General features: G+C 67.8%; 51 protein-coding genes (1 of these 51 only partly in view). 25 read left to right on the top strand and 26 right to left on the bottom strand.

The genetic code is table 11. From position 1 onward, the window contains the following. The 5 genes from AC07YS_RS23460 to AC07YS_RS23480 all read left to right on the top strand — a co-directional run. On the top strand, positions 1-226 hold a 226-nt coding region (locus tag AC07YS_RS23460), incomplete at its 5' end, for a hypothetical protein (protein ID WP_495275732.1). 197 nt (positions 227-423) lie between these two features. Then, entirely contained in the window at positions 424-1,083 is a 660-nt protein-coding gene (locus AC07YS_RS23465) for a YiaD family glycine zipper/OmpA-like lipoprotein (protein ID WP_056575284.1), read from the top strand. An 85-nt stretch (positions 1,084-1,168) separates the two neighbouring features. Then, complete coding sequence (locus AC07YS_RS23470) at positions 1,169-1,726, top strand: OmpA family protein (protein ID WP_062480792.1); 558 nt, start codon at positions 1,169-1,171, stop codon at positions 1,724-1,726. 136 nt (positions 1,727-1,862) lie between these two features. Continuing rightward, positions 1,863-2,789, top strand: a complete 927-nt coding sequence (locus tag AC07YS_RS23475; RefSeq protein ID WP_495269160.1) for a helix-turn-helix domain-containing protein — start codon at positions 1,863-1,865, stop codon at positions 2,787-2,789. A gap of 137 nt (positions 2,790-2,926) precedes the next feature. Beyond that, positions 2,927-3,406, top strand: coding sequence for a 2,4'-dihydroxyacetophenone dioxygenase family protein (locus AC07YS_RS23480; RefSeq protein WP_159279179.1), 480 nt, complete (start codon positions 2,927-2,929; stop codon positions 3,404-3,406). A 15-nt stretch (positions 3,407-3,421) separates the two neighbouring features. Here AC07YS_RS23480 and AC07YS_RS23485 read toward each other — a convergent pair whose 3' ends face one another. From AC07YS_RS23485 to AC07YS_RS23500, 4 genes are read right to left on the bottom strand one after another with little or no spacing between them, the layout of a single operon-like run. Beyond that, positions 3,422-4,048: a response regulator transcription factor gene (locus AC07YS_RS23485; protein ID WP_062480799.1), complete on the bottom strand. Its 627-nt coding sequence runs from the start codon at positions 4,046-4,048 to the stop codon at positions 3,422-3,424. 55 nt (positions 4,049-4,103) lie between these two features. Then, positions 4,104-6,179 carry a sensor histidine kinase gene (locus AC07YS_RS23490; protein ID WP_159279178.1) on the bottom strand — a complete coding sequence of 692 codons (2,076 nt, stop codon included), beginning with the start codon at positions 6,177-6,179 and terminating at the stop codon, positions 4,104-4,106. Between the two features lie 2 nt (positions 6,180-6,181). Further along, on the bottom strand, positions 6,182-7,000 hold the full coding sequence (locus AC07YS_RS23495; protein ID WP_495269161.1) for a carbon-nitrogen hydrolase family protein: 819 nt from the start codon (positions 6,998-7,000) through the stop codon (positions 6,182-6,184). Further along, positions 6,997-11,160, bottom strand: a complete 4,164-nt coding sequence (locus AC07YS_RS23500; RefSeq protein ID WP_495269162.1) for a YhdP family protein — start codon at positions 11,158-11,160, stop codon at positions 6,997-6,999. The genes AC07YS_RS23495 and AC07YS_RS23500 overlap by 4 nt, the downstream gene beginning before the upstream one ends. 25 nt (positions 11,161-11,185) lie before the next feature. Here AC07YS_RS23500 and glnE point away from each other — a divergent pair, with 25 nt between their 5' ends. Further along, positions 11,186-13,981, top strand: coding sequence for a bifunctional [glutamate--ammonia ligase]-adenylyl-L-tyrosine phosphorylase/[glutamate--ammonia-ligase] adenylyltransferase (gene glnE / locus AC07YS_RS23505; RefSeq protein ID WP_307637702.1), 2,796 nt, complete (start codon positions 11,186-11,188; stop codon positions 13,979-13,981). Next, complete coding sequence (locus AC07YS_RS23510; protein WP_495269163.1) at positions 13,974-15,083, top strand: septal ring lytic transglycosylase RlpA family protein; 1,110 nt, start codon at positions 13,974-13,976, stop codon at positions 15,081-15,083. Before glnE ends, AC07YS_RS23510 begins: the two co-directional genes overlap by 8 nt. A gap of 3 nt (positions 15,084-15,086) precedes the next feature. On the opposite strand, the gene AC07YS_RS23515 is transcribed toward AC07YS_RS23510, so the two are convergent. The 3 genes from AC07YS_RS23515 to AC07YS_RS23525 all read right to left on the bottom strand — a co-directional run bounded on the left by AC07YS_RS23515 (position 15,087) and on the right by AC07YS_RS23525 (position 17,506). Beyond that, on the bottom strand, positions 15,087-15,554 hold the full coding sequence (locus AC07YS_RS23515; RefSeq protein ID WP_495269164.1) for a carboxymuconolactone decarboxylase family protein: 468 nt from the start codon (positions 15,552-15,554) through the stop codon (positions 15,087-15,089). Between the two features lie 105 nt (positions 15,555-15,659). Further along, positions 15,660-16,550 carry an RNA polymerase sigma-70 factor gene (locus AC07YS_RS23520; RefSeq protein WP_139705064.1) on the bottom strand — a complete coding sequence of 297 codons (891 nt, stop codon included), beginning with the start codon at positions 16,548-16,550 and terminating at the stop codon, positions 15,660-15,662. Positions 16,551-16,648: 98 nt separating this feature from the next. Next, the gene (locus tag AC07YS_RS23525; protein ID WP_062475258.1) at positions 16,649-17,506 is read right to left on the bottom strand and encodes a ferritin family protein; all 858 of its coding nucleotides are present in this window, start codon (positions 17,504-17,506) and stop codon (positions 16,649-16,651) included. A gap of 129 nt (positions 17,507-17,635) precedes the next feature. Here AC07YS_RS23525 and AC07YS_RS23530 point away from each other — a divergent pair, with 129 nt between their 5' ends. Continuing rightward, positions 17,636-18,265, top strand: coding sequence for a glutathione peroxidase (locus AC07YS_RS23530; RefSeq protein WP_070063272.1), 630 nt, complete (start codon positions 17,636-17,638; stop codon positions 18,263-18,265). A gap of 331 nt (positions 18,266-18,596) precedes the next feature. Here the strand turns inward: AC07YS_RS23530 and AC07YS_RS23535 are convergent, their stop codons facing one another. Continuing rightward, complete coding sequence (locus AC07YS_RS23535; protein ID WP_062475264.1) at positions 18,597-19,208, bottom strand: glutathione S-transferase N-terminal domain-containing protein; 612 nt, start codon at positions 19,206-19,208, stop codon at positions 18,597-18,599. A gap of 119 nt (positions 19,209-19,327) precedes the next feature. On the opposite strand from AC07YS_RS23535, the gene purB reads away from it, so the two are divergent. From purB to AC07YS_RS23555, 4 genes are all read left to right on the top strand, one after another. Next, positions 19,328-20,707, top strand: a complete 1,380-nt coding sequence (gene purB, locus AC07YS_RS23540) for an adenylosuccinate lyase (RefSeq protein WP_495269166.1) — start codon at positions 19,328-19,330, stop codon at positions 20,705-20,707. A gap of 143 nt (positions 20,708-20,850) precedes the next feature. Further along, positions 20,851-21,975: a PepSY-associated TM helix domain-containing protein gene (locus AC07YS_RS23545; RefSeq protein ID WP_495269168.1), complete on the top strand. Its 1,125-nt coding sequence runs from the start codon at positions 20,851-20,853 to the stop codon at positions 21,973-21,975. Between the two features lie 56 nt (positions 21,976-22,031). After that, complete coding sequence (locus AC07YS_RS23550) at positions 22,032-24,182, top strand: TonB-dependent receptor family protein (protein WP_495269169.1); 2,151 nt, start codon at positions 22,032-22,034, stop codon at positions 24,180-24,182. A 34-nt stretch (positions 24,183-24,216) separates the two neighbouring features. Continuing rightward, positions 24,217-24,777, top strand: coding sequence for a YaeQ family protein (locus tag AC07YS_RS23555; protein WP_095950452.1), 561 nt, complete (start codon positions 24,217-24,219; stop codon positions 24,775-24,777). 13 nt (positions 24,778-24,790) lie between these two features. Here the strand turns inward: AC07YS_RS23555 and AC07YS_RS23560 are convergent, their stop codons facing one another. Together AC07YS_RS23560 and AC07YS_RS23565 are read right to left on the bottom strand one after the other, a co-directional pair. Then, complete coding sequence (locus AC07YS_RS23560) at positions 24,791-25,096, bottom strand: putative signal transducing protein (RefSeq protein ID WP_062475276.1); 306 nt, start codon at positions 25,094-25,096, stop codon at positions 24,791-24,793. Positions 25,097-25,098: 2 nt separating this feature from the next. Then, positions 25,099-25,563: a DUF3717 domain-containing protein gene (locus AC07YS_RS23565; protein ID WP_495269170.1), complete on the bottom strand. Its 465-nt coding sequence runs from the start codon at positions 25,561-25,563 to the stop codon at positions 25,099-25,101. 506 nt (positions 25,564-26,069) lie between these two features. Between AC07YS_RS23565 and AC07YS_RS23570 the strand changes: the two genes are divergently transcribed. The 3 genes from AC07YS_RS23570 to AC07YS_RS23580 all read left to right on the top strand — a co-directional run bounded on the left by AC07YS_RS23570 (position 26,070) and on the right by AC07YS_RS23580 (position 27,815). After that, complete coding sequence (locus AC07YS_RS23570) at positions 26,070-26,804, top strand: TerC family protein (RefSeq protein WP_062475282.1); 735 nt, start codon at positions 26,070-26,072, stop codon at positions 26,802-26,804. A gap of 86 nt (positions 26,805-26,890) precedes the next feature. Further along, positions 26,891-27,355, top strand: a complete 465-nt coding sequence (locus tag AC07YS_RS23575) for a hypothetical protein (protein WP_070063278.1) — start codon at positions 26,891-26,893, stop codon at positions 27,353-27,355. A 103-nt stretch (positions 27,356-27,458) separates the two neighbouring features. Continuing rightward, positions 27,459-27,815, top strand: coding sequence for a phage holin family protein (locus tag AC07YS_RS23580; protein ID WP_095747298.1), 357 nt, complete (start codon positions 27,459-27,461; stop codon positions 27,813-27,815). Between the two features lie 21 nt (positions 27,816-27,836). Here AC07YS_RS23580 and AC07YS_RS23585 read toward each other — a convergent pair whose 3' ends face one another. Next, the gene (locus AC07YS_RS23585) at positions 27,837-29,408 is read right to left on the bottom strand and encodes a M48 family metalloprotease (protein ID WP_495269171.1); all 1,572 of its coding nucleotides are present in this window, start codon (positions 29,406-29,408) and stop codon (positions 27,837-27,839) included. 54 nt (positions 29,409-29,462) lie between these two features. On the opposite strand from AC07YS_RS23585, the gene moaC reads away from it, so the two are divergent. After that, a complete protein-coding gene (gene moaC, locus AC07YS_RS23590; RefSeq protein WP_062475294.1) occupies positions 29,463-29,951 on the top strand; it encodes a cyclic pyranopterin monophosphate synthase MoaC in 489 nt (162 codons plus the stop codon). A gap of 10 nt (positions 29,952-29,961) precedes the next feature. Here the strand turns inward: moaC and AC07YS_RS23595 are convergent, their stop codons facing one another. Beyond that, positions 29,962-31,692: a PglL family O-oligosaccharyltransferase gene (locus tag AC07YS_RS23595; RefSeq protein WP_495269172.1), complete on the bottom strand. Its 1,731-nt coding sequence runs from the start codon at positions 31,690-31,692 to the stop codon at positions 29,962-29,964. Between the two features lie 155 nt (positions 31,693-31,847). Here AC07YS_RS23595 and AC07YS_RS23600 point away from each other — a divergent pair, with 155 nt between their 5' ends. The 6 genes from AC07YS_RS23600 (at position 31,848) to AC07YS_RS23625 (ending at position 39,560) form a co-directional block, all read left to right on the top strand. Then, on the top strand, positions 31,848-32,345 hold the full coding sequence (locus tag AC07YS_RS23600) for a type IV pilin protein (protein ID WP_495269173.1): 498 nt from the start codon (positions 31,848-31,850) through the stop codon (positions 32,343-32,345). A 2-nt stretch (positions 32,346-32,347) separates the two neighbouring features. Next, on the top strand, positions 32,348-32,971 hold the full coding sequence (locus AC07YS_RS23605) for a GspH/FimT family pseudopilin (RefSeq protein ID WP_495269174.1): 624 nt from the start codon (positions 32,348-32,350) through the stop codon (positions 32,969-32,971). A 100-nt stretch (positions 32,972-33,071) separates the two neighbouring features. Continuing rightward, complete coding sequence (locus AC07YS_RS23610) at positions 33,072-33,437, top strand: type IV pilus modification PilV family protein (RefSeq protein WP_495269185.1); 366 nt, start codon at positions 33,072-33,074, stop codon at positions 33,435-33,437. Position 33,438: 1 nt separating this feature from the next. Further along, positions 33,439-34,569, top strand: coding sequence for a PilW family protein (locus AC07YS_RS23615; RefSeq protein ID WP_495269175.1), 1,131 nt, complete (start codon positions 33,439-33,441; stop codon positions 34,567-34,569). Then, on the top strand, positions 34,569-35,273 hold the full coding sequence (locus tag AC07YS_RS23620) for a hypothetical protein (RefSeq protein WP_070063283.1): 705 nt from the start codon (positions 34,569-34,571) through the stop codon (positions 35,271-35,273). Before AC07YS_RS23615 ends, AC07YS_RS23620 begins: the two co-directional genes overlap by 1 nt. Positions 35,274-35,303: 30 nt before the next feature. Further along, positions 35,304-39,560 (top strand): pilus assembly protein, encoded by a 4,257-nt coding sequence (locus tag AC07YS_RS23625; RefSeq protein ID WP_495269176.1) that lies wholly within the window; start codon positions 35,304-35,306, stop codon positions 39,558-39,560. Between the two features lie 759 nt (positions 39,561-40,319). Here AC07YS_RS23625 and AC07YS_RS23630 read toward each other — a convergent pair. The 8 genes from AC07YS_RS23630 to sucC form a co-directional block, all read right to left on the bottom strand. Continuing rightward, positions 40,320-40,850, bottom strand: coding sequence for a pilin (locus AC07YS_RS23630; protein WP_495269177.1), 531 nt, complete (start codon positions 40,848-40,850; stop codon positions 40,320-40,322). A 202-nt stretch (positions 40,851-41,052) separates the two neighbouring features. Then, positions 41,053-41,856 (bottom strand): 3',5'-cyclic-nucleotide phosphodiesterase, encoded by an 804-nt coding sequence (locus AC07YS_RS23635; protein ID WP_447748894.1) that lies wholly within the window; start codon positions 41,854-41,856, stop codon positions 41,053-41,055. Between the two features lie 29 nt (positions 41,857-41,885). Further along, positions 41,886-44,144 (bottom strand): CHASE2 domain-containing protein, encoded by a 2,259-nt coding sequence (locus tag AC07YS_RS23640; RefSeq protein ID WP_495269178.1) that lies wholly within the window; start codon positions 44,142-44,144, stop codon positions 41,886-41,888. Between the two features lie 137 nt (positions 44,145-44,281). After that, entirely contained in the window at positions 44,282-44,932 is a 651-nt protein-coding gene (locus AC07YS_RS23645; protein ID WP_095747310.1) for an FHA domain-containing protein, read from the bottom strand. Positions 44,933-45,005: 73 nt separating this feature from the next. After that, positions 45,006-45,815, bottom strand: a complete 810-nt coding sequence (locus tag AC07YS_RS23650) for a Stp1/IreP family PP2C-type Ser/Thr phosphatase (protein WP_070063289.1) — start codon at positions 45,813-45,815, stop codon at positions 45,006-45,008. A gap of 28 nt (positions 45,816-45,843) precedes the next feature. Then, on the bottom strand, positions 45,844-46,527 hold the full coding sequence (locus AC07YS_RS23655) for a TerC family protein (protein WP_495269179.1): 684 nt from the start codon (positions 46,525-46,527) through the stop codon (positions 45,844-45,846). A 116-nt stretch (positions 46,528-46,643) separates the two neighbouring features. Continuing rightward, positions 46,644-47,537 carry a succinate--CoA ligase subunit alpha gene (sucD, locus tag AC07YS_RS23660; protein ID WP_056575184.1) on the bottom strand — a complete coding sequence of 298 codons (894 nt, stop codon included), beginning with the start codon at positions 47,535-47,537 and terminating at the stop codon, positions 46,644-46,646. 10 nt (positions 47,538-47,547) lie between these two features. Next, positions 47,548-48,714 carry an ADP-forming succinate--CoA ligase subunit beta gene (gene sucC, locus AC07YS_RS23665; protein ID WP_062475330.1) on the bottom strand — a complete coding sequence of 389 codons (1,167 nt, stop codon included), beginning with the start codon at positions 48,712-48,714 and terminating at the stop codon, positions 47,548-47,550. A gap of 207 nt (positions 48,715-48,921) precedes the next feature. Here sucC and argC point away from each other — a divergent pair, with 207 nt between their 5' ends. Then, entirely contained in the window at positions 48,922-49,845 is a 924-nt protein-coding gene (argC, locus tag AC07YS_RS23670) for an N-acetyl-gamma-glutamyl-phosphate reductase (RefSeq protein ID WP_307695259.1), read from the top strand. Positions 49,846-49,904: 59 nt separating this feature from the next. Here argC and scpC read toward each other — a convergent pair whose 3' ends face one another. The 3 genes from scpC to AC07YS_RS23685 form a co-directional block, all read right to left on the bottom strand. Further along, positions 49,905-51,404 carry a succinyl-CoA:acetate CoA-transferase ScpC gene (gene scpC / locus AC07YS_RS23675; RefSeq protein ID WP_495269180.1) on the bottom strand — a complete coding sequence of 500 codons (1,500 nt, stop codon included), beginning with the start codon at positions 51,402-51,404 and terminating at the stop codon, positions 49,905-49,907. A gap of 59 nt (positions 51,405-51,463) precedes the next feature. Beyond that, positions 51,464-52,414, bottom strand: coding sequence for a bestrophin family protein (locus tag AC07YS_RS23680; RefSeq protein ID WP_489060593.1), 951 nt, complete (start codon positions 52,412-52,414; stop codon positions 51,464-51,466). A gap of 133 nt (positions 52,415-52,547) precedes the next feature. Next, positions 52,548-53,270 (bottom strand): hypothetical protein, encoded by a 723-nt coding sequence (locus AC07YS_RS23685; RefSeq protein WP_495269181.1) that lies wholly within the window; start codon positions 53,268-53,270, stop codon positions 52,548-52,550. 114 nt (positions 53,271-53,384) lie between these two features. Between AC07YS_RS23685 and yiaA the strand changes: the two genes are divergently transcribed. After that, positions 53,385-53,825: an inner membrane protein YiaA gene (yiaA, locus tag AC07YS_RS23690; protein ID WP_062482786.1), complete on the top strand. Its 441-nt coding sequence runs from the start codon at positions 53,385-53,387 to the stop codon at positions 53,823-53,825. 12 nt (positions 53,826-53,837) lie between these two features. Here yiaA and AC07YS_RS23695 read toward each other — a convergent pair whose 3' ends face one another. From AC07YS_RS23695 to recA, 3 genes are read right to left on the bottom strand one after another with little or no spacing between them, the layout of a single operon-like run. Next, positions 53,838-54,281 (bottom strand): SRPBCC family protein, encoded by a 444-nt coding sequence (locus AC07YS_RS23695; RefSeq protein ID WP_495269182.1) that lies wholly within the window; start codon positions 54,279-54,281, stop codon positions 53,838-53,840. After that, positions 54,250-54,723, bottom strand: coding sequence for a recombination regulator RecX (gene recX / locus AC07YS_RS23700; protein WP_495269183.1), 474 nt, complete (start codon positions 54,721-54,723; stop codon positions 54,250-54,252). The genes AC07YS_RS23695 and recX overlap by 32 nt, the downstream gene beginning before the upstream one ends. 56 nt (positions 54,724-54,779) lie before the next feature. Next, positions 54,780-55,889, bottom strand: coding sequence for a recombinase RecA (gene recA / locus AC07YS_RS23705; protein ID WP_062482792.1), 1,110 nt, complete (start codon positions 55,887-55,889; stop codon positions 54,780-54,782). A 146-nt stretch (positions 55,890-56,035) separates the two neighbouring features. Between recA and AC07YS_RS23710 the strand changes: the two genes are divergently transcribed. Beyond that, positions 56,036-56,340, top strand: the 5' portion of a protein-coding gene (locus tag AC07YS_RS23710) for a MarR family winged helix-turn-helix transcriptional regulator (RefSeq protein WP_062482795.1). It continues 181 nt past the right edge of the window; only the first 305 of its 486 coding nucleotides appear in the window; the start codon lies at positions 56,036-56,038; the stop codon falls past the right edge of the window.

Below are 56,340 nucleotides of genomic sequence, written 5' to 3' on the forward strand. Positions count from 1 at the left end.
GGCGCGGGGGCCGAGGGAACAGCCGGCAAGCGTTGCTACGATCGCAAGCCCGACCAGCCACTGGAGTCCATTTCTCATGGGTTTGATTCTGCTTGAAGCCCTCGCCGCGGGACTCGTCCTGATCTTGATCATCTGGTGGACCATGTTTTCCGGGCGTAACAAGGGTGAATTGCATGACGACCCCGACGCCGAGCGTGAGGACAAGGATTCGCCGCCCAAAGTGTGAATTGCTCGTGTAGCCACACGGCGCGGCCCACTGTCGGACAAGCACCCTATTGCTACAACTTTAGTAGCAATCATCGCAGCATTCACGGGCGATGGCGAAAGTTTTCTTATTTTCCGTAGGGCTTTGAGCACGTACCATCGCATACCCGCCGGGGGCTAAGCTGTGGCCCGCTTGATTCAACCTTGAAAGGGATCGCCATGAAAAAGTTCGTTCTTGCAACCACCGCAGCTGCCCTCGTTTTGTCCGGCTGTGCCGGCGGAATGACTGACACCCAGCGCAACACCGGCATCGGTGCCGGCATCGGCGCGCTCGGCGGCGCCGCCATCGGCTCGGCGACCGGCGGCAACCGCGGTGCCATCGGCACGGGCGCGGTGGTCGGTGCGGCGGCCGGCGCGCTCGGCGGCTACCTGTGGTCGCAGCGCATGGAAAACCAGAAGCGCCAGATGGAAGCCGCCACCCAAGGCACCGGCGTGGCCGTGACGCAGACCGCCAACAACGAGCTCAAGCTCGCCATTCCGAGCGACGTGTCGTTCGACGTGGGCCGCTCCAACATCAAGTCGAACTTCGCGCCCGTGCTCGACCAGTTCGCCAACGGCCTGCGCAACAACCCGAACGCCGAGGTGCGCATCATCGGCCACACCGACAGCACCGGCTCCGACGCCATCAACAACCCGCTGTCGGTGGACCGCGCCGCCAGCACGCGCGACTACCTGGTGGCACGCGGCGTGAGCGCCGCGGCGTTCCGCATCGAAGGCCGTGGCTCGCATGAGCCGGTGGCCGACAACAACAGCGACGCCGGCCGGGCACAGAACCGCCGCGTCGAGATCTACGTGGGCGAGCGCGCACCGCGCGGCTGATCGCCGCCCCACCGGGAAACCGGCCGCCCTATCGAACGGCCGGTTCCCGCTTCAGTTTTCATTGGTCCAAGCAGAGGGAAAATTCATGAGGAAGTTTGTTGTGTCTAGCGCGGCCCTGGCCGCTGTGTTGTTCATCGCGGGGTGCGCATCGTCGACCCCGCCGGCCGAAGCACCGGCCGCACAGCAGGCCGCACCGGCCAACAGCTGGACCGCCCGACTGGACGCGCTGAAGGCCGAGCTCGAAAGCTCCACCAAGGGCACCGGCGTGGTGATCTCGCAGACCGCCGACAACCAGCTTCACGTCGTGATTCCGAATGAACTCTCGTTCGACACGGGCCGCGCCAACGTCAAGCGCAACCTGGCGCAGGTGCTGGACAAGGTCGCCGAAGGCCTGAAGAGCGCCACCACCGCCAGCCTGCGCGTGGTCGGCCACACCGACAGCACGGGCAGCGAGGAAGGCAACGAGCGCCTCTCGGTCAGCCGCGCCGACAGCGTGCGCAACCACCTGGTGGGCCGCGGCGTGTCGACCACCGTGATCACCACCGACGGCCGCGGCTCGCGCGAGCCGCTGGCGGACAACGGCACGGCCGCCGGCCGCGCGCAGAACCGCCGCGTCGAAATCTTCGTCGCCGAGAAGATCTGAGCCCAGGTGCTGCGCGCACGTCGCGCGGCACCGTCAGGAAATCCCGCATGAGGGCACGGCACCGCCGGCCCTAACATCGCGCGGCCTGCACGCGGCGCGCGCACCGCGCGCCGGGCGGACACGAGAGGAAACTCCGATGAACGCCATCGCGCCGGCCCCATCGAGCGTCGCATCCCGCTTTGCCCCGGACATCATCGCCGCGGGCACCGGTGCGCAACCGCAGTACCTCGTGACCGGCGGCGACCAGCTGTTCGCCGCCCGCTGGCAGCAGGACGCGTGCTGGCTGCCCTTCCACGGCGCGGCGCATCACGTGCTGGTGCTCCACGAAAACGGCAGCACGGCGGTGCGCAAGTACGAGCGCGGCAAGCTCGTCGCCTCGCGCTCGCGGCTGGGCAGCGTGAGCTTCATCCCCTGCGACGGCACCGAATGGGAAATCGGCGGGCGCTGCGGCGTGGTGCACCTGTACATCGGGCAGGCGCTGATCGCCCGTGTCGCCGCCGAGGAAGGCCTCGGGCCGGCGGCGGAGATCGACCCCTTCTTCGCGATCCGCGACCCGTGGCTGCAAGGCTTCTTCCAGATGCTGGTGAGCGAGGTGGAGCTGTACGGCGGCGTGCCCGCGAGCCCCGATTCGCTGCTGCTCTCGCAGAGCCAGCACCTGCTGGCCCATCACCTCGTGCGGCGCCACTGCGCACCGGGGCGCGGTGCGCTACCGCGCACGGAGGGCGCGCGCCGGCAGCCGGTCCTGACGCCGCGGCAGCTGCGCCGCGTGACCGAGCACATCGACGCGCACCTGGCCACGCCGCTGGGCCTGGCCGACCTGGCGGGGCTGGTGCACCTGTCGCAGGACCACTTCATCCGCAGCTTCAAGGCGGCCAGCGGCATGGCGCCCTACCAGTACCTGCTGCGCCGCCGCCTCGAAGGCGCCGCCGAACTGCTGCGCACCAGCGACCTGCCCGTCGAGGCCGTGGCCGCGCGCATGGGCTTCGGCAGCCCCGCGTACTTCTCGACGCGCTTCCGTGCGTTCGTCGGCGTGGCGCCAGGCGCCTACCGCCGCATGCGCTGAACCGCGCAGCGACTTGCGCAAAAGCGCGCCGCTTTCGACATCCCGTGCTTCGTTCGGGCCAACAGGCCATGGCGTGAGAAGCCGCTCCTAGACTGGCTTGGCAGGCCGATCCCGGCCGCATCACCCACGGAGACACCATGACCCTGACCGCCCTGAAAGCCACGCCGCCGGCCAGCGCCGCCCACGCGCGCATCACGCTGCCGTACCCGCATTTCCAGAAGCTCGACAACTATCCATGGAAGCCGTGGGTCATGCCCGGCGTGGCCTACAAGCTGCTGAGCATCAACCGGCGCAGCGGCGGCTTCACCTGCCTGCTGAAGGTCGATCCCGGCACCGAGGCGCCGGTGCACCACCACCTGGGCGCCATCGAGGTGATCGTGCTCGAGGGCGACATCTACTACGAGCGCAACGACATCGGCCGCCCGGGCGACTACATGCACGAGCCCGCCGGCGACATCCACCAGCCGCGCTCCGACGGCGGCTGCGTGCTGTTCTGCGTGTTCGAGGGCGCCATTGCCGGGCTGGGCGAGGACGGCAACGTCGTCGGTATCGTCGACGGCCGCAGCATGCTGGAGATGGCCACGCGCGACGGCGCGGCGCAGCACGTGCACAGCTGAGGCCCGGCCTGCGGGCTAGAGGTCGCGCAGGCGGTTGGCCAGCTCCACCGCCGACTTCACTTCCATCTTCTCGAACACGCGCGCCCGGTGGACCTCCACCGTGCGCACGCTGATCGCGAGCTGGTCGGCGATGAGCTTGTTCGGCAGGCCCTCGACCACGAGGCGCATCACGTCGCGCTCGCGGTCGGTCAGCTCGGCGATACGGTCGGCCAGGCCGCGGCGCACGCGCTGCACCTCGAGCGCGCGCTGCGACATGCCCAGCGCCTGCTCGATGCGGTCGACCAGCGCGTTGTCCGAGAACGGCTTCTCGCAGAAGTCGAAGGCGCCGCGCTTGACCGCCTCGACGGCGGTGGGCACGTCGGCATGGCCGGTCAGGAAGATCACCGGCATCTCGGCCAGCAGGCCGCGTTCGGCCAGCCGGTCGAACAGCACCAGCCCGCTCATGCCGGGCATGCGCACGTCCAGCAGCAGGCAGCGCGGCTGGTCGGGCAGCGGCGCCTCGTCCAGGTACTGCTCGAAGGCCTCGGCGCTGCCGAAGTGCTCGCTGGCCAGGCGGCGCGAACGCAGCAGCCAGGCCAGCGCCTCGCGCACGCTGGCGTCGTCGTCCACGATAAAGATCAAGCCATCGATCAGCGGTTGCATGCCATGAGGTCCAGCGGAACAGAGAAAACGAAGAAGAAGAAGAAGAAAAAGGCGGCTATCCCGCAGCCGGGAGCGTAAACCTGAAGACGGTGCCCCGGGGGCGGTTGGGCTCGAACATCAGCGCGCCGCCATGCTGCTCCACCACGGTGCGGCACAGGCTCAGGCCCAGGCCCATGCCGTCGGGGCGCGTGGTGAAGAAGGGCGTGAACAGGCGCGCCGCCACCTCCTCGCTGATGCCGCAGCCCAGGTCGGCCACGGAGAACTCGAGCCAGCGCCGGCCGTCGGCCGGCACGGTGGCGCCCACCGGCAGGGCGCGCGCCACGCGCAGGCGCAGCACGCGGCTGCCGGGCGCGTGGTCGGCGCCGTCCATGGCCTGCATGGCGTTGCGCGCCAGGTTCAGCAGCACCTGCTCGACCAGCGTGCGGTCGCACACCACGGCGGGCAGGCGCTCTTCGCACACGATCTCGATCGTCACGTCGAGCTTGCGCGCCTGCAGCCGCACCAGCGGCAGCACGGCGTCGATCAGCGCCTGCGGCGCCACGGCCTCGCGCATGCGGTCGCGCCGGCGCACGAAGTCGTGCACGCTGCGGATCACCTGGCCGGCGCGGTCGGCCTGCTCGGCGATGCGCTTCACGGCCATGGCCACCTCGGCCTGCTCGCCGCGCGCCTCGGGCCCGATCAGGTTGAGCGAGCCGGTGGCGTAGCTGGCGATGGCGGCCAGCGGCTGCGTGAGCTCGTGGCTCAGCAGCGAGGCCATCTCGCCCACGGTGGCCAGGCGCGCGCTGGCCTGCAGGCGCTCCTGGCTGGCGCGCGAGAGTTCCTCGACGCGGCGCTGCTCGCTCACGTCGATGAAGGCGCTCATCCAGCCGGTCTGCACCTTGTGCGCGTTGATCAGCGGCGCCTCGAAGATGAGCACCGGAAAGCGCGTGCCGTCCTTGCGCATGAAGACCGACTCGAAGCCCTCGCGCGGCGGCAGGCCGCCCGCGAAGCGGCGCGTCTGGCGCAGGTGGTACTCGTGCGCCAGCTCGGTCGGCCAGTAGGGCGCCTCGACGCTGTCGGCCATGAGCTCTTCGGGCGTGAAGCCGACCATCTCGCAGAAGGCCGGGTTGACGTAGGTGATGCGCCCCTGCAGGTCGCGCGCGCGCAGGCCGGTGATGACCGAGTCTTCCATCGCCTTGCGAAAGGCCAGCGCGTCGGCCAGGTCGCGCTCGGCGCGCAGGCGGCGGCGGGTGTCGCGCGCCAGCAGGACGAGCACCGACACGAGCGCGATCGAGATCGCCGTGACCAGCGCCGTGAGCATGTTCGGGAACAGGTCGGGCGCGGCGCGCCAGCCGTCCACGCGCAGCATGAGCGAGGCGCCCGGCAGGTCGATGCGCTGCTGCGAGGTGAACACGCGCGTGCCGATGCGCCGCGAGGTGCCCAGTGCCACCAGCCGCGTGCCGTCGGCCTCGGTGAAGGCGACCTCCTGGCCGCGCGTGAGCGTGGGGCCGACCAGCTCGACCAGCGTGTCGCGCAGCGAATAGCTGGCCACCAGGTAGTCGCCGGCGTCCATCGGCAGGCACAGCTCCATCACCTCGACGCCACCGCCGCCGGCCACGGGCACGTAGTGGCTGGGCGAGTAGGCGGGCGCACCGGCCTTGCGCGCGGTGGCGCAGGCCTGCGCCACGTCGGCCTGCGCGGGGCCGCGGTTGCTCTCCTCGAGGATGCGCGTGCGGTAGGGCGTGTTCACGGCTTCGATGGGTTGCAGCTGCGCATCGCGCCACTCGAGCCGCAGCCATTCGCGGTGCTCGCGCAGCTGCGCCGCCGCGCGGTCGGCCCAGTGCGTGCGCTCCATGCCCGGCGCGAGCGTGGCGCGCAGGCTCTGGGCGTTGCGCTGCAGGCCGCTGCGCAGGTCGACGACGGCGTCGGCGGTGTCGCGCTCCAGCGCGGCCTGCACCTGCTCGACCTCGTGCCGGCCGGCCAGCCACACGACGGTGACCAGCAGCGCCGACACCAGCACCGCCAGCAGCAGCCACAGAAACCAGCGCTTCCACAGCGAGCGCAGGCGCGCGAAGGCGACGCCCCATCCCCGGCGCTGCGGCTGCTGTTGCGGCGGCGGCGGTGCAGGAACGTCGAGCGCCTCGTCGGCCATCGTCAGGCGAGCACGCGGTGCGACAGCGCGGGCAGCTGGGCGCGCGTGCGCTCGACCTGCCGGGCGTCGAGGTCGAACAGCACCACGCCCTCTTCGGCGGCCTGCTGCGCCACCACCGTGCCCCAGGGGTCGATGACCAGCGACTGGCCCCAGGTCTGGCGGCCGTTCTCGTGCGTGCCGCCCTGCGCGGGTGCGACCACCCAGGCCAGGTTCTCGATGGCGCGCGCGCGCAGCAGCACCTCCCAATGCGCGGCGCCGGTCGTGCGCGTGAAGGCGCTGGGCACCAGCAGCAGGTCGGCGCCCTGCCCTGCCAGCGCGCGGTACAGCTCGGGAAAGCGCAGGTCGTAGCAGACGCTCATGCCCACGCGCCAGGCGTGGCCGTCGCGCGACGGCAGGTCGAACACCACGGGCTGCGCGCCGGGTGCGATGACGCGGCGCTCGTCGTAGTGCTCGGTGCCGTTGTCGAAGAAGAACAGGTGGATCTTGTCGTAGCGCGCCACGCACTTGCCTTCGGGCGAGAAGGCCAGCGAGCTGTTGAAGACGTGGTCGGCGTCGTCGCTCTCGATGGGCAGCGTGCCGCCCACGATCCACAGGCCGAACTCGCGCGCCGCGTCGGCCAGGAAGCCCTGCACCGTGCCGGCGCCGGCGGTTTCGCGCAGGCCGAGCTTGTCGGTGTCGCGCGCGCCCATCATGCAGAAATACTCGGGCAGCACCGCGAGCTCGGCGCCGTCGCGCGCCGCCTGCCCGAGCAGCGCATGGGCGCGCACGAGGTTGGCTTCGCGGGCGATGGCGGACACCATCTGGATGGCTGCGACTTTCATTGCGTGGTCTCCGTTTTCTTGCCTTCGCTGGCGCCCGTCGATGTCGATCCGCCCGGCAGGCCGGGCAGCAGCTGCAGCGAGCGCGGCACCTTGGCGATCTTGGGGTCGGCCCAGGTGCCTTCGACGTGGAACTCCTGCGTGGCGGCCGCCGCGAGCGGCTTGCTCAGCACCCACTGCGCGAGGAAGGTGCCCAGGCCGATGGCCGGGTTGATGGCTGTGGCCACCAGCGCGGCCGTGCCGGCGTTGATCTCGGGCACCACCACCACGCGCAGGTTCTGCGTCTCGCGCACGATGTCGGCCGAGCCGTCCATGAGCGCGGCGGCGTTCACGCCCTTCATCTGCAGGTTGTTGGTGCTGGCGATGCCCTTGTTGATCTTCGCGTCGCCGCGGATGAAGTCGAAGGCGAAGCCCTGGCTGAACACGTCGCGGAAATCGAGCGTGAGCCGGCGCGGCAGCGCCTGCAGGCTCAGCACGCCCAGCAGCTTGGCCAGGCCCGGGTCGGCCTTGAGGAACTGGCCCTGCTCCACGTCGACCTGCAGCTGGCCGCCCAGGCTGGGGTAGTCGAGCGAGAACGGCGAGCCGCGCCAGTTCACCTCGCCCTCGAGCCGCCCCTTGCCGCGGCGCAAGACGCCTGGCATGCCGAAGCGCGTGAGCAGGTCGCCGGCGTCGGCGATGTCGAGCTTGAAGTTCATGGCCGTGGTGCGGCGCTGGCCGGCGCTTGCGCCTCCGCCCGCCGGCGCGGCCCAGGTGCCCTTGGCGGTGAAGGTGGCCTCGGGCACGCTGAAGGCGAGCTTGTTGAGCAGCCATTCGCGCCCGCCGCGGTTGACGGCGTCGATCTCGGCGCGGCCCAGGCGCTTGCCGAGCAGCTCGAAGTCGTCGACCACGATGTCCAGCGCCGGCAGGGTGCCGGGTTGCTCGTCGAGCAGGGTCTCGACCTGCGTGGCCTCGGCCGGCGCGATCTTCAGCCGCGCGAGCCGCGCATAGAGCCGGCCGGCCTGGCTGTGGCTGTACTCGGCGTAGCCGCTGAGTTCGGAGGCGTCGACGTTGGCGCGCCACAGCGCGCCTTCGCGCGTGCCGCCGAGCACCACGTTGTGCAGGGTGCGCCCCGCGATGCCCAGCTGCTGCGCGCGCACCGCGATGCGCGTGGGCAGGTAGGCCAGGTCGGGATCGTCGGCGCGCTCGCCGCCGCCGACCACCGCGGCGGTGCCCACCAGCGTCTGCCAGGCGCCCATGTCGAGCTTGGCGACGTTGACGTTGGCGAACACGCCGCGGTCGGGCGGCAGCGCCGTCTCGCCGGGCGCCAGCCCGATGCCGATGCCGCCGCGCAGCACGTGCGCCTGGCCGTTGGCCGACAGTTCGCGCACGTACTGCACCGAGCCGACGCGGCCGAGCTCGAGCGTCAGCTGGTCCTGCGTGGCGCGGCGGGCGTCGCGCGCCAGCACCTTCTTCTCGATGCGCAGCGGCATCAGCTCCTCGGCCGTCTTGACCAGCGGCGTGGGCAGCTGCAGCGCCAGCCCCTGCAGGCTGCTGGTGAGCGAGAACTCGGGCGTGTCGTCGCGCATCGAGAAGGTGGCGGCGTAGGGCGCGCTGCCGGTGGCGTGCTTGGCCAGGCGGGCGAGCCAGTCGACCTCGCGCGCGCCGCGCAGGCCTTCGGCACTGGCCGTGCCCTGCGCCTTCAGCGCCAGTTCGCGCTGCGGCCCGCTGAAGCGGCCCTTGCCTTCGACGCGAACCTCGCCGCCCAGCAGGCGGGCCTGCACGCCGGCCAGCGAGAAGCCGGTGTCGGTGAAGCTGAGCGTGCCGCGCGCCTGCGTGAACGGCGGCGCCTCGGGCACCACCTGCAGCTCGTTGTCGGCCAGCGTCACGGTGGCCTGCACCTTGGTGTTGTCGACGTTTTCCAGTGGCAAGTCGAGGCGCAGCTTGTAGTCGGCCGAGCCGGTGGCACGCGCGCGCTGCAGGAAGGGCCCGGCCTCGCCGGCCAGCGGCGCACCGGCGCGCAGCACCTCGCCCAGCGGGCCCTTGGCCTGCGCCTCGACGCGCAGCAGCGCGGCGTGGTGCGACATGTCGGCGATCTGCGCCTCGGCCTTCGTGACCTCGACGCCGGGCGCGCCGGCAATGCGCCCGCGCGCGTTGCGCACCAGCATGCCCGCGCGCTCGAACACCAGCTCGCCCGACACGCCCGTGAGCGCCGGCCACACGGGCGGCGGCGCGGCGGGCGGGCCGGTGCGCGACGCCGGGGTCGCGGGCGCGGCGGTGGCGGCCGCGAGCGAGGGCGGCACGTAGGCGTAGTGCACGTCCGACACCTTGGCCGCGATGCGGAACTCGCCCTGCTTCGGGTCCATGAAGGGCATGTCGTGCAGGTCGCCGCGCACGCGGAAATCGACGGTGCTGGCGGTGCCCTTGACGACCGACTCGCGCACGTAGTCGCGCGTGTGCTGCGGAATGTCGAGCGGCAGGTAGCGGAACACGCGGGTGCCGTCGGCGCGCGTGAGCTTGCCCTGCAGGTCGAGCACGCCGGGGTGCTGCGCACGGCTGCTCGAGGTAGCCGGGTCGCTGGTGCGCCAGTGGGCCTCGGCCTCGCCCTCGGCGTCGGCGTTGGCGAAGCGCAGCTTCGACACCTGCACCTGCATGGCGCCGTTGTCGAGCTTCCACTGCAGCTGGGTCGAGAGCCGGTCGATGGGGATCACCGGGTCTTCGAACACGCCGGGGAATTCGAGCGTGCCCTTGGCCATGGCCAGCGTGGCGGTGCCGCCGGTGTGGCTGGCGTCGAAGTCGAGCGTGGCGCCGCTCAGGCCGGGGGTGCCGGGGTGCACGCGCGGCGGCGCGGCGGGGGCGCCGGCCGGTGCCGGGGTGCTTTGGGCGGTGGCTGCAGGCGCAGGCTGCGAGGCCACGCGCAAGCCGCTGACCCGGCCCTTGGCCTGGTAGCGCGCGATCGCGTCGGGCGCGCCCTGCCAGTTCATGTCGATGCGCTCGACCAGGCCGCGCGGCGCGTAGGCGCCCAGCACGCGGTGCGTGGCCTCGCCCAGCGGCAGCCGGTCGGCGATGAGCGCCAGCGCGGCGAGGTCAAGCCGGTCGGCCTTCAGCGCGCCGTGCTCGGGCGTGCGGCCCTTGGCGGGCGTGTGCTGCAGCCACAGGTTGCCGCCCGGCCAGCGCAGGCCGTCGACGGTGTCGAACTGCAAGGCGGTGGTCGAGAACTCGAAGGTGTCCGCGTTCATCTGCCCCGCCAGCCGGCCGGTGACGGCGCGCAGCACCAGCGGCTGCAGCCCCTTGCCGAGCGAGGCGTCGATGCGGTTCAGGCCCAGGTCGGCGGCGCCGCCGACGATGCGCCCGTCGTCCACGTCGGCCCACAGGCGCAGCGCGCCGTTGCCTTCGCGGATGCGCGCGTCGAGCGAAACGTACTGGCCCAGGCGCGTGACGTCGATGTAGGGCAGGTCGGCATAGAGCTGGCCGTCCCAGGTCTGCCAGTGGCCGCTGCGGATCGACAGCAGCGGCTGGCGGAACTGGCCGCGCAGCGTGAAGCGCTCGCCCCAGCCGGCCGGCGGCGTGGCGTCCAGCCGCAGGCCGTGGCGGCGCGCGCCGTTGCGGGACACGAAGCGCACGTCGGTCAGCAGCAGCGGCTCGGCGCGGCGCTGCTCGTCGGTCCAGCGCACGGTGCCGCCTTCGATGACGAACTCGCGCTGCGCGAAAAACCAGTCGGCGGCGCGGGTTTCTCCGGTCGTGTCGGTCTCCATGTGCAATCCAGCCACATGGAGTTTTCCCTGAGTGTCGCGGCGCACGTCGAGCTGCGGGCCCTCGATATAGAGCTGCTCGAAATTCAGGCGCCACAGCGAGCGCGGCGACACGCTCGCCACCACCCGCACGAGGCGAAGGGCCTCGCGCTGGTCTGCGTCCTGCAGCACCACGTCGCGCAATTCGAAGGCCGGAAATAGCCCTTCGGAACGGGCGGTGATGGCGCCGATGCGCACCGGGACACCGATGGCCTTGCTAGCCTGCGCCTCGAGTGCACCGCGAAAATCGCCGATTCGCGGCACAATCCACGCGTGCAGGACCACGACTGACAGTGCCAGCAGAAGCCACGCAGCGAAGAGCAGACCCAATAGCCAGCGCGCTGTCACAGCGGTGATTTGGAGCAGACGTGAAGGGGAAGACGCCGTGTCGTTCATTGAGGATCGCGCTGTGTCGGGAATTATGACCGCCAGCCTTGAGCCGGGTTCCGCGCCAACCCACACCAGTGTGAATCAGTTGCCATCCAATCCGACGCCTTCCGCGTTTTCTTCCAGTTCCCGATTCGTCCAGCGGCTGCGCCGCCGCTATGCGGCCGAGCTTGAATTGCTGCCGCCCGGCGAGCCCCGGCGCGAATCGATGACCGTCGCCTACGACGCCCTGCGCGCACGCGGCGTGGCCGTGGGCGATGCATTGCGCATCGTGCGCCAGCTCACGATGGAACGTCTGGTCACACTCGACTGCGACCAGCAGGCCCCGCTCGCGGTGGTGACCACCGCCGTGACCGAGCTGGCCGAACTGGCCCTGGACATCGCCTGCCAGGACGCCTGCCATGAACTCGACGCCCAGCACGGCGCGCCGCTCGGCCCCGAAGGCCAGCGCTCGCAGCTGTGGGTGATCGGCATGGGCAAGCTCGGCGCGCGCGAGCTCAATGTGTCCAGCGACATCGACCTCATCTACCTGTACGACGTGGACGGCGACACGGCCGGCGATGCCGACGGGCGCGGCAAGCTGTCCAACCAGGAGTACTTCGCGCGGGCCGTGAAGCGCATCTATGCGCTGGTGGGCGACGTGACCGAGCACGGCTTCGTGTTCCGCGTCGACCTGGCGCTGCGGCCCAACGGCAACTCGGGGCCGAGCGTGGTCTCGCTCGACGCGCTCGAAGAGTATTTCCAGGTGCAGGGCCGCGAATGGGAGCGCTTTGCCTGGATGAAGAGCCGCGTGGTCGCTCCGCGCGCCGTGGTGCTCGGCGGCCAGGCCCAGGCGCTGCGCAACGTGGTGCTGCCCTTCGTGTTCCGCCGTTATCTCGACTACAGCGTGTTCGACTCGCTGCGCATCCTGCACCGCCAGATCCGCGAACAGTCGGCGCGCCGCAGCGCCGGGCGCCCCGAGCGCGCCAACGACGTGAAGCTCTCGCGCGGCGGCATCCGCGAAATCGAATTCACCGTGCAGCTGCTGCAGGTGGTGCGCGGCGGCCAGTTCCCCGAGCTGCGCACGCGCCCCACGCTCGACGCGCTGCAGCGGCTGGCGCGCGCCAACCTCATGCCGCAGGACACGGCCGACACGCTGGCCGCGGCCTACGAGTTCCTGCGCCGCGTGGAGCACCGCATCCAGTACCTGGACGACCAGCAGACGCACGTGCTGCCGGTCAACGACGACGACCTGCGCTGGATCGCGCAGTCGATGGGTTATGCCGACTGCTGCCCCTTCCTCGAACAGCTCGACACGCACCGCGAGTTCGTGGCCCAGGAGTTCGACAAGCTGCTGGGCGGCGAGAAGCCCTGCAACGGCAAGTGCAACGGCAAGAAGGCCGCCGCGCCCGCCGACCTGGCCGACCTGCTCGACGACCTGCCGCCCGTGTTCGCCGAGCGCATCCGCGACTGGTGCGAAACGCCGCGCGTGCTCGCCCTGCGCGAGGAAACCCGGGGCCGCCTGCGCCAGCTGGTGCAACGCACCGGCCAGTGGCTGAAGGAGCCCGACGGCGAGGGCGCGGGACAGACGCCGCGCCACGTCGACGCCGCGATGCGCTGGGCCGACTGGATCGAACCGCTGATGCGCCGCGAGAGCTACCTGGCGCTGCTGGTCGAACGGCCTGCCGTGCAGGAGCGCCTGCTGCGCCTGCTGGGCGCCGCGAAATGGCCCGCGCGCTACCTCATGCAGCACCCCGGCGTGATCGACGAACTCGCGAGCGACGAGATGCTCTCGGGCCGCTTCATCGCCGACGAATTCGAACGCGAGCTCGAAGCGCGCCACACCTCGCTCACCCGCACCGGCGAGGCCGACGAAGAGCGCCTCTTGAACCTGCTGCGCCACGCCCACCACGCCGAGGTGTTCCGCACGCTGGCACGCGACGTGGACGGCCGCATCACCGTCGAGCAGGTGGCCGACGACCTGAGCGCGCTGGCCGACACCACGCTGCGCGTGACCGCGCGCTGGTGCTGGCCGCACGTGCGCAACCGGCACCGCGAGGTGCCGCAGTTCGCGATCATCGGCTACGGCAAGCTGGGCGGCAAAGAGCTGGGCTACGGCAGCGACCTGGACATCGTGTTCGTCTACGACGATGACGACGAGCGCGCCGGCGAGGTCTATGCGGCCTACGTGCGCAAGCTCATCAACTGGCTCACGGTGAAGACGCGCGAGGGCGACCTGTTCGAGATCGACACCGCGCTGCGCCCCAACGGCAACTCGGGCCTGCTCACCACCAGCTTCGAGGCCTACGAAAAATACCAGCTCGGTCGCGGCAGCAACACCGCATGGACCTGGGAGCACCAGGCCATGACGCGCGCGCGCTTCGTGCTGGGCAGCGCCGACCACGGTGCCGAACTGGGTGCGCGCTTCGACCAGGTGCGCGAAGCCGTGCTGGTGGCCCCGCGCGACCGCGAGGCGCTGAAGGCCGAGATCATCGGCATGCGCAACAAGCTGCGCGGCGCCCGCCCCGTGAAGGCCGACCGCTTCGACGTGAAGCACAGCCCCGGCGGCATGGTGGATGCCGAGTTCGCGGTGCAGTTCCTGGTGCTGTCGGCCTCGGGCGCACACCCCGAGCTGATTCCCAACCTGGGCAACATCGCGCTGCTGCTGCGTGCCGAACAGGCCGGGCTGCTGCCCGAAGGCGTGGGCCGCAACGCCGCCACCGCCTACCGCGAGCTGCGCCGCGTGCAGCACACCGCGCGCCTGAACGAAGAGCCCACGCAGGTCACGCCGCCCGCCCTGAGCGCCGAACGCGACGCCATGCTGGCCTTGTGGAAGGCGGTCTTTGGCTGACGGCGCCCTCGCCTCCCGCGCGCTGACGGCCTGCGCCCTGGCCGCCGCGCTCGTGCTGGCCGGCTGCGCCAGCGGACCGCGCAGCAGTGGCGGCGGCGTCGCCAGTGGCCGCGACGGCCCCGGCACCAACATCCCGTCCGACCTCGACCGCGTGCCCGACGCCGAGCCTCGCATCGAAGCGATCCGCAGCAGCGGCGGCACCAGCAAGCCGTACACGGTGCTGGGCCGCGGCTACGTGCCGATCACCGACGACCGGCCGTTCCGCGAATCGGGCATCGCCTCGTGGTACGGGCGCAAGTTCCATGCGGCCTCGACCGCGAGCGGCGAGCCCTACGACATGTACGCCATGACGGCCGCGCACAAGACGCTGCCGCTGCCGAGCTATGTGCGCGTGCGCAATCCGGCCAACGGGCGCGAGGTGATCGTGCGCGTGAACGACCGCGGCCCCTTCGTGGACGGCCGCGTGATCGACCTGAGCTACACGGCGGCGCTGAAGCTCGACCTGCTGCGCGGCGTGGCGCCGGTGGAGATCGAGCGCATCACCAACGACGACATCCGCACTGGCGCCTGGCGCCGCGATGCGGGCACGGCCTATGCCGCGGCACCTGCGCCAGCCCCCGTCCGGGTGGCGGCCGCGCCGGTGGCCGTGCCTTCGGCCTGGGTGGCGCCGGTCGCGATGACCGCCGCTGCAGCCCCCGCCGCGACGATGCCCGTGGCACCGCAGACGCCGGTGATGGCCGCGGCACCGTCGGAACCCGAAGCACCGGCCGGGCCGCGTGAAGCAATGGTGGTGACCGACCTTGCGCCGCTGGCCCCGCTCGCCGCGCCGGCAACGTCATCGGCGCCATCGCCGCCCTCTTCCGCTGCCGCCGGTTTCTGGGTGCAGCTCGGCGCGTTCCGCGAACGCGACGGCGCCGAGACCCTGAGAAGCCAGGCCGCACGCGGCCTGCCCACGCTGGCACCGCAGCTGCGCGTGTTCAGCGAAGCCGGCACGCACCGCCTGCAGGCCGGGCCGTTCCCGTCGCGCAATGCGGCGGGCGAGGCCGTCACGCAGCTGCGCGACAACCTGCGCATCGCACCGATGGTGGTCGAGCGGCGCTGAGGTTCAGGGCATCGCCTTGGCCACGACCTGCGAACGCAGGCCCACGCCGAGGCGGTTCCAGGCGTTGATCTGTGCCACGGCGAGCGAGAGCTCGACGATTTCCTGGTCGCTGAGCACGGCCTTCAGGGCTTCGAACTCGGCATCGCGATCGGCGTGGTGGTCGGCCAGGCGCGTGAGCGTTTCGGCCCAGTCCAGCGCGGTGCGCTCGCGTTCGTTGAACAGGCTCACCTCGCGCCAGGTGGCCAGGCTGTTGATGCGCTGCCAGTCTTCGCCCTGCACGCGCAGGTCGCGCACGTGCATGTCCAGGCAGTAGGCGCAGCCGTTGATCTGCGAGACGCGGGCAAAGACGAGGTCGATCAGCACCTTGCCGAGCGTGCTCGACTCGAAGCTGCCGTTGACGGCGATCATGGCCTGGAAGGACTTGGGGGCGAACTTGGTCCAGGCGAGACGGAGGGCGGGGGCTTGGCTCATGGGATGTACTCCAGGGTGGTTGAAGGAAGAAAAGCGAAATCTGCTTGCTACACCCTGAAGACGCGCCAGCCACCGGCCCTGTGACAGGCTGCCCGAATTTTTTCTTCAGGCGCCCCGTTTGGCCGCGAACAGCTGGGCGATGCGCGCCAGCTTGTCGGGGTTGCGCTGGGCGCGGATGCGCACGATGCGCTCGCCCTCGATCTCGAAGGTCTGGGCCGATTCGAGTTCGCCGTCCAGAAAGCGCAGCATCCCGGGCTCGCCGTTGAGCTCGACCAGCTCCATGCGCACGCCGGCGCCCATGCGGCGCCAGAGCGAGAAGTACAGCTGCGCCAGCCGCTGGCTGCCGCGCAGGATCTTGCTGAAGGTCTGCACCTTGCCGCCGCCGTCGCCGATGAGTTCGACGTCTTCGGCCATCAGCGCCTTCAGGTCCTGCATGCTGCCGCGCGCGGCGGCATCGGCAAAGGCGCGCAGCAGGCGCTGGTGGGTCTCGCGCGAGACCTGGAAGCGCGGGCGGGCCTCCTGCACCTGGGTCTTGGCGCGGTGCACCAGCTGGCGGCAGGCGGCCTCGCTCTTGCCCAGGGTCTGGGCGATCTCGTCGTAGTCGGCGTCGAACACCTCGCGCATGAGGAAGGCGGCGCGCGCCTCGGGCGCCAGGCGCTCGAGCACGGCCAGGAAGGCGACGGAGATGTTGTCGACGCGCGCTAGCGTTTCCTCGGGCGTGTCGGGCGACCCGGTGAGGGTGGGCTCGGGCATCCACGGGCCGATGTAGTGCTCGCGCTGGACCTTGGCGCTGCGCAGCCGGTCGATCGACAGGCGCGTGACGACGGTCACGAGCCAGGCTTCGGCGCTGTCGAAACTGGCCTTGTCGGCTTCATGCCAGCGCAGCCAGGCGTCCTGCACCACCTCTTCGGCCTCGGCCACGGAGCCGAGCATGCGGTAGGCGATGCCCTGGAGGCGGCGGCGGTGGCTGTCGAAGGTGAGGGTCGGGTCGTCCATGCCCGATTAGACGTTTGACGTCGCCGTGTTGTGACAGCCCGCGCCCAAAAAAAAATCGCCCCGGCATGCGGGGCGATTTTTCAGATCTTGGGAGCGGCTCAGGCGCCCTGGTATTCGGGCTTGGGGCCCAACGTGGCCGAGACTTCCTTGCGGTAGCGGTTCAGCTCCTGCACGGTCTTGAAGCTGCGGTTCATCAGCAGGCTCAGGTTGTGCAGGATGCGCTCGCCGACCTTGGTTTCCCAGCCGGCGTCGAACTTGATCTGCTTGTCCAGCCAGTGCTCGAGCCAGTCGGGATCGGGCATGCGGCTCTGGATGGTGTCGTTCGGGAACAGCGCCTTGTTCACGTGCAGGTTGGTCGGGTGCAGCGCCTGGGCCGTGCGGCGCGCGCTGGCCATCAGCACGCCGACCTTGGTGAAGGCGGCACGGGCTTCGTCGCCGAACTTTTCCATGGCGCGCTTCATGTAGCGCAGGTAGGCGCCGCCGTGGCGGGCTTCGTCCTGGCTCAGCGTGGTGTAGATGTGCTTGATGACCGGCTCGGTGTGCCACTGGGCGGCGCGGCGGTACCAGTGGTTCAGGCGGATCTCGCCGCAGAAGTGCAGCATGAGGGTTTCGAGCGGGGGCGCCGGGTCGAAGTCGAAGCGCACCTCGTGCAGCTCCTGCTCGGTGGGCGCGTGCTGCGGGCTGAAGCGCTTCAGGTACTCCATGAGCACCAGCGAGTGCTTCTGCTCTTCGAAGAACCAGATCGACATGAACGCCGAAAAGTCGCTATCGTGCCGGTTGTCGCGCAGGAACATCTCGGTGGCCGGCAGCGCCGACCACTCGGTGATGGCATTCATCTTGATGGTCTGCGCCTGCTCTTCAGTCAGCAAGGAAGCGTCGAACGACTGCCAGGGGATGTCCTTGTCCATGTCCCAGCGGACGGATTCGAGTTGTCTGAAGAGTTCCGGGTAAAGCATCAAAGTCTTTCAATGGCCGCCGATTTTAGTCGGGCCGTTTGGCGCGCCCGTGACAGACGCGCGATGATGTACTTGCGCGCGCGCCCGCGCCATAGATGCACACCCCCCTTTTCGATCCAGGAGCCCGTCATGCGAACCCCCGCCCGATTGTCGATGCTGCGACGTTGCGCCACGGCCTTTTCCCTCGTGGCGGGCCTGTCCGCCGCCCTGTCGGCGGGTGCCCAGACGGCCCCCGCCGCCCCTGCCGCGCCCGCGGTGGGCGGCGCCGCCGGGTGCCCGGCGATCCTGCAGCACAGCTTCCCGCGGCTGCAGGATGAAAAGCCCCAGAACCTGTGCCAGTACTCCGGAAAAGTGGTCCTGGTGGTCAACACGGCCAGTTTTTGCGGCTTCACGCCGCAGTACAAGGGGCTGGAGGCGCTGGACATGAAGTACCGCGCCCGCGGCCTGGTGGTTCTGGGCTTCCCGTCGAACGATTTCTCCCAGGAATCGGGCTCCAACAAGGAAATCGCCGATTTCTGCGAAAGCACCTTCGGCGTGAAATTCCCGATGTTCGCCAAGTCGTCGGTGCGCGGCACCGACGCCAACCCGCTGTTCAAGCAGCTCGCGCAGGCTTCGGGCACGACGCCGAAGTGGAACTTCTACAAGTACCTGATCGGGCGCGACGGCAAGGTGGTTCAGGCGTGGTCGAGCATGACGGCGCCCGACGAGAACGGCTTCATCCAGGTGATCGAGAAACAGCTCGGCCCCAGCGGCGACTGACCGGCCCTGCAATGTGAACTTTGAGTCACAAACGTTTACCACTCGAACGGGAACCGTGCGGCGGCACCGCGCTCATACTTGAGCGTGGGCGGCCAAGGCCCACAGGTTTTCATGTTGCGAGGTCTTCCGGGCGCCTGCCGTCCGGTTGAAATCCCGAGGCGATTCTTCTCCTCCTCCCTCCCTCCCTCCTTCGTGTCGGGGCGCCTCGCAGCATTTTTGTCTTCCCGCCGAAAGCGGGGCCCGCGATGACGCAGCGCCCCCCTCGGCCTTCCCGCATGCGGTGGCCCGAACGGCCCCAAGAAAAAAGCGCCCCACGGGGCGCTTTGTCGTTTCAGGGCTGGGTGTCGATGAAGCTCGGCCGCAGCATGAGCTTGTCGTACAACTTGGCCAGGTTGGCGTGGTCGCCGCGCCAGTCGATCTCGGGAAAACGCAGCCCCAGCCAGCCCAGCGCGCAGCCGACCGCGATGTCGGACAGGCTCAGGTGGATGCCGCTGCAGAAGGGCTTGTCGCCCAGGCCCTTGGCCATGGCGGCCACGCCGGCCTGGACCTTGGCGCGCTGGCGCTCGATCCAGGCGGCGCTGCGCTCGGCGTCGGCGCGGCCGGTCCAGGTGGCTTCGAGGCGCCAGAGCACGCCGGCGTCCATGACGCCGTCGGCCAGCGCTTCCCAGGTCTTGACCTCGGCGCGCTCGCGGCTTTGCTGCGGAATGAGCTTGCCCACGGGCGACAGGGTGTCGATGTATTCGACGATGACGCGCGAGTCGAACATCGCCTCGCCGCCTTCCATGATCAGGCACGGCACCTTGCCCAGCGGGTTCGAATGGGCGATCGTGGTGTCTGCGGACCAGACGTCTTCGATCACGAACTGGTAGTCGAGCCGCTTTTCGGCCAGCACCACGCGCACCTTGCGCACATACGGGCTGGCGGCGGATCCGATCAGTTTCATGAAGGCTCTCTCCCCATCGCTTGTTAACGTTTGTTCGCAGGCATTTTAGGTGAAGGGAAAAAGACGGCGCCCGAATTCCCCCGCGGCGCGGCCACCCGGCAGCCGCCTAAAATTCGGGCATGAGCTTTTCCACCGTCTCCGCCCTCTCCCCCCTTGACGGCCGCTATGCGGCCAAACTCGCGGTCTTGCGCCCGCTGATGAGCGAACAGGGCTATATGCACCGTCGCGTGCAGGTGGAAGTGGCCTGGTTCATTGCGCTGTCCGACTGCGGCTTCGCCGAGTTCAAGCCCCTCACGGGCGGCGCCCGCAAGTACCTGATGGGTCTGGTGTCGCACTTTTCCGAGGCCGACGCGCTGGCCATCAAGGACATCGAGAAGACCACCAACCACGACGTGAAGGCCGTCGAATACTGGATCAAGTCGAAGTTCGAGGCCCGCCCCGAGCTGCTGGCCGCCGCCGAGTTCGTGCACTTCGCCTGCACCAGCGAAGACATCAACAACACCAGCCACGCCCTGCAGATCCAGGCCGCACGCGACACCGTGGTGCTGCCGGCCATCGACGGCCTGATCGCCAAGCTGCGCGAAATGGCGCACCAGTTCGCCGACGTGTCGATGCTCTCGCGCACCCACGGCCAGACCGCCAGCCCGACCACCGTCGGCAAGGAAATCGCCAACGTGGCGGTGCGCCTGACCAAGGCCCGCGCGCAAATCGCGGCCGTGCAGCTGCTGGGCAAGATGAACGGCGCCGTCGGCAACTACAACGCCCACCTGGCCGCCTGGCCCGAATTCGACTGGGAAGCCTTCAGTCGCAAGGTCGTCGAGACGCCCGCGCCACTGGGCCTGGGCCTGAGCTTCCAGCCGTACAGCATCCAGATCGAGCCGCACGACTACATGGCCGAGCTGTTCGACGCCGTGGCGCGCGTCAACACGATCCTGGTCGACTTCTCGCGCGACATCTGGGGCTATGTGAGCCTGGGCTACTTCAAGCAGCGCCTGAAGAAGGGCGAGATCGGCTCGTCGACCATGCCGCACAAGGTCAACCCGATCGACTTCGAGAACGCCGAGGGCAACCTGGGCCTGGCCAACGCGGTGCTGCGCCACCTGAGCGAGAAGCTGCCCATCAGCCGCTGGCAGCGCGACCTGACCGACAGCACGGTGCTGCGCAACATCGGCGTGGCCTTCGGCTACGCCACGCTGGCCTACGCGAGCCTGGCCACCGGCCTGGGCAAGCTCGAGATCAACCAGGAAGCGCTGGCCGACGACCTCGAGGCCTCGTGGGAAGTGCTGGCCGAGCCGATCCAGACCGTGATGCGCCGCTTCGGCGTGCAGGGCGCCTACGAGCAGCTCAAGGAAGTCACGCGCGGCAAGACCGTGACGGCCGAGGCGCTGCACGGGCTGATCCGCTCGCTGGCCATTCCCGAGGAAGAGAAGACCCGCCTCCTGGCCATGACGCCCGCCAGCTACACCGGCAAGGCGGCCGAGCTGGCCCGTAGAATTTAGGCCTCCCCCGCGACGATCCGCCGGCCCGTGCCGCCCACGGCCGGCGCGCCTCGTTCGCCCACCGATACCTCCCAGCCAACGTGCCCCGTTTGGGGCACGCCAGCCGACAACCCAGACGGGACGCCTCGACGTCCCCGTTGTTCATGCGGCGCGCCCCCCTGAGACGCCTCTGGCTCACGCTCCACCGATGGATCGGCCTCACGCTCGGGCCGCTGCTCGCCCTCACGGCGCTCCTGGGCGCTGTGCTGGTCGTGGCGCTGCCGCTCGACCGCGCAGCGCATCCTGAGTTCTTCGTCGCGCGCAGCAACAGCAGCACGGCCCCGGCGCCGTTGGAGCCCCTGCGCCAACGCCTGCTCGCCGAGTTCAGCCCCGACACCAACCTCACGCTGCGCCCGCCGCGCCAGCCCGGCGACACGCTCTGGGTGCTGGTGCGCGGCCCATGGGACGGCACGCTCTACCTCGACCCCGCCACCGGCGCCGAACAGGGCCGCCGCGGCACGCACGAAGGCGCCTACAACCTGCTGTTCGAGTTGCACAGCAGCCTGCTGCTGGAAGACACGGGCAAGGGCATCCTCGCCATCGCCGCGCTGGCGTACCTGTTCCTGCTGGTCACCGGCGTGGTGCTGTGGTGGCCGGCGCGCTGGCCGCCCTCGCTGCGCATCGTGCTGGACCGCGGCCTGCTGCGCGGGCTGTTCGACCTGCACCGCACCGGCGGCGCCGTGCTCGGACTGCTGATCGCCGTGTCGGTCTTCACCGGCGCCTACATGGCCTGGCGACCGCTGGGCGGCTTCATCTCGACCGCGCTCGGGCAAACACCTGCCAAGGCGCCCGGGGTGCCCAAGGGCACCGCCACCGGCCCGCGCCTGCCGCTCGACGACCTCGTCGCCCGCGCGCAAGCCGTGTTCCCCGGCCAGCCCATCGGCTACGTGCAGGTGCCCGGCCGATCGGACCGGCCGCTGCGGGTGCGCTTCCGGCTCGCCGACGACCCGCACCCGAACGGCATCGGCTCGGTGTGGGTGCATCCGGTCACGGGCGAGCTGCTCGGCGTGCGCCGCTGGCAGGACATGGACACCGGCAACGGCGCGGTGGTCGTGATCTACCCGCTGCACACCGGCGTGCTCGGCGGCGTGGTGCACCAGGCGGTCACCGCGCTGCTGGGCCTGGCGCTGGCCGGCCTCGGCCTGAGCGGCGTGTGGCTCTGGTGGCGCCGGCGCGCCGTGGCTGCGGCTGCCCGCAGCCAGGCGCTGTCGCGTGGCACGGCGCCCTGAACGACGCACACATCCCATCCCTTCATCCATCACAAATACATCGAGGAGGACTCCCCTTGTTCCCGCACAAAAAGACCGCCATCGCCCTGGCCCTGTTGCCCCTGAGCCTGCACAGCTTCGCGGCCGACGCCGAGCCGTCGAAGTCGCTCGAGGCCATCACCGTCACCGGCGACTGGCTCGGCACGCCCACCGAGACCAAGGTGCTCGAGCACGCCGGCGCGCGCAGCATCGTCGAGCGCCAGCAGATCCAGGAAAGCGGCTCGGCCAGCGTGCGCGACGTACTGCGCCAGGTGCCCGGCGTGCAGGTGCAGGAGAGCAACGGCACCGGCGGCAGCGACATCTCGCTCAACGTGGGCGTGCGCGGCCTGACCTCGCGGCTGTCGCCGCGCTCGACCGTGTTGCTGGACGGCGTGCCGCTGGCCTACGCGCCCTACGGCCAGCCGCAGCTGTCGCTGGCCCCGGTGTCGCTGGGCAGCCTCGAAGCCGTCGACGTGGTGCGCGGCGCGGGCTCGGTGCGCTACGGCCCCCAGAACGTGGGCGGCATCATCAACTTCGTGACGCGCTCGATCCCCAAGCAGTTCGCGGGCGAAGTCGGCGTGGGCGTCGAGAGCGCCAGCCACGGCGGCGGCACCAAGAGCACGCCGAGCCTGTTCATCGGCGGCACCAACGAGAACGGCCTGGGGCTGGCACTGCTTTATTCGGGTACGCACGGGGACGGCTTTCGCCAGAGCAACGACAAGACCCGCATCGACGACCTGATGCTCAAGGGCGCCTACCGAATCTCGAAGACCGACGACATCGCGATCTCGCTGCACCACTTCGAAGGCAAGGGGCGCATGCCCGGCGGCCTGACGACGGCGCAGTTCGCGGCCAACCCGTTCCAGTCGGACCGCCCCTACGACGAGTTCACGGGCAGCCGCACCGACGGCTCGCTCAAGTACACGCACAACGACGGCGTGAACAAGTTCGAGATGCTGACCTACTACACGGACTCGTACCGCAGCAGCTACCTCGAGCAGGAAGGCACGGGTGCCAACGCCAACCGGCGCCGCCTGACCACCGCGCCGCGCAACTACAAGACCTACGCCTTCGAGCCCCGCTACTCGCGCCTGATCGACTCGGGCAGCGTGGTGCAGGAAATCAGCATCGGCGCGCGCTACCTGAAGGAAGAGGCCTCCGAGGTGGCCACGCGCAGCAGCTACTACCGGCCGGCGCCGGGCTTCGACGCCTACGCGCTCGCGCAGCCCGCGTACCAGACCAGCAAGGGCGGCACGACCGCGCACGCGTTCTACATCGACGATCGCATCGACTTCGGCAACTGGACGGTCACGCCCGGCGTGCGCTACGAGTCCTTCCGCTCGCACAACGACGTGTTCACCGTGGCCAACAACCGCATCACCAACGCGATCTATCCGAAGATCGACTCCAACGAGGTGCTGCCCACGCTGTCGGTGCTCTACCGCATGAGCGAGCGCTGGACGCTGTTCGCCAATGCCGGCGTGTCGTTCGGGCCGCAGCAGTACGCCCAGCTCGCGCAGTCGACCACCAGCCTGCACCCCGAAAAGGCCAAGACCTACGAGATCGGCACCAAGTACAAGGGCGAATCCTGGAGCGGCGAGCTGACGCTGTTCAACATCAACTTCGACAAGGAGCTGCAGCTGGCGCGCTCCATCACCGGCGACGTCGGCCAGTGGACCGACCTGGGCGCCACGCGCCACCGCGGGCTGGAGTCGGCGCTGCGCTACGACCTGGGCAGCCTGAGCGACGCGCTCAAGGGGCTGTCGGTGTCGGGCACCTACACCTACACGCAGGCCACCTCGAAGGCTGGCGTGTTCGCGGGGCGCGACCTGCCCTTCTACTCGCGCCATGTCGCGACACTCGGCGCACGCTACGAACGCGGGCCGTGGACGCTCAATGCCGACCTCTACGCGCAATCGAAGCAGCGTTCGCCGGGCTCGCCGGACGACGGCGCCAGGTACATCACCGTGGAAGACCCGAGCGGGCGGCTGGGCGACATCCCGGGCTACGGCACGGTGAACCTGCGCGCCGCCTACGACTTCGGCCCCTCGCTGAGCCACCTGAAGCTGGCCGTGGGCGTGAAGAACCTGTTCGACCGCCGCTACTACAACCGTTCGGTCGACAACAACGGCGGCAAGTACGTGGGCCAGCCGCGCACGGTGTACCTGCAGGCGTCGGTGGCGTTCTGAGGCCGAAGGTGCGCGCGCATACACTCGCGCACCCATGGCTCTCAAATCCACCATCTTCAAGGCCACCCTCGCGGTGGCCGACATCGACCACGGCTACTACGCCGACCATGCGCTGACCCTGGCGCGCCACCCCAGCGAGACCGACGAGCGGATGATGATCCGGCTGGTCGCGCTCGCGCTCAACGCGCACCAGCTGCAGGACATCTGCAACGGCGACGGCACGCTGGCCTTCGGCGCGGGCCTGTCGAACGTCGAGGAGCCCGACGTGTGGCTGCGCGACTTCACGGGCCAGACCAAGATCTGGATCGAGGTCGGCCAGCCCGAAGACAAGCCCATCATCAAGGCCTGCGGCAAGGCGGACGAGGTGATCGTCTACTGCTTCAACCACGCGGCCGAGATCTGGTGGCGCGGCATCGAGAGCAAGCTCACTCGGCCGCAGAACCTGAAGGTCTACCGCGTGCCCACCGAGGCCTCGCAGGCGCTCGCTAGGCTGGCGCAGCGCAGCATGCAGCTGCAGGCGACGATCCAGGAAAGCACGCTGACGCTGGGCGACGGCGTGAACAGCATCGACGTCGAGCTGCTGCGCTGGAAGTAACGAGCCCGGGCGGCTAGGCCGCCGGCATCATCTCGCCGCACTGCCAGCACTGCTCGAAGCCGCCTTCGACCTGCTCGCCGCACACGCACAGCCAGCTGCGTTGCGGGCGGTTCTGCAGTTCGTGCAACAGGCGCTTCGCGAGCTCGTACTGCGATTCGTCGTCGATCCAGATCTCGGGCAGGCACTGGTCGGGCGGCAGCTGGCCCATGACCGCGCCAAGGAATTCGCGCTGCACCGTCGCGGCCACGCCCTCCTCGCGCAAGGCATGCGCCCACACGGTCGCGATCGCGAGGTTGGGGGCTTGCGCGAGGCGGCGCATGGTCAGGGGGCCCAGTTTTTCTCGTCGTCCGGGTCGAACTCGGGCTGCGCGGCGGAGGGCTCGGCCTCGCGTGCGCGTTCGGCATAGCGGTTGAAGCGCCAGGCCGAGTCTTCCATGGTGATGCGGCGCCAGGTGACGCGCTTCTCGACCGGCGTCATGGCCGGCCAGTACTGCACCTCGTCGAAGGTGCGCCCGCAGCCCTTGCACTCGTCGTCGCCCTGGCTGGTCGAGCAGATCGCGATGCAGGGCGTGTCGGGCGTGCCGTGGTACCAGTCGAGCCACGCGGCCCAGGCCTTGGCGGGAAAGCCGACCTCGTCGACCTCGTCTTCGTGGTGGAAGACCATGAGCGCGTAGACCTCGGCCAGCGCGCGCAATTCGGGCGCCAGCGTGATGCCGTCGGGCGAGGGAGACTTCTCGCGCCAGTGGTTGATGGCGGCCTCGATGTCGGTGATGTGGATGGCGGCCATGGAGAGTGAAAAAACAGCGAGCGGCGATCATAGTCCCGCAATGTCCCGCTCCTTTTTAGGGCCATAGGCGCTCCCAAAAATGGAGCGCCCAATGCCCGCTGCATGCGCCCCTCCGGACATTTGCCCTTAAATGTAAAGAAAACTTTTGGTTGCCTCGGCGCGGTCTTCAATGATCTAATCCCGCCCACGAAGGGGAGTAGCTCCCGATCGCTGTCCCCGGGCAGCGTGAATCGTCAGGTCGTCAATACGAAGCACAACACTTCCGGCCTGTCGGGCGACACACGCGCGGACGCAGGTCGGCGCGCTTGCTGTTGTCGAGCGAGACCTTCGATTTGAACCTGCGCAGGTTTGGTCGAAGCGTTCGCAAGTCCCCGGTGTCACCCGGCCTTCGCTCCCCCGCTTTCGACCGCACCCGCGTAGGGTGAATCGAAACGCATCGGCATGCCGCTGCCCGTCGTGGTCCCATCAGGGAGCTGCGGGCGTGGCGCCAAGACAAAGAGGAATCTATGGAACAGTTCATGGCCCCGGAATTCTGGGTCGCAGTCGGTCAGATCATCATGATCGACATTCTTTTGGGCGGCGACAACGCCGTCGTCATCGCGCTGGCCTGCCGCAAGCTGCCGCCCGCGCAACGCACCCAGGGCATCCTGTGGGGTACCGCCGGCGCCATCGTCCTGCGCGTGATCCTGATCTTCTTCGCGCTCACGCTGCTCGCGATTCCGTTCCTGAAGCTGGTGGGCGCGATCCTGCTGCTGTGGATCGGCGTGAAACTGCTGGCCCCCGACCATGACGACGCGCACGGCAACATCGCCGGCAGCGACCGCCTGTGGGGCGCCGTGAAGACCGTGATCGTGGCCGACCTGGTCATGAGCGTGGACAACGTGATCGCCATCGCCGGTGCCGCACAAGGCGCGGGCGACGGTCACCAGATGCCGCTGGTGATCTTCGGCCTGCTCGTGAGCATCCCGATCATTGTCTGGGGCAGCCAGCTGGTCATCAAGCTGATGGACCGCTTCCCGATGATCATCACGCTGGGCGGCATGCTGCTGGGCTGGATCGCCGGCACGATGGCCGTGTCCGACCCGGCCCTGGCGAACCCCGCCAACTGGACCTGGGTGCCGAAGGTGCCGCAGACCGACACCATCAAGTACGCCGCCGGCATCATCGGTGCGCTGCTGGTGCTGGCGATCGGCAAGTGGGTGGCTTCGCGCAAGCCGGCCCCCGCCACCCCGGCCCACTGAGCGTTCGTTGAACGATAAACGCCCCGCACTGAAACTTCTTGCATCAATCCGGTCTCTGTCACTCTAACTATCAAAGGAGAGCACTCATGGAAAAGATCATTCTTTACGTCGACGACGCCGTCTATGCCAGCGAGCAGTTCGCCGAACTGGCGCCGGATGCCGACAACGTCGTGGCGCGCCATTGGGTGCTCGTGGCCTGCGCGCCGCGCATGACACACCGGATCAGCAAGTGGGTGAGCCACAGCGCGCGCGAGAACTGGCGCGCCAAGTGGTTCAGCAAGGTGCAGGCGCAGATGCTGCCGCTGCTCGAACGCAACGGCGGCCAGGTGACGGCGGTGCTGGCCAAGGGCCCGCTGACCGACCTGACGCAGCAACTCAAGCGCGAGCACGCGGCCACCCACGTGGTCGATGCACGCCGCCCGAAGATCGGCGTCGACCTGGAACCGGTCACGCCCGACCAGACCCCGGCCAAGCAATCGGGCTGGGCCTTTCCCGGCGCCGTGATGGGCATGGGCGCGCTGCTGGTGCTGGCCAACGAGCTGGCCGAATAAGCCGGATCAGGGCCACACGCCCTCCCGAACCGACACAAGCCCCGCTGCGGCAACGCAGCGGGGCTTGTTCTTTTGTGCGGGCCCGTGGGGTATCCTGCGGCGCATGCGCATCCTCCTCAAATGGCTGCTCAGCGCCGTGGCGCTGCTCGCGGTCGCCTACCTCTACAGCGGCGTCCAGGTCCAGAGTTTCGGTTCGGCGCTGCTCGCGGCGGCCGTGATCGGCCTGCTCAACATGGTCGTGCGGCCGGTGCTGGTGATCCTCACGTTGCCGGTCACCATCGTCACGCTCGGGCTGTTCCTGTTCGTGATCAACGCCCTGCTGTTCTGGGCCGCCTCGGGCCTGCTCGGCGGCTTCCATGTGAACGGCTTCCTCGCCGCGCTGCTGGGCTCGCTGATCTACTCGCTGCTCGGGCTGCTCATCGAGAGCGCGCTGGGCGGGCTGCTGTCCTCCCGGCGCTGAGCGCCGCCCCTCGACGCTTCACTACTTCAGCGGCGGCTCCTCGGCCTGCTGCTTGACCAGCACGTCGACGGCGCGCGCGCGCGTGTCGATGATCGATGCCTCGTAATGGTCGATGGGCGCGCCCGACTTGCGGACCAGCTCCTGCGCCGCCTTGAAGCGATCGCGCGCGGCCGGGTAGTCGAGGATCGCCACGTTGGCCTCGGCATCGGCACGAATGGCGCGCAGCGTGTCGTTCTGCGCACCGTACAGGTTGGCCAGCGTGCGCCAGGCCGTGGCGTCGCGCGGATGGACGGCCACCCAGTCGCGCAGCACGGGCACCATCGGCGCGGGCTGGCGCTGGGCGATCGCCGCTTCGGCCGCGAGGATCATCTCGGGCCGCTCCTTCGACTTGGCGTCGAGCAGTGCCGCCGCGCGAGAGGCGCCACCGGCCGCGAGTTCGATCTCGGCCTGCAGCCAGCGCGCCTGCTTGCTTGCGGCCGCATCGTCGGCCGTGCGCACCACGAGCCGCTCGGCCAGCGCGCGCGCCGCCTTGAAATCGCGCAGCTCCTTGGCCGCCATCGCCGCCGCGTAGAGCGTGCCCGCCTGCTGGGCCGGTGAACTGCCCGCGAACTCGCCGCTCGACGCGGCATTGACCCACAGCCGCAGCACGTCGACGCCCGGGCGCGTCAGCGCGCGGGCGCGCGAGGCGACCATCGCGTGGTCCATGACCAGCGGCACCACCGGCGGCGCGGCGTCGGCGCGGAACTGGAACCGCCCTTGCATGTCCGAGATGCGCTCGGTCGTCAGCGGGTGGCTGCGCAGGTAGGGGTACGAGCCGTTGTCGTTCAGGCGCGAGGCGTACTGCAGCTTCTCGAACATCGCCGCGGCGCCCTGCGGCGCAAAGCCCGCCTGCGTCATCACGCCGAAGCCGATGCGGTCGGCCTCGCGCTCCATGTCGCGCGAGAAGCTCAGCTGGTTCTGCATGAACAGCGCCTGGCTGCCCATGATCACCGCCTGGCCGGCGTCGGCGTTGCGGCTCTTGCTGGCCGCGATCATCCCCAGGATCAGGCCGGCGATCATCAGGGGCATCTGCTTGCCCTGCTTGCTCATGATGCGCGAGATGTGGCGCTGCGTGACGTGCGACAGCTCGTGCCCGAGCACCGTCGCCAGCTCGTCGCGGCTGCCGACCGCGGCCAGCAGCCCCAGGTTCAGCCCGAGGTAGCCGCCCGGCAGCGCGAAGGCGTTGATGTTGCGGTCGCGCCCCAGCAGGATGGTCCAGGCGAAGCGCTCGTCAAGCTCCGGCGTGAGCTCGCCGCGCGAGCGCGCGGCGGCCAGCAGGCGCTGCCAGATGTCCTGCGCATAGGCGGCGATCACCGGGTCGTCGATGTAGTCCGTGTCGCGGTACAGCTCGCGCACGATCTGGTCGCCCAGCCGGCGCTCGGCACTCGCCGTCATTTCACCGCCGTCACCGAGGCCTGGCAGGATCTGCTGCACCTGCGCCAGCGCGGGGGCCGGCAGCAGCACCTGGGAAGCTATCAAAAAGGTAGCGCACACCGCATGCCGGAGGGGCGTCGGGCGGGTTTTCTTGTGGGAAGAAGGAGTCAAGCGCGGCATTCCTCGTCTGTGGCTCGGGCTCGTATGATGCATCTTCAAAACGAACGTTCACCGATGAGCACCCTCACCCATTTTGACGCCCAGGGCCAGGCCCACATGGTCGACGTGGCGGCCAAGCCCGCCACCCACCGCGTGGCCGTGGCCACCGGCCGCATCGAGATGCAGCCCGCGACGCTGGCGCTGATCGAATCGGGCACCGCCAAGAAGGGCGACGTGCTGGGCATCGCGCGCATCGCCGGCATCCAGGCGGCCAAGAAGACCAGCGACCTGATCCCGCTGTGCCACCCGCTCGCACTGACCCGCGTGGCCGTGGCCTTCGCGCTCGCCGAGGGCGGTCAGGCGCCGCAAGTGGCCTGCACCGCGACCGTCGAGACCGTCGGCCCGACCGGCGTGGAAATGGAAGCCCTGACCGCCGTGCAGGTCGCGCTGCTCACCATCTACGACATGTGCAAGGCCGTCGACCGGGGGATGCGGATCACCGACGTGCATGTGCTGGAGAAGCACGGCGGGAAGTCGGGGAGCTACGTCGCGACGGCGGGCTGAAATCCAACGGCTACAGCTCGGGCGCGTCGTCCGGGCGGTTGTCCAGCCAGCGGGCGAACGCGGCTGGAAACGCTACACGGAAGCGCTCGGCCCAGGCATGGGCCTCGGCATCGCGGCCCAGCAACTCGGCGCTTTCGATCAACTTCACGATGACGCGCGGCTCGGGCGAAAAATGCAGCACCCGCCCGGCCAGGTCGTGCATGTGCGCGGCATTCGCCGGCGTGACGGCTGTCAACGTCACCTCGGCGAAATCCACCTGGCGTGAGAACAGCCATGAGCCCTGGAGCTTGGCGAGCGTGTCGTCGCGGTAGGCCGGCATGCGGGCGTCGCGCGGCAGGTAGATCTGGCTGATGCGGGTGTAGTCCCAGGCGGCGTAGCCGATGAGGGCGATCCAGGCTGCGGCGGCTGCGCGTGCGGCGAGCTTTCTGCCGTTCGCTTCCGGGCGCTTGGGCGATGCCGGCCACAGGATGCCGAGGCACAGGCCGAACACCAGCTGGAACGGACCGTACCAGAGCGGGTACTCGAGCAGGCTGTGCACGAGGATGACGCCGAGCAGGCCCCACGCCATCAGCCGCCAAGGATCGCGCTCGCGCCACGGCTTCGCCGCAACCACCATCCACAAAAAGCCGCCGCAGATCAGCAGCGCCCCCGGAATGCCTAGCTCGACCGCGAGGTGCAGCGGCAGGTTGTGGGCGTTGTCGAGGATCACGGGGAAACGCGGGCCGCTGTGCAGCGTGGCGAAGTGCGCGAAGCTGAGTTCGCCCCAGCCCCAGCCGGTGAGGGGGCGTTGGGCGATGAGGGTCAGGACGTTTTGCCAGAGTACGACGCGGCTGTCGGTGGTGACGACGGCGGGCTGCAGTCGGTGGAGCATGCCGGTGCCGGAGGCGACCGCGTGGCCGGCGTCCCCGCCACTGGCCAGGTACGGCAGCAGCCAGTGCAGGGCGGCGTACAGCGGGATGGCGGCGAGCAGGAGCGCGGGGGTGGGCAGTCGGAAGTCTGTCGAGCCGGCGTGTCGCGAGGCCATTCGGCGCTCTTGCCACGCCATGCCCCCTGCTCCAGCGACGACAACGAGCAACTGCAAAAGCCCGGTTCGCGACCCCGAAGCCACAAGAGCGGCGACCAAGAGCACGCCGGCGGGAGCGAACAGCCAGCGGATGCGCCGGGACTGCGACGTGGCATGCCACCACAGCGCCGCGACCAGCGTCAGACTGATCAACGTGGCGAACTGGTTGGGCTGGCGGAGGTTGCCCCAGCCGCGGCCGGAAGTGGGCGACGATGTCAACGCACCAAGGAACTCAGTGACACCGTAGTACTGGAGCAGGCCCAGGAGGGCGCTGAGCAGACCGGCGGCGAGCAGCCCGACGGCCAACGCGTGACCCAGCGGCCCGCGCTGCTGCGCCACTCCTGCGCCGAGACAAGCTGCTGTGGCAATCCCCGCCAAAGCGCCCAAGGTCGGTAGCAAGAGCGTGGCTCCGGTACCCACGGCTGCGGACAGCACGACGAAAACCGCCATCACCGCCAGCCCGGCGCGCAGTCCCTTCGAGGGAAAGGCGAACGGCGCCATCGCGAGCAGCCCCGCAACACAGCCCCATGACATCAGTTGCTGCCAGACATTGATCGAGGGGCCGCCCACCAGCGGGGAAAGAAAGGGCCAGGCCACGAGGCCGGCACAGACGAATTCAGCAAGCCGCGAAGGCGCGTGCAGAGGAGGCGCCGGCAAGGACGCGTCAAGGCGATTCATCGACCCATCATGCCAACCCGCCATCGCCGATGAGTGGCAGCACGCGGCGGATGAGTGGATTTGCATTTGGAAACAGTTATGGACACTCTATAACAATCCTAAATAACCATTGCCTGCCGCTCGGCCACCGCTGCGGCAGCCGAGAGGCCTGTTCGATGACCAGACAACAATTCGCCGTGAAAGCGGCAGCCGCGCGGCGCCGCAGCTTGCAGGGCTTCACCCTCATCGAGGTCATGATCGTCGTGGCCGTCATCGCCATCCTCGCGGGCCTCGCGGTCCCGAGCTACAACGATTACATCCGGCGCGGGCAACTGCCTGAGGCGTTCAATGCGCTCTCGGAGTACCGCGTGAAGATGGAGCAGTATTACCAAGACAACCGCAACTATGGGGGAACGGCTTGCGCGAGCGCAGCCAGCGCCAACGGCTGGAACACCTTCCCCACCACGATCAAGTACTTCACTTTCACATGCGCCCTGGACACCGCAACCGGTGACACGGCGAAGCAAAGCTACACAATCACGGCCACGGGTGGCCTCAGCAAAGCCGTCGGCCATGTCTACACGATCAACGAACGAGGCGAACGCAAGACCACCAAGTTCAAGAATGCCACGGTTGATCAAGGCTGCTGGCTGACCTCAGGGGCGGTCTGCTGATCATGCGGGCGCGCCGTTCGCCGCGTTCGCGCGGCTTCACCCTCGTTGAACTGGTCGTCACCATCGCGGTGTTCGCGCTGCTCCTGTTCGCGGCCCTGCCGTCACTTGGCACCTGGACGGACAACACGCGCATCCGCAACGTCGCCAGCTCTTTGCTGGACGGCCTCCAGCTCGCCCGCGCGGAAGCCATCCGCCGCAACCAGAACGTTTCGTTCTGGCTGGTCAACGTCGACAACCCTGCGGTGCTGAGCAACGACTGCAGCTTGTCGAACACCAGCGGCTCCTGGGTGGTCAGCGTCAACTCGCCCATTGGGCATTGCGCAGACGCTCCCTCCATCGACTCCTCACCCATGCTGGTCACGGGCAGGGCCGTCGGCGACGCGGGAGGACGGGTGTCAGTGACAGCAGTGCTGGCCGCCGGCTCATCCACCGCCGCCAATTCGGTCACGTTCAACGGTTTCGGTCGCTTGGTGAATACCACCGACGCCATCGGGCAGATCGACATCACGGGCCCGGCGAGTGGTACCTCCTACCGCAACTTGCGCCTCATCGTCAGCCCTGCCGGCCAGGTGCGCATGTGCGATCCGGATTCGGGTGTCGCGACCACAGACCCGCGGAGATGCTGACATGAGGACACGAGCCCCTTCACACTTCATCTCCCAGTCTCGCGCCCCCCGTGGGGCCAAGCCACCTGCCAGGCGCACACGCGGCATTGCCTTGATCGAAGTGCTTATCGCGTTGCTGATCTTCATGCTCGGCGTGCTCGGGCTGGTAGGCCTGCAAGCCACGATGACACGGGCCCAGACCGATTCGAAGGCCCGCGCCGACGCCGCCTACCTGGCCACCGAACTCATCGGCCGCATGTGGGGCGATCTCACGAACATGGCGTCTTACAGTGGTTCCGGTTGCGCATCGCAGACACGCTGCAAGGAATGGCAGGACAAGGTGAGCCTGACCCTGCCCCGGGGCACCGGCGCAGTGACCGTCGCTTCCGGCACGGGCGATGTTCAGGTCACGGTCGGCTGGACCATGCCCAACGGCGATGCCCGTCAGTACGTGACGAGCACCACGATTTCCAAGTCGGTGAACTGAGATGAAGTCGATCTCCCCACGTCATTTCGTTACAGCGTCCCAGCGCGGTTTTACGCTGATCGAGCTCATGGTCGGCCTGGTGCTCGGCATGCTCACGGTGCTCGTCATCACGCAGGTGCTTGCGCTCGCCGAGGGCAAGCGGCGCGCCATCACGATGGGTGGCGATGCGCAAATCAATGGCTCGCTGTCGCTCTTCGCGCTCCAGCGGGACATTCAGCAAGCCGGGTACGGCGCTGCGGCCAGCCCAGATGCACTAGGCTGCCCCGTGAAACGCAAATTCGATGCTTCCGGCACCGCGGCAACCTTCACGCTCGCCCCAGTGGTGATCGCAGACGGGGGCGACAGCGGCGCACCCGACACCGTCACCATTCTTCAATCCAACACCCCCAATTTCTCCACGCCCATGCTGCTGATGGGCAACCATACGCAGACCGACGACCATTTCACGGTCAGCTCGTCGCTCAATGCCAGCGTCGGCAACCTGATGATCGCGGTGCCGAAAACGCAGTCGACAGATGTGGGCTGCGCGCTCTTCAGCGTGACCAGCGACACCAGTGCTGCGACGACAACATTGAGTGGCACCAATGTGCCGCATGTCGCGGGTGCGGGGGCACTGACAAAATGGAACCAGAGCGCAGTTTTCCCCACGGCTGGCTATGAAGCCGGCAGCTACCTGTTGAACATGGGCTCGATGGTGCTGCGCACCTACTCGATCGATCAGCTCAGCCTGAAGACGGACGACTTCACATCGACCAGCACGGCCGTCACCTCCTCGGTCCTCTATCCGCAGATCGTCAACCTCCAGGCGTTCTACGGCAAGGATACGAACAACGATGGCATCGTCGATACCTACGACACCGTCCTTCCCACGACGAGCGCCGGCTGGATGCAGGTGCTGACCATCCGGATTGCCGTAGTGGCGCGCAGCAATCAATACGAGAAGGACAGGGTCACCAGGGCTGCACCTCTATGGGACGTCGGCTCCGTGTCGACCTTCAGTCCGACACCAGCCACCTGTGGTGCGAGCAAGTGCTTCTCTCTCAAGATCGATCACGTGACCGAGTGGGAGCACTACCGATACAAGGTCTACGACACGATCGTGCCGCTGCGCAACGTCATCTGGAACTCATGATGAAGTCTTCTTCGACCTCCTGGCGCACGCGCGCCTCCACTTCCCGGCCACAACGTGGCGCCTCGCTGCTCTTCGCGCTGCTCACGCTGGTGGCCATGTTGCTGGCAACACTGGCGCTGGTGCGCTCGGTGGACACAAGCACCACGCTGCTTGGCAACATCGGCTTCAAGCAAGATGCGACCGTGACCACCGACCAGGCGGCACGGGCTGCTATCGACTGGCTGTCCACCAACAAAGCCAGCCTCAACACCAGCCTGGCGGCCAACGGCTACTACGCCAACACCAAGGAGTTCGCCGACGACGGGACCACCGCCGCTGGCCAGGTCGACGTGACGGGGGGTCAACTCGCGGCCGCCAGCCGGCGACTGGTGGACTGGGACAACGATACGTGTCGCGCGGCGACCACCGGTACCTATGCGGATTGCGTCATCAAGACGGCCAGCGCCGGCACGATCAATGGCAACAGCGCGCGCTACGTCATCTTCAGGTTGTGCAACAAGCCGGGCGACTACGGAACCGACAGCACGATCCACTGTGCAAAGCCCATGAACGCCTCGGGCACCTCAGCGTCGAAGCGCGGCGAGCTGAACTATTCGGACTACGCCCGCTTTGCCAATGCCGCGGGGCCGTACTACCGGGTCGTGGTGCGCGTAACGGGCGCCCGCAACACCGCCAGTTTTGCCGAGACCATCGTGCATTTCTAAGCGCGACGGAAAGCCCAAGAAAGCCCCCTCATGACGCCTCAATTCCTCCGTTCATCGACCAACGGCCGTGGCGCGCGTTGGCGCCTCGCGGCCCTCTGCGCCCTGGTTCCGCTTGGCGTATTGGGCTATGCACTCAGCACGTCGTCGCAAACATCGAACACCACCGACCTCGCCAACGAGCCTCTGGCCACGCGCGGCAACGTGCAGGCCAAGCCGAACCTGCTGTTTCTCCTGGACAACTCGGGCTCCATGAACTGGAGCTACATGCCTGACGAACTGGGCGTGTCATCGGGCCTCGCAGACCAGCCCTATGGACATTGGTACGGCTACAAGACGGCCCAATGCAACGGCATCGCCTACGATCCGACCCTCACCTACAACCCCCCGTTGAATTCCGCAGGTACGCAGTACGCGGATGCGTCTTTCAACTCGGCGTGGCCCGATGGCTACACCAAGGCCTCGACGATCGATCTTGTCCAGGCGACGACCATCAAGACGTCGTCCATCAGCGTCGGTACAGGCTCCAAGACCTTCTACTTCACGGCTGGCACTTACAACGACGAATCCTTTGTCCGGGGCGACAACGTCACGATCACCGGAATCGCCAATTCGGCGGCCTCCATGGGAGGCGCCATCACGAGCTGGGGCTGGAGCAACCAGCGGGAGGCATGGGCGTTGGTCGTGCGGGTTGACACAGTGACGGGCAGTGGCTCCTATTCCGATTGGACGCTGGCGCTGAGCCCCACCTACTACACCTACAAAGCAGCCGGCACCCAGAAAGCCGTCAACTGGACTTACAGCAGCGACGGCAATGTCGACACGGAAGCAACCTTCTACAAAGAATGCACGAGCACCATCGGCGCCTCGCCCGGAAGCGACGTCTTCGACAAGCACACGGTGACGAACGCTTCGCCTGCGGATGTCAAGACCAACTATGCAAACTGGTATTCGTACTATCGCAAGCGCTACCTTCTGATGCGCACGGCGATGGGACGCGCCATCGCGCCGCTGAACGAGAACTACCGTGTGGGCTTCTCGACCATCAGCGACACCAGCGTGGTGGACGGCGCAAGCGCCGAGGGCTCGGGCACCGGCTACTTCCGGGACGTCAAGGACTTCGCCCAGCCGCAAAAGGACAATTTCTACAGCAGCCTCTACGGCTCGGAGCCGAACGGCAATACACCGCTGCGTTCCGCGCTTTCCAAGGCCGGCCGCTACTTCGGCAAGCAATTCACCGACCAGTACGACCCCATACAGTACTCCTGCCAGCGTAACTACGCGCTGCTCTCGACCGATGGCTACTGGAACAGCGGCAAGGGTGTCCAATTGAACGGCACCGAGATCGGGCAACAGGACGGCGATGAGGTGCGTCCAATGGTGGACGATGCAACCAGCACTGTCACGAAGATCGTCACGGTGACTGCTCCCGCGACGGCAACGGAAACCCAGGTTCAGACGCGCACGAAGGACTGGACACGCGATGCCACCACCGTCGCCTCAAACGGCGGCCAGGGAGGGTGCGAGTGGAACAGGTATCTCGTGACAACGCAGCGCCAAACGTACACGCAGCAGACGGAAACCCGCACTGTCGTCACGCCGAAGGAAGGCGTCGCCACCTACACCATCACGACCGTGACCACGGATGGCGTGGAGGCCGCCCCGGTAAGGAGTCCAACCACTTACTCCAATTGGAGAAACCTGGCCGTCACATCGGATCAAACCGTAGCCAGCCCGAATCCCGCACGTCCTGATCCTGGCGCTGGCAGCGCCTGGGTCAACAGTGGCACTGCGCAGAAAAGCTGCCAGCGTACAAAGGGCAACGGGAACCTCTCGTACAGCCCGAGTGCCAACGGCGCTTCGGCCGGCTGGAGCGCCGTCTCCATCACGACCACCAACTCTGGCGAGCGCATAAGCGGTCCGGAAACCAGCACCGAGGCAACGACAAGATCGTCCGCCGGTGGCACGTCCAACACGCTGGCCGACGTGGCCCAGTACTACTACAAGACGGACCTTCGCAACGGCAGCCATTGCACGTCCACGTCGTCCAGCAACGGAAGCTCCCAGGACGTGTGCGCGAACATCGTTCGCACCACCGCCACCGATCCCGCCAACTGGCAGCACATGAACACGTTCACGATCGGCTTGGGCGTGAGCGGCACGCTGGCATACGACAAGAACTACCTGACCCAGGCAACCGGCGCCTACGCGGACATCAAGCGCGGCCCGCTCAACTGGCCATCACCTGGCAATACCAACTCGACGAAGAGCAACAGCATCGGCGGCGACGCCCGCAACGTGGACGACCTGTGGCACGCCGCAGTCAACGGCCGCGGGCAGTACTACTCGGCGATGAATGCCAGCCTGCTGGCCGAGGCCATCAACGGCGTCGTCTCGACGGTCAAGCAGGTGGCCGGCGCCGGCGCGGCCGCATCAACCAGTTCGCTCGAGCTTGTGGCCGGGAACAACAACCAGGTGTTCCGGGCCAGCTACACGACCCAGGCCTGGACCGGTGATCTGCAAGCCTTTGCGCTCAACGGTGCGGACGCCACCATCGGCGCACGTGCCTGGTCCGCGCAAGCGCTGCTTGACGCCGCGACGCCCGCGAACCGCAACATCTACTTCAACAACAGCGGTACGCTGCGGGGCTTTACCTACGCCAACCTGAGCACGGCGCTGCAGGGAAATTTCGACAACCGCATGTGCTCGACCGGCTTGACCGCCAGCCAGTGCTCGCAACTGTCGGACAACGAGAAAACCGCGGCGAACTCCGGCGCCAACCTCGTCAACTATCTGCGCGGCGTTCGCACCCACGAGTCCCAAAGCACCAACGCCTCGAACACAAACGTGGCGCCCTTGTATCGCAAGCGCGAGCACGTGCTCGGCGACATCGTGAACGGCGCGCCGGTGCACGTCGGCAAGCCGCCCTTCAGCTACGCAGACGCGGGATACGCCGACTTCGTTGCCGCAAAGGCATCGCGAAAGAACGTCGTCTACGTTGCCGCGAACGATGGCATGCTGCACGCCTTCTCGTCCGAGACCTCGGACGGTGGCACCGAACTCTGGGCTTTCGTTCCCACAGCGGTGATGCCCAATCTGTACAAGCTGGCGGACTCGGCCTACGGGTCCAACCACCAGTACTTCGTGGACGGTGCGCCAGTGATGGCCGACATCAAGGTCGGCACGGCATGGAAGACCATCCTCGTGGGTGGTCTCAATCTTGGCGGCAAGAGCTACTACGCACTCGATATCACCGACCCCCTCAACCCATCCATGCTGTGGGAGTTCACCGACGACAACCTCGGCTACAGCTACGGCAATCCGGTCATCACCAAGAAGGCCGACGGCACCTGGGTGGTGGTATTCGCATCCGGGTACAACAACACGTCCGGCGACGGAAGGGGCCATCTGTTCGTACTGAACGCCAACACCGGTGCGAAGCTGCAGGACATTTCGACCGACGTCGGCAGCGCCAGCGCTCCCAGCGGCCTGGCAAAGATCAACGCCTGGATCGACGATGCGGCGAACAACACCAGCAAGCGCTTTTACGGTGGCGACATGCTGGGCAACCTGTGGCGCTTCGACATCGATGGCCTCGTCGAGCCGCATCGCGCAGCCCTCAAGCTCGCCACCTTCCGGGTCGGCACTACACCGCAGCCGATCTCGACGAAACCCGAAACCGTGGAGATCTCGGGGAAACCCGTGATCATCGTAGGAACCGGGCGCTATTTGGGCCAGAACGACATTACGGACTCCACACAGCAAAGCGTTTACGCGGTGAAGGATCCATTGACGAACAACGGCTGGGGTGACGTGCGAGCGGATACGACGAATTTCGTGCGACAAACCTTCACGCTCGCTGGGACGGAGGCCGAGGCACGGACCGCATCGGTCTCCAACAATGCGGTCAACTTCTCAACGAAGGCAGGATGGTGGATCGACTTGCCACACAGCAGAGAGCGCATCGCGACCAACCTGGGCCTGCAACTCAACACCCTCGCGATTGCGACCGCCATTCCCAATGGCGATGCTTGCGCCTCGGGAGGCTCATCGTGGCGCTATTACCTCAACGCGGCCAATGGCGGCGTGGTGACCACCAACCCGTCGGGGACCCTGTGGAGCGACAACTCGCTGATCGTAGGGATGAGTTGGGTGAAGGACAGCAACGGCAACATCCGAATCATCTATCAGCGGAGCAACGGAGATCTGGGCTCCGAAGTTCCTCCGGTCCCACCTTCGTCGGGAGGGGGAGTCGCGCATCGGACTTCGTGGCGAGAGTTGGTGAACTAGATGCCGTATCTGATCCGCCCTACCAAAGCGTAGATTGACCCCTGCGAAGGCCCGATAGCCGGGTGTTGAAGCCAGCCAAAGGCGCCCGCTGAACTTCATCGGGCGTTTTCAATTTCACGGTAGGTACGGTCTCTGCGCGACCCAGTGCGGCGAGAGCACCTCGCGAACGAGCTCGATCACGGTGTATTCGCGCGCATCACATTAGCGGCCACACAACCCCAGGGCGGCCCAGAACTCGATGGCGGCAAGCTCTTACCCCGGAAGAAGCTCTTGCGAGAGCACAAAGGCTTTTTGCGATACGTGCTCAGTCCTTCTTCAGTACATCCGATCACCACCTCGAACAGTCGGGCATTCGCGTTGACTTCGAGAGGCTGCACCTCGGGGAAGTCGACCTTCTGCTCGGTGAGTCGATGGCATGGAAGAGGAAGAGGAAGAGGATTGCTTGACCGATACGGGCATGGGCAGCCGAGAGGATGCCGAATACCAGTTCTGGTAGCCATGCCAATACGGTCGAGCGGCTCCGGATACCGTAGCGCTATTGGACCGGCCTTAGCTGCGTTCGCTTTCTTGATTGAAAAACCAAGAGTCTGCGCGTCTCGCACTTGACTGCATTGGCCGGCCTTCCTTCAGGGAAAAAGTGTCAGTCCACCAAGACTGGGACACGAGGATTAAAAAGCAAAAAGCCGCCTGAAGGCGGCTTGATGCAGGTGCCCAAAATTTTCATCGGGCGCACTTGGCCGCCTAAGCGGCTTCAGTTGCTTAGGATTCCGAGCAGGTCTTAGGACGAACGGAGGCGTTCAGGTTGGAGGTGCAGCGCCATTCGGCGTTCGCAGCGGTGTACGTGAAGGTAATGGTCTGGCCCTTCAGCTTGTCGTTAACGCCCGTGTTCTTGAACGTTGCCACAAGAGCGCAGGAGGTAGCTGCGGTCGGGGTAGCCACGATGGTGTCGACGTACTGACCGGACAGCGTGAAGTTGTTGGACGTGTGCAGAGCGCCGGCAGGGATAGCGGGCGTCCCAGCGGGAACGCCGCCAGGACCGGCGGGGACAGCAGGAGTTGCGTCGTTGGTGCCGCAGGCCTGCTGCAAACCATTGCTGCCAGCGAGTTCCATAAGCGGAGTCTTCAGGCCGGCAAGCAGGTTCATTGCTTCGGTGGTCTGAGCGCGAGCCGTGTAGTTTTGGTACTGCGGCAGAGCCACTGCAGCCAAGATGCCGATGATCGCCACAACGATCATCAATTCGATCAGGGTGAAACCCTTTTGCACATTGCGTGCGATAGAACGACGGTTCATTCGATTAACTCCAGGTTGGTTTGTAAAGCCCGGGAACCAGCCCGGAGCGAGGTAACTTTCGCAGCATCCGTGCCACCCGGGTTCCCCACCCTGCAGCCCTCGTTCGGGCCGTCTTTGGTCACAAGATGGTTACATGATGTGACACAACTCGCACTCAGATGCCAATTGTGTCGACAAATTTGTCATGCCCGACCGCTTCCGGTCAGAAGGTCAGCACCCCATCCGCCTTGAGCCAGCGGATGTCCCGCTGCGCCAAGCCCGCCACCTCGCGCCCCGCCAGCATCTCGATCTGGCTCATGATTTCTTCGGTCTCCGCCGGCTTGGTGTGGGTGATGTAGATCGGGTATTGCTTGCCCGGATCGATCTGCGCCAGCTCGTGCGCCAGGGCCACCGGCGACAGGTGAAGGCTGCGTTCGGCCAAGGCTTCTTCGCGGGAGCTGAAGGCGGTCTCGATGACGAGCATCGCCACGTCGATCGCGTTGACGCGCTCCCAGAACGGCGGGTTGCGCTCGGTATCGCCGCTGAAGACCCAGTGAGCGCCGCCTTCAGCCCGGCGGATGGCGAAACCGCAGGCCGGCACGGTGTGGACGGCCGGCAGCACCTCGATCAGCTTGGGGGCGTCGCTGCCCAGTTCGAGGCGTTGCCCGACCGTGATCTCGTGAAAGCTCACGAACGGCGATTCGGGGCTGGGAATGCGTTCGAAATTCGGCCAGATGACGTTGTTGAACACATGCGCGCGCAGCGCGTCGATGGTGGCTGCCAGGGCGTGCACGCGCAGCGGCCGGGTGCGGCGGCTGCCGACGGCGTCGAGCATCAGGGGCAGGGCGGCGATGTGATCGAGGTGCGAGTGGGTGAGCACCACGTCGTCGATGGCGGCCATCTCGTCGAGGGTGAGGTCGCCGACGCCCGTGCCGGCGTCCACGAGCAGGTCCGCATCGACCAGGAACGAGGTGGTACGGCAGTCCTTGGCGATGGCTCCCGAGCAACCCAGCACGCGAACCTGCATTGTGGAAGACCCCTTGTATGCGTCTGTCGTCATTTGGTGTCGAACCGGGTGGCGCCGTCCCAGTCCGGGTCCTGCGGGCGAAGCGCCATCGAGGCTAAACGCTGGGCGTAGAGCTGGTAAAGGACTTTTTTCGCATCCGCGGCGAGCAGGGGAGCCAGCAAGTTCCGGCCCAGCGCCCAATCCTGGCGGCGGTAGGCGGCGAGCACCTGGCTCCAGCGGTCGAGTTGCTGCCGTGTGTCCTGCGCCTCGGCTGTGGCTTCCGGCGCGAGCGGGGTGTAGATGGCGACGGCCTGGGCCTTGCCCTTGACGCGCACGCTGTCGAGTTCCTGCCAGACGAACCCGGGCGCCGCCTCGCGGGTGGCGCCGCTGGCCACGATCTCGACCCCGTAGTGTCCGCTCAGGCCCTCCAGCCGGGACGCGAGATTGACCGCGTCGCCGACCACGGTATAGCTGCGGCGCGCGGTCGAACCCATGTCGCCGACGCTCATGAGGCCGCTGTTCAAACCGATGCCCGCGCTGATCTCGGGGCGGCCGTTGGCGCGGTGCTGGCGGTTGATGTCGTGCACGGCAGCGGCCATGTCGATCGCCGCCTGCACGGCGAGCGCGGCATGGCCGGGCGTGTCGATGGGCGCGCCCCAGAAGGCCATGACGCAGTCGCCCATGTATTTGTCGACGGTGCCGCGGTGCGCGCTGATCACCTCGGTGAGCCGGCTGAAGACGGTGTTCAGGAAGGCCTGCAGCTCGGCCGGCGCCATCTGCTCGGACAGCCGGGTGAAGTCGCGCATGTCGCAGAACATCACGGTCATTTCCTTGCTCTCGGCGCGCATGCTGTAGCGGCCGGGGCGCACGAGCATTTCGTCGACCAGCTGCGGCGGCACGTAGGTGCCGAAGAGCCGCACCAGCCCGCGCCGCGCGCGCGATTCGACGAAGTAACCCCAGCTCATGTTGAGCGCGAAGGCCAGCGCCACCATGACGAGCGCCGACGCCAGCGGGAGCACGAGGCTGTGGCCGACGTAGAGCCAGGTGTTGAGGCCGACCAGCGCGGTGACCACGCCCGCGCCGAGCAGCACGGCGCGCGATGCGGACAGCAGCGACAGCCCGAACGCGAGCAGCAGCCCCGCCGCCAGCACGGTCAGCACTTCATAACCCGGTGCGTAGTCGGGCACGGCCAGCAGGCGCCGGTCGAGCAGGCCCGAGACGATGTTGGCGTGCACTTCGACGCCCGGGAACGCCGCGCCGACGGGGGTGGCGCGCAGGTCCTGCAGGCCGGGCGCGGTGGCGCCGAGCAGCACGATCTTGTCCTTCAACTCGCCCGGCGCCAGTCGGCCCTCGAGGACGTCGGCGGCGGCCACGTAGCGGAACGACCCTGCGCGCGGCCCACCGGGGCCGCGAAACGGCACCTGCAGGCTGGCACTCTGGTCGACCGGGATGCGCAGCGACCCCAGCACCAGCGCCTGCAGGCGCGGAAAGTTGCCGTCGCCGGCCACGAGCGCCGGCCGCACGGGCGGCGAACCGTTCGCCAGCCGGTACACCGCCAGCGCCAGCGACTCGTAGTGCCCGGGCGATGCATGCTCGCCCTCGTAGCGGGCGATGAGCGGCACGCTGCGAATCACGCCGTCGTCGCTGCCGTCACCGACCAGGGTGTTCAGGAACCCCGCGACCGGCGCCGCGCGCCCCAGCACCGGCAGGCTGGCGCCGAAGCCGTTCCAGAGCGTGACGAAGGAAGCATGGGGCGGAAAGGCGTCAGGCGGCAGCACCGGCGTCGCCGGCAAGAGCCCCTTGGCGCTGGGTTGTTCGGTGCGGGTGAAGTAGTAGCCGAGCGCCACGGGCTGGCCGCGCAGGGCCTGGGCCAGTGTGGCGTCGTGGTCGAGGGTGGGCGCGAGCTGGTCGATTTCGGCAGCGAGGCCCGGCACGCCGCTCAATGGCCCGGCTGCGATCTCCTTCAGGCGCCCGAGGCCGGAGCTGCGGTCGGGCTCGAGAAACATCACGTCGAAGCCGAGCACGGCCACGTGCTGGCGGGCCAGCAGTTCCGTCGTGAGGCTGGCGATCTTGTCGCGCGGCCAGGGCCACTGGCCTTCGCGCGCCAGGCTGGCGTCGTCGACATCGACGATCACGACCCGCGTGTCGGGCGTGCCCGGCATGGTGGCGCGCAGGCGAGCGTCGTAGATCAGGTGGTCCAGGTGCTCGATCACGCCCAGCCGCCAAACGCCGGTGGCATGGAGCAGCGCCAGCAGCACCGGCAGCAGCGTGATGGCGATGCGCGGCCAGTGCCGCCGCAATGCGCTCATTGACGTACCTCCGTGCTTCGCACTGCGGTGCGAGCTTGCTTGGGGCGGCCCGGCGCTGCGCTCATGGCCGATCAGCCTTGGACAACGGATGCCTGCCGGCGAGAAAACGAAGAACGGAGCAGGGCGTCCGGGCCGGCTCAGATCCGGACGAACTGCATGCGCGAGGCGCCGCCGAGTTCGAGCACGTCGCCCTCCTGCAGCGCGACGGCTTCGGCGCCCAGCGGGGCGCCGTTGAGCGTGACGCTGCCGACAACGGTGGCCGCCACGTAGCCCTGGCGGCGGCGGGTGACGACGGCCACGGCGACGCCGGGCTTGCCGATGGTGGTGACCACCTTCTGCAGCGGGACGTCCTGGCCTTCGTTGGCGCCCGAGAGCACGCGCAGCACGGGCACGCCCAGCTCGACCAGCGCGCCCGATTCAGTGGGCGCCGACGAGAGCGGCATCGGCGCCGAATACTCGGAGAGCGAGGCCCGCACGGAGCCGGGGCCGGCCATGAGGTTGCTGTGCGAACGGAAATGGATGCGGCAGCCGCCGACCTCGATGACGTCGTTGTCCTGGAGCGCCTGCTTCTGGACGGCCAGCGCATTGACGTAGGTGCCGTTGGTGCTGTTGAGATCTTCAATTTCGACTTCGCCGCCGCTCATGTGCAGCACGGCATGCTCGCCGCTGACGGCGAGATTGTCGATCACGATGTCGTTGTAGGCGCGCCGGCCCAACGTCGTGCGGTTCTTGGCGAGCGCCACTTGGCCGATGACGACGCCATCGACCGAAATGATCATCTTCGGCATGGCCGATTACTCCCCGTTTGCAAAGATCCAGCACCGTCAGGCGGCGCAAACGGTCCGCCGCCTGGGTTGGCTGCTACATGGCCCCGCGGGTCGCTTCGCTGACGCCCGCCTTGGCCAGAACAACTGAAATGTTATCCCGTCCGCCATTGTCGTTTGAAATTGCAACCAAAAGTGAGGCCATCTCCTTCAGCCCCAGATCACGGCTCAAAAGCGTGAAAAGCTGCGCATCCGGCACCATCTCGCTGAGCCCGTCGGAGCACAGCATGTACAGGTCGCCCGGCCTGGCGCTGTGCTCGTGCATCTCCAGCAACACCTGGGCTTCCACGCCCACGGCCCGCGTCACGAGGTTGCGGGTGGGGGAGTTCAAGGCCTCTTCGGGCGTGATGGCGCCCGCGTCGAGCTGCTGCTGGCGCAGCGAATGGTCGCGCGTGAGCTGCTCCAGCTTGTTGTTGCGCAGGCGGTAGCAGCGCGAATCGCCGATGTGGCCGACCACCACGCGCTGGGGGCGGAACGCCGCCAGCACGAGGGTCGTGCCCATGCCTCGCAGTTCTTCGTGGGTGATGCCCGCCTGGAGGATGGCGCCGTTGGCCTCGTCGGTGGCCGCCTGCAGCGCACGCCGGACCACGCGGGCCGGCGCCTGCATGCCGGCCTGGGCGAACCAGCGGCCGAAGCTCGCGTGCATCAGCGAGATGGCCATGGCACTGGCCACCTCGCCGCCCTTGTAGCCGCCCATGCCGTCGGCCAGCAGCGCCAGGCCGAGGGCCGGGTCGACATGCACCGCGTCTTCGTTGTGGGCGCGCAGGCGCCCGACATCGGTCAGCGCCGCAAACTCCCAGCTCAGCGCCGGTCGACTGGAGAAAAGGGAAACGCCAACACCTGCCATCGTTTGTCAGCGCTCGCTTTTTAAGGGATCAGTGCGCAGCAGCGCGTGCGCGCCGTTGCAGGAAGCGGCCCAGGGCCACGACGAGCACCGCGCCGGCGATCGCGCCCACGTAGTGCATCCAGGGGTTGGCCGCCAGCGCCTCGTGCAGCGACACGTCGCTCACGATGGTCTCGCCGCCGACCCAGCCGATCAGCGCGGCACCCAGCATGACGATGATCGGGAAGCGTTCCATGAGCTTGATCATGAGCGTGCTGCCGAAAATCACCAAGGGGATGCTGATGGCCAGGCCCAACACCAGCAGCACCATGCTGCCTTGCGCGGCGGCCGCCACGGCGATCACGTTGTCCAGGCTCATCACCAGGTCGGCCAGCAGGATGGTCCGCACGGCCGCGAACATGCTGCCGTATTCCTTGGACTCGCCGTCGCCTTCGTCTTCCTCGCTGAGCAGCTGCAGGCCGATCCACAGCAGCAGGGCGCCGCCGATGATCTGCAGGTAGGGCAGCGCCAACAGCTTGGCCGCCACCACCGTCAGCACGATGCGCAGCACCACGGCCGCGCCCGAGCCGAACAGCACGGCCTTTTTCTGTTGTGCGGGCGGCAGCGATCGCGCCGCCATGGCGATCACGACGGCGTTGTCGCCCGAGAGGATGATGTTGATCCAGATGATCTTGATCAGACCGATCCAGAAGTCCGTGCTTTGAAGAAGTTCCATGTCTCTGATTCCACTGTGTTGTAGTTAAAAAAGCGCCCGCAACTCAATGCGGGCGCTTTTTCATTTCTGCGTGGTAATGCGAGCGGCGGGAATGCCGCCAGCGGTGGGTGTGCTTTTTACAGCTTGCCCTTGAGCAGCTTGGCCAGCTCCGAGAAGTTGCGCGTCACGGTGAAGCCGCACTCTTCCATGATGGCGAGCTTGGCTTCGGCCGTGTCGGCGCCGCCCGAGATCAGCGCGCCGGCGTGGCCCATGCGCTTGCCGGGAGGGGCGGTGACACCGGCGATGAAGCCGACGACCGGCTTCTTCATGTTGTCCTTGCACCAGCGGGCTGCGTCAGCCTCGTCGGGGCCGCCGATTTCGCCGATCATGATGACGGCGTCGGTGTCCGGATCGTCATTGAAGGCCTTCATCACGTCGATGTGCTTCAGGCCGTTGATCGGGTCGCCGCCGATGCCGACTGCCGACGATTGGCCCAGGCCGATTTCCGTCAGTTGAGCCACGGCTTCGTACGTCAGCGTGCCCGAGCGCGAGACCACGCCGATGCGGCCCTTGCGGTGGATGTGGCCGGGCATGATGCCGATCTTGATTTCGTCGGGCGTGATCAGGCCGGGGCAGTTCGGACCCAGCAGCAGAGTCTTCTTGCCGCCGGCCGCTTCCTTGGCCTTCATCTTGTTGCGCACTTCGAGCATGTCCCGAACCGGGATGCCTTCGGTGATGCAGATCGCCATGTCCAGGTCGGCTTCGACAGCTTCCCAGATGGCGGCCGCGGCGCCTGCCGGCGGCACGTAGATCACCGACACGGTGGCGCCGGTCTGCGTGGCGGCTTCCTTCACCGAACCGAAGATCGGGATGTTGAAGATCGACTCGCCGGCCTTCTTCGGGTTCACGCCGGCCACGAAGGCGTTCTTGCCGTTCGCGTATTCCTGGCACTTCTCGGTGTGGAACTGGCCGGTCTTGCCGGTGATGCCTTGCGTGATGACTTTGGTGTCTTTGTTGATGTAGATCGACATGACTTGTTCCTTAGGCCTTCTTGACTGCTGCCACGACCTTCTGGGCCGCGTCCGCCATGGTGTCGGCGCTGATGATCGGCAGGCCCGACTCGGCCAGCAGCTTCTTGCCTTCGACTTCGTTGGTGCCCTTCATGCGCACGACCAGCGGCACTTGCAGGTTCACGGCCTTGCAGGCTGCGATCACGCCGGTGGCGATGGTGTCGCACTTCATGATGCCGCCGAAGATGTTCACGAGGATGGCTTCCACGTTCTTGTTCTTCAGCATGATCTTGAAGGCTTCCGTGACCTTCTCGGGGGTGGCACCGCCGCCCACGTCCAGGAAGTTGGCCGGCTCGCCGCCGAACAGCTTGATGGTGTCCATGGTGGCCATGGCCAGGCCGGCACCGTTCACCAGGCAGCCGATGTTGCCGTCCAGCGAGATGTAGGCGAGGTCGAACTTCGAGGCTTCGACTTCGGCCGCGTCTTCTTCGTCCAGGTCGCGCAGGGCCACGATTTCGGGGTGGCGGAACAGCGCGTTGCTGTCGAAGTTGAACTTGGCGTCCAGGGCGACGACGTTGCCCTTGCTGTCACGGTTGAGCGGGTTGATCTCGACCAGCGAGGCGTCCGTCTCCATGTAGCAGGTGTAGAGCTTCTTCAGGATGTCGACCGTCTGGGCGGTCGAATCGGCCGGCATGCCGATGCCGTCGGCGATTTCCTTGGCTTGCGCGTCGGTCAGGCCGTCCTTGGGGTCGGCGTAGACCGTGATGATCTTCTCGGGGGTGGAATGGGCCACTTCCTCGATGTCCATGCCGCCTTCGCTCGAAGCGATGAACGCCACCTTCTGGGTGGCGCGGTCGGTCACGGCCGAAATGTAGTATTCCTTGTTGATGTCGGCGCCGTCTTCGATGTAGAGGCGACGCACCTTCTGGCCTTCAGGGCCGGTCTGGTGGGTCTTGAGCTGCATGCCGAGGATCTCGCCAGCCAGCTTCTTGACGTCTTCGATCGACTTGGCGACCTTGACGCCACCGCCCTTGCCGCGGCCACCCGCGTGGATCTGGGCCTTGACGACCCAGACCGGGCCTCCAAGCTTCTGGGCGGCCTCGACCGCCTCCTGAACCGTATAGGCCGGGATGCCGCGCGGCACCGGCACGCCGAACTTGGCAAGGATTTCCTTGCCTTGGTACTCGTGAATCTTCATGAGGGATGTCTCTCGGAAGGAGGAGGTTGAGAACGGGAGATCGGGAGTGAGACTGTTGTTTCTGCTCTGTTGTTCGCGGGCGACGGCAGCCTGACGGCTGGGGGCGGCGAACAACCGCGGACTGTATCATGGTGCGCCGCACCAATACTTGATGCGCGGTTGCGGTCAATACGTACTTTCTTCTAGCCACCCTACGCATACTCCGATATGGCCAAGGTTTTCATCGACGGCGAAGCCGGCACCACCGGCCTGCAAATTCGCGAGCGGCTGCAGACGATGCCGCAGATCGAGCTCGTGAGCATCGCGCCCGAGCTGCGCAAGGACGTGGCCGCCAAGCGCGAGCTGATGGCCGGCGTCGACCTCGTGGTGCTGTGCCTGCACGACGACGCGGCGCGCGAGTCGGTCGCGCTGATCGACCAGCTCCCGGGCCAAAAGCCCAAGATCATCGACGCCTCGACCGCCCACCGCATCGCGCCGGGCTGGGTCTTCGGCTTCCCCGAACTCGTCGAAGGCCACTGGCAGGCCGTGGCCCAGGCCGACCGCGTCGGCAACCCCGGCTGCTACGCCACCGGCGCCATCGCCATGGTGCGTCCGCTGGTCGACGCGGGCCTGCTGCCGGCCGACTTCCCGGTGTCGCTGCCTTCGGTGAGCGGCTACTCCGGCGGCGGCCGCACGATGATCGAGGACTACGAGGGCGGCAAGGCGCCGCTGTTCGAGACCTACGCGCTGGGCCTGAAGCACAAGCACATCCCCGAAATCATGACCTACACCGGCCTCACGCGCCGCCCGGTCTTCATTCCGTCGGTGGGCAACTTCAAGCAGGGCATGCTGGTGCAGTTGCCGCTGCACCTGGACCTGCTGCCCGGCAAGCCGAAGGCCGGCGACCTGCAGGACGCCCTGGCCGCCCACTATGCCAAGAGCAACACGCCCGAGCAGTTCGTGAAGGTGCTGCCACCGACCGACGACGGCAAGCTCGACGCGCTGGCGCTCAACGACACCAACCAGCTGGAGATCCGCGTGTTCCCGAACGAGGACCACCGCCACGCCGTGGTGATCGCGCGCCTGGACAACCTGGGCAAGGGCGCCAGCGGCGCCGCGGTGCAGAACCTCAAGCTGATGCTGGCGCTCTGAGCCACTTCCAGCGCTGACAAGCAAGAAAGGCCGGCCCGCAAGGACCGGCCTTTCTGCTTTCAGTCGACCCGCATCGTGCCCGTGTCGCGGTAGCGCACGTGCCACGAAAACGCCTCTTCCAGCCGGTGCGGCGTGTGGCCGCCGCAGGTCGCCACAGCACGCGTGTAGTAATCCTGCAGCATCGCGCGGTACGGCTCGGCCGCGCAGTTGGCGATGATCGCCGCCGCCCGTTCACGCGGCGCCAGCCCACGCAGGTCGGCCAGGCCCACCTCGGTGACCAGGATGTCGACGTCCTGCGGTGCATGGTCCACGTGCGACACCATCGGCACGATGCTCGACACCGCGCCCTGCTTGGCGACCGACTTGGTCGCGAAGATCGACAGGTAGGCGTTGCGCGCGAAGTCGCCCGAGCCGCCGATGCCGTTCATCATGTGCGTGCCCAGCACGTGGGTCGAGTTGACGTTGCCGTAGATGTCGGCCTCCAGCGCCGTGTTCAGCGCGATGATGCCCAGGCGCCGGATGATCTCCGGGTGGTTGCTCACCTCCTGCGGCCGCAGCACCAGCCGGTCCTTGTAGCGCTCCAGGTCGCCGAACACCTGCCGCGCCTTCGCGGGCGACAGCGTGATCGACGAGCCCGAGGCGAAGTCCAGCTTGCCGGCGTCGAACAGGTCGAAGGTCGAGTCCTGCAGCACCTCCGAATACATCGTAAGGTGCTCGAACGGCCCCGCGCCCAGCCCCGACATCACCGCGTTGGCGACCGTGCCGATGCCCGCCTGCAGCGGCAGCAGCCGCTCGGTGAGCCGGCCCTGCGCCACCTCGCGCTCGAAGAAGGCCACCAGATGCGCCGCGATGGCCGCCGTTTCGGCGTCGGCCGGCAATACCGTGGAGGTGCTGTCGGCCTTGTCGGTGATGACGATGCCCAGGATCTTCTCGGGCGGGATCTCGATGGCGCTGGTGCCGATGCGGTCGTGCGGCGCCACCAGCGGCATCGGCTCGCGCTGCGGGCGGTGCTTGGGAATGAAGATGTCGTGCAGCCCTTCGAGCGCGGTCGACTGCGAGGTGTTGATCTCGACGATCACCTTGTCGGCCAGGATCGCGAAGCTCGCGCTGTTGCCGATCGAGGTGCTCGGCACCAGCGCGCCGGTCTCGGTGATGGCCACGGCCTCGATGATCGCGATGTCGATCGGCGGAATCTGCCGCGTGCGCAGCATCTCGACCGTTTCCGACAGGTGGTGGTCGATGAACATCACCTCGCCGCGGTTGATCGCCTGGCGCAGCACGGTGTCGACCTGGAACGGCATGCGCCGGCTGATGGCACCGGCCTCGGTCAGCTGGCGGTCCACGTCGCCGCCGAGCGAGGCGCCGGTCATGAGCGTGATCTTCATCGGCTCGCGGCGCGCGCGGGCCGCGAGCGCCAGCGGCACGGCCTTGGCGTCGCCGGCGCGCGTGAACCCGCTCATGCCGACCACCATGCCGTCGCGAATCCATTCGGCAGCGGCCTCCGCGGTGGTGATCTTGCTGCGCAGGGCGGGCAGGCGGATGCGGTCTTCGTGCGACATGGAGGGAAAGCGTCTTTCTTTCGGGAAGGGGGAGGCCGGCACCGCGCGCGCGGCGGGTGTCAGCGCAGGAAGTAGTCGACCGGCACCAGCGGCGCCGGCGCCGGGGCGCCCACCGACTGGCACAGGTCGATCTCGAGCGTGCGGCACAGGGCCTCGAGCGGCAGGTCGTTCGACTCGGTGCCGAAGGGCTCCTCGATCTCGTCGCCGAGCGCATCCAGGCCGAAGAAGGTGTAGGCCACGATCAGCACCACCACCGGCGTCATGAACCCGACCGAGTCCACCAGCCCGAAGGGCAGCAGGTAGCAATACAGGTACGCCGTGCGGTGCAGCAGCAGCGTGTACGAAAAGGGAATGGGCGTGCTGAGGATGCGCTCGCACGACGCAGCCGCCGCGCTCAGCGCCGACAGCGTGCCGTCGACACCCGCCGCCAGGGCCGGGTCGATGCGCCGCGCGCGCAGCGCTTCGCGCAGGTCGGCGCCCATGTGCATCAGCAGCGCATGCGGCCGGTTGGCGACCTGCGTCAGGCCCTGCCATTCCGTCTCGCGCAGGAAGGGCCGGGTGTCAGCCGCGGCATCGGTGCCGCGCAACTGGTGGCGCAGCGCATGAGCAAACGCCGCGGCGCGCAGGGTCATGCGCACGCGCAGGTCGTCCAGGCGGCGGACGGTGTCGGCGCCGGCGTTCACCGGCGCATCGCCGTCGATGAGGCTCTGGCACTGGCGCGCCAGGTTGCGCGAGCGCAGGATCACCTCGCCCCAGAGCTTGCGCGCCTCCCAGAAGCGGTCGTAGGCCGCGGTGTTGCGAAAGCCCAGGAAGATCGCCAGCGGCAGGCCGAGCAGCGCGAAGGGCACGGTGCCGAGCGGAATCTTGATGGAGCCGAAGCGCCCGTGCAGCACCGTGACGACGATGGCCACGATCACGTTGAGCGTCAGCGCCGCGGCGATGCGCGGCAGGACGGAGCCCCGCCAGGACAGAAACAGCTTGAGCCCGGACGGGCGTTTCCGGACGATCATAAAAGCGGGGGGCAGGGGAGACAGGCAGGCATGGAGGCCGCGCACACCGCAAGGCCCGCGCGGGCGCTGATTGTCGCCGAGGCGTCAGCGCCGCAGCAGCTGCACGCCTCAAGACCAACGAAGACGGTCGGGCTCAGCGCACGAGCCACAGCCCCACGCCCAGCAGGACGGCCTGCGCCACCAGCGCGATGTAGAAGAGCTTGCGCGAGGGCGTCGCCATCTCCTGCAGCACCTCGTGGATGCGGCGCGTGAGCAGGGCGCGCAGGGCAGGGTCTTCGCCCGTCGCCGGCGTCGTCGCACCGTGCGCGGCACGCTCCTGCTGCCACTCGGCCAGCATGTCGCTCAGGGGCAGGCGGCCCAGCACGAAGCCGACCACCGCGCGCACGGCCCGGCCTTCGCCGAGCACCGGCGCGAGCTGCTGGCACAGGGCGTCGGGCGAGAGCCAGTCGGCCACGCGCTGCAGGCCGCCGTGCGTGCGCGGCATGGCTTCGATGCGGCCCGCGATGGCGTCACCCAGGCGCTGCGACACGGCCTCGCCGCGCGCCGCGACCAGGTGCTGCATCGCGCGGGCGCGGCCCCGCTGCACGCCGAGCAGGAAGTACACGCCGACGAACAAAGACAGCAGCACGGCCACCAGCAACGGCGGCGACATGATCAGCGCCAGGATGGCGCCCGCGCCACCGGCGCGCGCCGCCGGGATGCCCGGGCCCTGCAGCTGGCTCAGGTAGTAGAAGAACACGCCGCCGCCGAGAAACAGGCCGATCAGCGCGCCCTTGATGGCCGAGCCGGCGAAGGCGAAGCCGGCCTTGGCGCCGGTGCGAACGAGAGACTGCGGGTGGGCGGGTTGCGACGACATGAAGGGTTCCTCCGGTTTTTCTGGAAAGCCGCCTCCTGGGAGGCCGGTCGCTGGCGATCATGCCACCGCCTTCCCGCACCATAATCGCGCGACACAACAACGAGGAGGATCGTCATGGGAACCGTCAAGTTTCAGAAACCGACCGGCGCATTCGTCGCCGCATCCTGGGCCGCGCTGATCATCGGCGCCATCGTGTACCTGCTCGGGCTGTGGAATGCCGCGATGCAGCTCAACGAGAAGGGCTACTACTTCACCATCCTCATGTACGGCCTGTTCTCGGCCGTGTCGCTGCAAAAGACGGTGCGCGACCGGCTCGAGGGCATCTCGGTCACCGGCATCTACTTCGGCCTGTGCTGGGTCTCGCTGCTGCTGTCGGTGGGCCTGCTGGCCGTGGGCCTGTTCAACGCCTCGCTGGCTGCGAGCGAGAAGGGCTTCTACGCCATGGCCTTCCTGCTGAGCCTGTTCGGCGCGGTGGCGGTGCAGAAGAACGTGCGCGACATCGCCGCGTACAAGGCCGAGAACCCGCTGGCCGACGACGTCACGGCCACCGAGTAAGCCAGGCCGGGCTCAGCCCGCCTCGAGCAGGCGGCGCAGGGCCTGCAGGTCGCGCGCGATCCATCCGGCGTCGCGCGCAAAGGCCGCATCGTCCATGTGCGGCTGGCGCAGCAGCGAGAACTGCAGCTCGCACACGCCGGGCGCCACGCCGATCACGCGGAACGGCAGGTAGACCTCGGGCACGCCTTCGGGCGCCACCCAGTGGTCGAGCACGCCGAACTCATTGGGCGGCGCAAAGCGCATGCGGGCCTCGCCGCTTTCGGGCGTGCGCACGATCCAGTGGTCGCCGTGCGGCACCAGCGCGCTCTTGGCGAGGCCACTGGCCCAGTCGGGCAATCGCTTCGGGTCGGACGCGAGTGCGTAGGCGTCGCGCCATTCGCAGTGCACGCGCTGCGTGATGACGCGGGACAGGGCCGCGTCGCCTTCATTCGCCGGAGGGGTCGTCGCTGGGGTCATCGAAGTCGCTCCTGAGCACCTTGGACACGACAGCGCCCGAGAAACCGCGCGCCATCAGGAATCGCATCTGTTTCGCGCGCTCCTTCGCATCGGCGGGCGGCGCGTCGAAGCGGCGGCGCCACAGGGCCGTGGCGCGCTCGACTTCCGTTTCTTGCAAGCCGGCCACCGCCTGCGCGATGGCTTCGGGCGCGATGCCCTTGGCCTGCAGCTCCTGCTTCACGCGCAGCGCGCCCGAACGGGCCGCGCGCTGGTGCAGCACCGAGGCGACGACGCGCGGCTCGCTGATGAAGTCCTTGGCGGCCAGCTCGTCGAGCGCCTTCGCCAGCGTGCCGGGCTCTTCCTCGTGCTTGGCCAGCTTGCGCTCCAGCTCCGCGCGCGAATGCTCGCGCTGGCTCAGGAGGCGCAGTGCGCGGCCTTTGAGGGAGGGGGCGCTGAAGGCCATTCGGGGGTGGGTCGCTCAGACGGCCCACGCAACACGCGAAGGCCGCCCCGTCGAACTTACTCTGCCGCCTTGTCAGCCTTCGAGGCCTTGGCGGGCTTCTCGGCCTTCTCGGGTTCGCTGCCGGCGTCGGCCGCGAGCAGCGGAATGCCCAGCGACTCGCGCACCTTGTTCTCGATCTCGCGCGACAGGTCGGGGTTCTCGCGCAGGAACTCGCGGGCGTTGTCGCGGCCCTGGCCGATCTTCTCGCCGTTGTAGGCGTACCAGGCGCCCGACTTGTCGATGATCTTGGCGTTCACGCCCATGTCGATGATCTCGCCCTCGCGGCTGATGCCTTCGCCGAACAGGATGTCGAACTCGGCCGTCTTGAACGGGGGCGACACCTTGTTCTTCACCACCTTCACCTTGGTTTCGTTGCCGATGGCTTCGTCGCCCTTCTTGATGGTGCCGATGCGGCGGATGTCCAGGCGCACCGAGGCGTAGAACTTCAGCGCGTTGCCGCCCGTGGTGGTTTCGGGCGAGCCGAACATCACGCCGATCTTCATGCGGATCTGGTTGATGAAGATGACCATGCAGTTGGTCTTCTTGATCGTGGCCGTGAGCTTGCGCAGCGCCTGGCTCATCAGGCGGGCCTGCAGGCCGGGCAGCGAGTCGCCCATTTCGCCTTCGATTTCGGCCTTGGGCGTGAGCGCGGCGACCGAGTCGACCACGATCAGGTCGACGGCGCCCGAGCGCACCAGCGAATCGACGATTTCGAGCGCCTGCTCGCCGGTGTCGGGCTGGCTGATCAGCAGGTCGGACAGGTTCACGCCGAGCTTCTGGGCGTACTGCACGTCGAGGGCGTGCTCGGCGTCGACGAAGGCGCAGGTGCCGGCCTGCTTCTGCATGGAGGCGATCACCTGCAGCGTGAGCGTGGTCTTGCCCGAGGATTCCGGGCCGTAGATTTCAACGACGCGGCCACGGGGCAGGCCGCCGACGCCCAGGGCGATGTCCAGGCCCAGCGAGCCGGTGGAGACCACCTGGATGTCTTCCAGCGCCTCGCCTTCGCCCAGGCGCATGATCGTGCCCTTGCCGAACTGCTTTTCGATCTGGGCCAGCGCGGCCTGCAGGGCCTTGGCCTTTTCACTGTTGGCGACCGAGATGCTTGCGCCCTTGACGACTGCGTCCATGTGGAAATCTCCTTGAATATCAACGGTTTGTGTCGGGATTCATCCATCTGCTTTTAACCACAGGCTGGATGCTTGAACAGTAGTGTAGGGGCTCATGGCGTTTCGCAAACCCACTTTAAAGTCAGTTTGCCTTACCATCTGAAGCCATGGCCGACCCCGCCTTTCCCACCGATCCCGACGCCTGGCGCCAGACCCACCTGGGCCGCCTGCTGGGCCATGCGATGCGCCGCTTCGACGAGCGCGTGCTGGCGCTCATGGCGCACGACATCGACGTGCCGCTGGCGCTGTCGAACCTCGCGGCGCGCGCGCAGGTGAGCGCGGCGCACATCCACATCACGCGGCACCTGGCGCGCGAGGGCTCGCGCCTGACCGAACTGGCCGAGCGCGCCGGCATGACCAAGCAGGCCATGGGCACGCTGGTCGACCAGTGCGAGGCCTGGGGGCTGGTCAC

The organism is Variovorax sp. GW458-11-26-14-LB1 (assembly GCF_059423965.1).

Coding starts and splice junctions, on each gene's coding strand:
- AC07YS_RS23465 (WP_056575284.1), top strand. CDS start 424: ATGAAAAAGTTCGTTCTTGCAACCACCGCAGCTGCCCTCGTTTTGTCC.
- AC07YS_RS23470 (WP_062480792.1), top strand. CDS start 1,169: ATGAGGAAGTTTGTTGTGTCTAGCGCGGCCCTGGCCGCTGTGTTGTTC.
- AC07YS_RS23475 (WP_495269160.1), top strand. CDS start 1,863: ATGAACGCCATCGCGCCGGCCCCATCGAGCGTCGCATCCCGCTTTGCC.
- AC07YS_RS23480 (WP_159279179.1), top strand. CDS start 2,927: ATGACCCTGACCGCCCTGAAAGCCACGCCGCCGGCCAGCGCCGCCCAC.
- AC07YS_RS23485 (WP_062480799.1), bottom strand. CDS start 4,048: ATGCAACCGCTGATCGATGGCTTGATCTTTATCGTGGACGACGACGCC.
- AC07YS_RS23490 (WP_159279178.1), bottom strand. CDS start 6,179: ATGGCCGACGAGGCGCTCGACGTTCCTGCACCGCCGCCGCCGCAACAG.
- AC07YS_RS23495 (WP_495269161.1), bottom strand. CDS start 7,000: ATGAAAGTCGCAGCCATCCAGATGGTGTCCGCCATCGCCCGCGAAGCC.
- AC07YS_RS23500 (WP_495269162.1), bottom strand. CDS start 11,160: ATGAACGACACGGCGTCTTCCCCTTCACGTCTGCTCCAAATCACCGCT.
- glnE (WP_307637702.1), top strand. CDS start 11,186: ATGACCGCCAGCCTTGAGCCGGGTTCCGCGCCAACCCACACCAGTGTG.
- AC07YS_RS23515 (WP_495269164.1), bottom strand. CDS start 15,554: ATGAGCCAAGCCCCCGCCCTCCGTCTCGCCTGGACCAAGTTCGCCCCC.
- AC07YS_RS23520 (WP_139705064.1), bottom strand. CDS start 16,550: ATGGACGACCCGACCCTCACCTTCGACAGCCACCGCCGCCGCCTCCAG.
- AC07YS_RS23525 (WP_062475258.1), bottom strand. CDS start 17,506: ATGCTTTACCCGGAACTCTTCAGACAACTCGAATCCGTCCGCTGGGAC.
- AC07YS_RS23530 (WP_070063272.1), top strand. CDS start 17,636: ATGCGAACCCCCGCCCGATTGTCGATGCTGCGACGTTGCGCCACGGCC.
- AC07YS_RS23535 (WP_062475264.1), bottom strand. CDS start 19,208: ATGAAACTGATCGGATCCGCCGCCAGCCCGTATGTGCGCAAGGTGCGC.
- purB (WP_495269166.1), top strand. CDS start 19,328: ATGAGCTTTTCCACCGTCTCCGCCCTCTCCCCCCTTGACGGCCGCTAT.
- AC07YS_RS23545 (WP_495269168.1), top strand. CDS start 20,851: ATGCGGCGCGCCCCCCTGAGACGCCTCTGGCTCACGCTCCACCGATGG.
- AC07YS_RS23555 (WP_095950452.1), top strand. CDS start 24,217: ATGGCTCTCAAATCCACCATCTTCAAGGCCACCCTCGCGGTGGCCGAC.
- AC07YS_RS23560 (WP_062475276.1), bottom strand. CDS start 25,096: ATGCGCCGCCTCGCGCAAGCCCCCAACCTCGCGATCGCGACCGTGTGG.
- AC07YS_RS23565 (WP_495269170.1), bottom strand. CDS start 25,563: ATGGCCGCCATCCACATCACCGACATCGAGGCCGCCATCAACCACTGG.
- AC07YS_RS23570 (WP_062475282.1), top strand. CDS start 26,070: ATGGAACAGTTCATGGCCCCGGAATTCTGGGTCGCAGTCGGTCAGATC.
- AC07YS_RS23575 (WP_070063278.1), top strand. CDS start 26,891: ATGGAAAAGATCATTCTTTACGTCGACGACGCCGTCTATGCCAGCGAG.
- AC07YS_RS23580 (WP_095747298.1), top strand. CDS start 27,459: ATGCGCATCCTCCTCAAATGGCTGCTCAGCGCCGTGGCGCTGCTCGCG.
- AC07YS_RS23585 (WP_495269171.1), bottom strand. CDS start 29,408: ATGCCGCGCTTGACTCCTTCTTCCCACAAGAAAACCCGCCCGACGCCC.
- moaC (WP_062475294.1), top strand. CDS start 29,463: ATGAGCACCCTCACCCATTTTGACGCCCAGGGCCAGGCCCACATGGTC.
- AC07YS_RS23595 (WP_495269172.1), bottom strand. CDS start 31,692: ATGAATCGCCTTGACGCGTCCTTGCCGGCGCCTCCTCTGCACGCGCCT.
- AC07YS_RS23600 (WP_495269173.1), top strand. CDS start 31,848: ATGACCAGACAACAATTCGCCGTGAAAGCGGCAGCCGCGCGGCGCCGC.
- AC07YS_RS23605 (WP_495269174.1), top strand. CDS start 32,348: ATGCGGGCGCGCCGTTCGCCGCGTTCGCGCGGCTTCACCCTCGTTGAA.
- AC07YS_RS23615 (WP_495269175.1), top strand. CDS start 33,439: ATGAAGTCGATCTCCCCACGTCATTTCGTTACAGCGTCCCAGCGCGGT.
- AC07YS_RS23620 (WP_070063283.1), top strand. CDS start 34,569: ATGAAGTCTTCTTCGACCTCCTGGCGCACGCGCGCCTCCACTTCCCGG.
- AC07YS_RS23625 (WP_495269176.1), top strand. CDS start 35,304: ATGACGCCTCAATTCCTCCGTTCATCGACCAACGGCCGTGGCGCGCGT.
- AC07YS_RS23630 (WP_495269177.1), bottom strand. CDS start 40,850: ATGAACCGTCGTTCTATCGCACGCAATGTGCAAAAGGGTTTCACCCTG.
- AC07YS_RS23635 (WP_447748894.1), bottom strand. CDS start 41,856: ATGCAGGTTCGCGTGCTGGGTTGCTCGGGAGCCATCGCCAAGGACTGC.
- AC07YS_RS23640 (WP_495269178.1), bottom strand. CDS start 44,144: ATGAGCGCATTGCGGCGGCACTGGCCGCGCATCGCCATCACGCTGCTG.
- AC07YS_RS23645 (WP_095747310.1), bottom strand. CDS start 44,932: ATGCCGAAGATGATCATTTCGGTCGATGGCGTCGTCATCGGCCAAGTG.
- AC07YS_RS23650 (WP_070063289.1), bottom strand. CDS start 45,815: ATGGCAGGTGTTGGCGTTTCCCTTTTCTCCAGTCGACCGGCGCTGAGC.
- AC07YS_RS23655 (WP_495269179.1), bottom strand. CDS start 46,527: ATGGAACTTCTTCAAAGCACGGACTTCTGGATCGGTCTGATCAAGATC.
- sucD (WP_056575184.1), bottom strand. CDS start 47,537: ATGTCGATCTACATCAACAAAGACACCAAAGTCATCACGCAAGGCATC.
- sucC (WP_062475330.1), bottom strand. CDS start 48,714: ATGAAGATTCACGAGTACCAAGGCAAGGAAATCCTTGCCAAGTTCGGC.
- argC (WP_307695259.1), top strand. CDS start 48,922: ATGGCCAAGGTTTTCATCGACGGCGAAGCCGGCACCACCGGCCTGCAA.
- scpC (WP_495269180.1), bottom strand. CDS start 51,404: ATGTCGCACGAAGACCGCATCCGCCTGCCCGCCCTGCGCAGCAAGATC.
- AC07YS_RS23680 (WP_489060593.1), bottom strand. CDS start 52,414: ATGATCGTCCGGAAACGCCCGTCCGGGCTCAAGCTGTTTCTGTCCTGG.
- AC07YS_RS23685 (WP_495269181.1), bottom strand. CDS start 53,270: ATGTCGTCGCAACCCGCCCACCCGCAGTCTCTCGTTCGCACCGGCGCC.
- yiaA (WP_062482786.1), top strand. CDS start 53,385: ATGGGAACCGTCAAGTTTCAGAAACCGACCGGCGCATTCGTCGCCGCA.
- AC07YS_RS23695 (WP_495269182.1), bottom strand. CDS start 54,281: ATGACCCCAGCGACGACCCCTCCGGCGAATGAAGGCGACGCGGCCCTG.
- recX (WP_495269183.1), bottom strand. CDS start 54,723: ATGGCCTTCAGCGCCCCCTCCCTCAAAGGCCGCGCACTGCGCCTCCTG.
- recA (WP_062482792.1), bottom strand. CDS start 55,889: ATGGACGCAGTCGTCAAGGGCGCAAGCATCTCGGTCGCCAACAGTGAA.